At 37.6% G+C, this 57,671-nt stretch carries 51 protein-coding genes, 2 tRNA genes, 1 riboswitch and 2 other annotated features (2 of these 56 only partly in view); of the genes, 8 read left to right on the forward strand and 45 right to left on the reverse strand.

Annotated elements, in window-relative coordinates:
- From BW724_RS15550 to spoVID, 7 genes are all read right to left on the reverse strand, one after another.
- Positions 1 to 1,067 carry the 5' portion of an MFS transporter gene (locus BW724_RS15550; RefSeq protein WP_088076100.1) on the reverse strand. It extends 199 nt beyond the left edge of the window, so the window shows 1,067 of its 1,266 coding nt (coding positions 1-1,067); the start codon lies at positions 1,065 to 1,067; its stop codon lies beyond the left edge, outside the window.
- 74 nt (positions 1,068 to 1,141) lie between these two features.
- Positions 1,142 to 1,397: a binding site (T-box leader), on the reverse strand.
- 76 nt (positions 1,398 to 1,473) lie between these two features.
- On the reverse strand, positions 1,474 to 2,307 hold the full coding sequence (locus BW724_RS15555; RefSeq protein ID WP_088076101.1) for an aminotransferase class IV: 834 nt from the start codon (positions 2,305 to 2,307) through the stop codon (positions 1,474 to 1,476).
- Positions 2,308 to 2,327: 20 nt separating this feature from the next.
- On the reverse strand, positions 2,328 to 3,383 hold the full coding sequence (locus BW724_RS15560; RefSeq protein ID WP_088076102.1) for a DmpA family aminopeptidase: 1,056 nt from the start codon (positions 3,381 to 3,383) through the stop codon (positions 2,328 to 2,330).
- An 80-nt stretch (positions 3,384 to 3,463) separates the two neighbouring features.
- Positions 3,464 to 6,106 carry a valine--tRNA ligase gene (locus BW724_RS15565; RefSeq protein ID WP_088076103.1) on the reverse strand — a complete coding sequence of 881 codons (2,643 nt, stop codon included), beginning with the start codon at positions 6,104 to 6,106 and terminating at the stop codon, positions 3,464 to 3,466.
- A gap of 92 nt (positions 6,107 to 6,198) precedes the next feature.
- Positions 6,199 to 6,505 (reverse strand) — a binding site (T-box leader).
- Between the two features lie 706 nt (positions 6,506 to 7,211).
- Positions 7,212 to 8,231, reverse strand: coding sequence for a spore coat protein YsxE (gene ysxE, locus BW724_RS15575; RefSeq protein WP_088076104.1), 1,020 nt, complete (start codon positions 8,229 to 8,231; stop codon positions 7,212 to 7,214).
- Positions 8,228 to 9,160 carry a hypothetical protein gene (locus BW724_RS15580; protein WP_088076105.1) on the reverse strand — a complete coding sequence of 311 codons (933 nt, stop codon included), beginning with the start codon at positions 9,158 to 9,160 and terminating at the stop codon, positions 8,228 to 8,230. Before BW724_RS15580 ends, ysxE begins: the two co-directional genes overlap by 4 nt.
- Positions 9,161 to 9,175: 15 nt before the next feature.
- Positions 9,176 to 10,444, reverse strand: coding sequence for a stage VI sporulation protein D (gene spoVID / locus BW724_RS15585; RefSeq protein ID WP_088076106.1), 1,269 nt, complete (start codon positions 10,442 to 10,444; stop codon positions 9,176 to 9,178).
- Positions 10,445 to 10,701: 257 nt separating this feature from the next.
- Here spoVID and BW724_RS15590 point away from each other — a divergent pair, with 257 nt between their 5' ends.
- Positions 10,702 to 11,214, forward strand: a complete 513-nt coding sequence (locus BW724_RS15590; protein ID WP_088076107.1) for an RNA polymerase sigma factor — start codon at positions 10,702 to 10,704, stop codon at positions 11,212 to 11,214.
- Positions 11,207 to 11,782: a hypothetical protein gene (locus BW724_RS15595; protein WP_088076108.1), complete on the forward strand. Its 576-nt coding sequence runs from the start codon at positions 11,207 to 11,209 to the stop codon at positions 11,780 to 11,782. The genes BW724_RS15590 and BW724_RS15595 overlap by 8 nt, the downstream gene beginning before the upstream one ends.
- A gap of 319 nt (positions 11,783 to 12,101) precedes the next feature.
- Here BW724_RS15595 and hemL read toward each other — a convergent pair whose 3' ends face one another.
- The 6 genes from hemL to hemA are packed head-to-tail and all read right to left on the reverse strand — an operon-like array spanning position 12,102 to position 18,382.
- Positions 12,102 to 13,394 (reverse strand): glutamate-1-semialdehyde 2,1-aminomutase, encoded by a 1,293-nt coding sequence (gene hemL, locus BW724_RS15600; RefSeq protein WP_088076109.1) that lies wholly within the window; start codon positions 13,392 to 13,394, stop codon positions 12,102 to 12,104.
- An 18-nt stretch (positions 13,395 to 13,412) separates the two neighbouring features.
- Entirely contained in the window at positions 13,413 to 14,393 is a 981-nt protein-coding gene (gene hemB, locus BW724_RS15605; RefSeq protein WP_088076110.1) for a porphobilinogen synthase, read from the reverse strand.
- On the reverse strand, positions 14,394 to 15,173 hold the full coding sequence (locus BW724_RS15610) for a uroporphyrinogen-III synthase (RefSeq protein ID WP_088076111.1): 780 nt from the start codon (positions 15,171 to 15,173) through the stop codon (positions 14,394 to 14,396).
- An 11-nt stretch (positions 15,174 to 15,184) separates the two neighbouring features.
- Positions 15,185 to 16,117 (reverse strand): hydroxymethylbilane synthase, encoded by a 933-nt coding sequence (hemC, locus tag BW724_RS15615; RefSeq protein WP_088076112.1) that lies wholly within the window; start codon positions 16,115 to 16,117, stop codon positions 15,185 to 15,187.
- A 42-nt stretch (positions 16,118 to 16,159) separates the two neighbouring features.
- On the reverse strand, positions 16,160 to 16,978 hold the full coding sequence (locus tag BW724_RS15620) for a cytochrome C assembly family protein (protein ID WP_088076113.1): 819 nt from the start codon (positions 16,976 to 16,978) through the stop codon (positions 16,160 to 16,162).
- 15 nt (positions 16,979 to 16,993) lie between these two features.
- On the reverse strand, positions 16,994 to 18,382 hold the full coding sequence (hemA, locus tag BW724_RS15625) for a glutamyl-tRNA reductase (protein ID WP_088076114.1): 1,389 nt from the start codon (positions 18,380 to 18,382) through the stop codon (positions 16,994 to 16,996).
- A 277-nt stretch (positions 18,383 to 18,659) separates the two neighbouring features.
- On the opposite strand from hemA, the gene BW724_RS15630 reads away from it, so the two are divergent.
- Positions 18,660 to 19,145 carry a LiaI-LiaF-like domain-containing protein gene (locus tag BW724_RS15630; protein ID WP_088076115.1) on the forward strand — a complete coding sequence of 162 codons (486 nt, stop codon included), beginning with the start codon at positions 18,660 to 18,662 and terminating at the stop codon, positions 19,143 to 19,145.
- A gap of 243 nt (positions 19,146 to 19,388) precedes the next feature.
- On the opposite strand, the gene yihA is transcribed toward BW724_RS15630, so the two are convergent.
- The 6 genes from yihA to BW724_RS15660 all read right to left on the reverse strand — a co-directional run bounded on the left by yihA (position 19,389) and on the right by BW724_RS15660 (position 28,661).
- Positions 19,389 to 19,976: a ribosome biogenesis GTP-binding protein YihA/YsxC gene (yihA, locus tag BW724_RS15635; protein WP_088076116.1), complete on the reverse strand. Its 588-nt coding sequence runs from the start codon at positions 19,974 to 19,976 to the stop codon at positions 19,389 to 19,391.
- Complete coding sequence (gene lon / locus BW724_RS15640; RefSeq protein WP_088076117.1) at positions 19,973 to 22,297, reverse strand: endopeptidase La; 2,325 nt, start codon at positions 22,295 to 22,297, stop codon at positions 19,973 to 19,975. Before lon ends, yihA begins: the two co-directional genes overlap by 4 nt.
- Positions 22,298 to 22,500: 203 nt before the next feature.
- Positions 22,501 to 24,183, reverse strand: coding sequence for an ATP-dependent protease LonB (gene lonB / locus BW724_RS15645; RefSeq protein WP_088076118.1), 1,683 nt, complete (start codon positions 24,181 to 24,183; stop codon positions 22,501 to 22,503).
- Between the two features lie 206 nt (positions 24,184 to 24,389).
- Positions 24,390 to 25,667 carry an ATP-dependent protease ATP-binding subunit ClpX gene (gene clpX, locus BW724_RS15650; protein ID WP_088076119.1) on the reverse strand — a complete coding sequence of 426 codons (1,278 nt, stop codon included), beginning with the start codon at positions 25,665 to 25,667 and terminating at the stop codon, positions 24,390 to 24,392.
- Between the two features lie 536 nt (positions 25,668 to 26,203).
- The gene (gene tig / locus BW724_RS15655; protein WP_088076120.1) at positions 26,204 to 27,499 is read right to left on the reverse strand and encodes a trigger factor; all 1,296 of its coding nucleotides are present in this window, start codon (positions 27,497 to 27,499) and stop codon (positions 26,204 to 26,206) included.
- Positions 27,500 to 27,608: 109 nt separating this feature from the next.
- Positions 27,609 to 28,661, reverse strand: a complete 1,053-nt coding sequence (locus BW724_RS15660) for a tetratricopeptide repeat protein (protein ID WP_235849085.1) — start codon at positions 28,659 to 28,661, stop codon at positions 27,609 to 27,611.
- A gap of 218 nt (positions 28,662 to 28,879) precedes the next feature.
- Here BW724_RS15660 and BW724_RS15665 point away from each other — a divergent pair, with 218 nt between their 5' ends.
- On the forward strand, positions 28,880 to 29,302 hold the full coding sequence (locus tag BW724_RS15665; RefSeq protein ID WP_088076122.1) for a hypothetical protein: 423 nt from the start codon (positions 28,880 to 28,882) through the stop codon (positions 29,300 to 29,302).
- A gap of 167 nt (positions 29,303 to 29,469) precedes the next feature.
- Here BW724_RS15665 and BW724_RS15670 read toward each other — a convergent pair whose 3' ends face one another.
- Positions 29,470 to 30,672: an HD-GYP domain-containing protein gene (locus BW724_RS15670; protein WP_088076123.1), complete on the reverse strand. Its 1,203-nt coding sequence runs from the start codon at positions 30,670 to 30,672 to the stop codon at positions 29,470 to 29,472.
- Between the two features lie 240 nt (positions 30,673 to 30,912).
- Here BW724_RS15670 and BW724_RS15675 point away from each other — a divergent pair, with 240 nt between their 5' ends.
- Together BW724_RS15675 and BW724_RS15680 are read left to right on the forward strand one after the other, a co-directional pair.
- Entirely contained in the window at positions 30,913 to 31,533 is a 621-nt protein-coding gene (locus tag BW724_RS15675) for an N-acyl amino acid synthase FeeM domain-containing protein (RefSeq protein WP_088076124.1), read from the forward strand.
- Entirely contained in the window at positions 31,533 to 32,288 is a 756-nt protein-coding gene (locus tag BW724_RS15680; RefSeq protein WP_235848990.1) for a ThiF family adenylyltransferase, read from the forward strand. Before BW724_RS15675 ends, BW724_RS15680 begins: the two co-directional genes overlap by 1 nt.
- A gap of 251 nt (positions 32,289 to 32,539) precedes the next feature.
- Here BW724_RS15680 and BW724_RS15685 read toward each other — a convergent pair whose 3' ends face one another.
- From BW724_RS15685 to BW724_RS15720, 8 genes are all read right to left on the reverse strand, one after another.
- On the reverse strand, positions 32,540 to 33,457 hold the full coding sequence (locus tag BW724_RS15685) for an exonuclease domain-containing protein (protein WP_088076126.1): 918 nt from the start codon (positions 33,455 to 33,457) through the stop codon (positions 32,540 to 32,542).
- Positions 33,454 to 33,933: a hypothetical protein gene (locus tag BW724_RS15690; protein ID WP_088076127.1), complete on the reverse strand. Its 480-nt coding sequence runs from the start codon at positions 33,931 to 33,933 to the stop codon at positions 33,454 to 33,456. The genes BW724_RS15685 and BW724_RS15690 overlap by 4 nt, the downstream gene beginning before the upstream one ends.
- Positions 33,934 to 34,358: 425 nt before the next feature.
- Positions 34,359 to 34,435: transfer RNA gene (locus BW724_RS15695), tRNA-Arg, on the reverse strand.
- A 4-nt stretch (positions 34,436 to 34,439) separates the two neighbouring features.
- Positions 34,440 to 34,513, reverse strand: a tRNA-Gly gene (locus BW724_RS15700).
- A 265-nt stretch (positions 34,514 to 34,778) separates the two neighbouring features.
- Positions 34,779 to 35,285, reverse strand: a complete 507-nt coding sequence (locus BW724_RS15705) for a metallophosphoesterase family protein (RefSeq protein ID WP_088076128.1) — start codon at positions 35,283 to 35,285, stop codon at positions 34,779 to 34,781.
- A gap of 42 nt (positions 35,286 to 35,327) precedes the next feature.
- Entirely contained in the window at positions 35,328 to 35,921 is a 594-nt protein-coding gene (locus BW724_RS15710) for an XTP/dITP diphosphatase (RefSeq protein WP_088077965.1), read from the reverse strand.
- 2 nt (positions 35,922 to 35,923) lie between these two features.
- A complete protein-coding gene (gene rph, locus BW724_RS15715) occupies positions 35,924 to 36,706 on the reverse strand; it encodes a ribonuclease PH (RefSeq protein ID WP_088076129.1) in 783 nt (260 codons plus the stop codon).
- Between the two features lie 280 nt (positions 36,707 to 36,986).
- Positions 36,987 to 38,135 carry a GerMN domain-containing protein gene (locus BW724_RS15720; protein WP_088076130.1) on the reverse strand — a complete coding sequence of 383 codons (1,149 nt, stop codon included), beginning with the start codon at positions 38,133 to 38,135 and terminating at the stop codon, positions 36,987 to 36,989.
- Between the two features lie 336 nt (positions 38,136 to 38,471).
- Between BW724_RS15720 and BW724_RS15730 the strand changes: the two genes are divergently transcribed.
- Positions 38,472 to 39,464: a hypothetical protein gene (locus tag BW724_RS15730; protein ID WP_140354983.1), complete on the forward strand. Its 993-nt coding sequence runs from the start codon at positions 38,472 to 38,474 to the stop codon at positions 39,462 to 39,464.
- A 15-nt stretch (positions 39,465 to 39,479) separates the two neighbouring features.
- Here BW724_RS15730 and racE read toward each other — a convergent pair whose 3' ends face one another.
- The 11 genes from racE to BW724_RS15785 all read right to left on the reverse strand — a co-directional run bounded on the left by racE (position 39,480) and on the right by BW724_RS15785 (position 50,450).
- The gene (gene racE, locus BW724_RS15735; protein WP_088077967.1) at positions 39,480 to 40,304 is read right to left on the reverse strand and encodes a glutamate racemase; all 825 of its coding nucleotides are present in this window, start codon (positions 40,302 to 40,304) and stop codon (positions 39,480 to 39,482) included.
- Positions 40,305 to 40,326: 22 nt separating this feature from the next.
- Positions 40,327 to 40,800, reverse strand: coding sequence for a MarR family winged helix-turn-helix transcriptional regulator (locus tag BW724_RS15740; RefSeq protein WP_088076133.1), 474 nt, complete (start codon positions 40,798 to 40,800; stop codon positions 40,327 to 40,329).
- Between the two features lie 573 nt (positions 40,801 to 41,373).
- Positions 41,374 to 43,089 carry a phosphoenolpyruvate--protein phosphotransferase gene (gene ptsP, locus BW724_RS15745; protein ID WP_088076134.1) on the reverse strand — a complete coding sequence of 572 codons (1,716 nt, stop codon included), beginning with the start codon at positions 43,087 to 43,089 and terminating at the stop codon, positions 41,374 to 41,376.
- Positions 43,089 to 43,352, reverse strand: coding sequence for a phosphocarrier protein HPr (locus tag BW724_RS15750; protein ID WP_088076135.1), 264 nt, complete (start codon positions 43,350 to 43,352; stop codon positions 43,089 to 43,091). Before BW724_RS15750 ends, ptsP begins: the two co-directional genes overlap by 1 nt.
- 231 nt (positions 43,353 to 43,583) lie before the next feature.
- Positions 43,584 to 44,423: a BglG family transcription antiterminator gene (locus BW724_RS15755; protein WP_088076136.1), complete on the reverse strand. Its 840-nt coding sequence runs from the start codon at positions 44,421 to 44,423 to the stop codon at positions 43,584 to 43,586.
- A 169-nt stretch (positions 44,424 to 44,592) separates the two neighbouring features.
- Positions 44,593 to 44,817 (reverse strand): helix-turn-helix domain-containing protein, encoded by a 225-nt coding sequence (locus tag BW724_RS15760; RefSeq protein ID WP_088076137.1) that lies wholly within the window; start codon positions 44,815 to 44,817, stop codon positions 44,593 to 44,595.
- A gap of 123 nt (positions 44,818 to 44,940) precedes the next feature.
- Positions 44,941 to 45,393: an acyl-CoA thioesterase gene (locus tag BW724_RS15765; protein WP_088076138.1), complete on the reverse strand. Its 453-nt coding sequence runs from the start codon at positions 45,391 to 45,393 to the stop codon at positions 44,941 to 44,943.
- A gap of 139 nt (positions 45,394 to 45,532) precedes the next feature.
- Entirely contained in the window at positions 45,533 to 46,294 is a 762-nt protein-coding gene (gene sdhB / locus BW724_RS15770) for a succinate dehydrogenase iron-sulfur subunit (RefSeq protein ID WP_088076139.1), read from the reverse strand.
- Positions 46,291 to 48,060 carry a succinate dehydrogenase flavoprotein subunit gene (sdhA, locus tag BW724_RS15775; RefSeq protein WP_088076140.1) on the reverse strand — a complete coding sequence of 590 codons (1,770 nt, stop codon included), beginning with the start codon at positions 48,058 to 48,060 and terminating at the stop codon, positions 46,291 to 46,293. The genes sdhB and sdhA overlap by 4 nt, the downstream gene beginning before the upstream one ends.
- 22 nt (positions 48,061 to 48,082) lie before the next feature.
- Complete coding sequence (locus BW724_RS15780; RefSeq protein ID WP_088076141.1) at positions 48,083 to 48,691, reverse strand: succinate dehydrogenase cytochrome b558 subunit; 609 nt, start codon at positions 48,689 to 48,691, stop codon at positions 48,083 to 48,085.
- A gap of 409 nt (positions 48,692 to 49,100) precedes the next feature.
- A complete protein-coding gene (locus tag BW724_RS15785; RefSeq protein WP_088076142.1) occupies positions 49,101 to 50,450 on the reverse strand; it encodes a TrkH family potassium uptake protein in 1,350 nt (449 codons plus the stop codon).
- Positions 50,451 to 50,619: 169 nt separating this feature from the next.
- Here BW724_RS15785 and BW724_RS15790 point away from each other — a divergent pair, with 169 nt between their 5' ends.
- A complete protein-coding gene (locus BW724_RS15790) occupies positions 50,620 to 51,063 on the forward strand; it encodes a YslB family protein (RefSeq protein ID WP_088076143.1) in 444 nt (147 codons plus the stop codon).
- A 221-nt stretch (positions 51,064 to 51,284) separates the two neighbouring features.
- On the opposite strand, the gene BW724_RS15795 is transcribed toward BW724_RS15790, so the two are convergent.
- The 6 genes from BW724_RS15795 to BW724_RS15820 form a co-directional block, all read right to left on the reverse strand.
- Positions 51,285 to 52,526 (reverse strand): aspartate kinase, encoded by a 1,242-nt coding sequence (locus BW724_RS15795; protein WP_088076144.1) that lies wholly within the window; start codon positions 52,524 to 52,526, stop codon positions 51,285 to 51,287.
- 179 nt (positions 52,527 to 52,705) lie between these two features.
- Positions 52,706 to 52,882, reverse strand: a riboswitch (Lysine riboswitch).
- A gap of 222 nt (positions 52,883 to 53,104) precedes the next feature.
- Positions 53,105 to 54,877 (reverse strand): excinuclease ABC subunit UvrC, encoded by a 1,773-nt coding sequence (gene uvrC / locus BW724_RS15800; RefSeq protein WP_216943323.1) that lies wholly within the window; start codon positions 54,875 to 54,877, stop codon positions 53,105 to 53,107.
- A gap of 150 nt (positions 54,878 to 55,027) precedes the next feature.
- A complete protein-coding gene (gene trxA, locus BW724_RS15805) occupies positions 55,028 to 55,342 on the reverse strand; it encodes a thioredoxin (RefSeq protein WP_088076146.1) in 315 nt (104 codons plus the stop codon).
- 269 nt (positions 55,343 to 55,611) lie between these two features.
- Complete coding sequence (locus BW724_RS15810) at positions 55,612 to 56,583, reverse strand: electron transfer flavoprotein subunit alpha/FixB family protein (RefSeq protein ID WP_088076147.1); 972 nt, start codon at positions 56,581 to 56,583, stop codon at positions 55,612 to 55,614.
- A 22-nt stretch (positions 56,584 to 56,605) separates the two neighbouring features.
- The gene (locus BW724_RS15815) at positions 56,606 to 57,376 is read right to left on the reverse strand and encodes an electron transfer flavoprotein subunit beta/FixA family protein (RefSeq protein ID WP_088076148.1); all 771 of its coding nucleotides are present in this window, start codon (positions 57,374 to 57,376) and stop codon (positions 56,606 to 56,608) included.
- A 71-nt stretch (positions 57,377 to 57,447) separates the two neighbouring features.
- Positions 57,448 to 57,671, reverse strand: the end of a protein-coding gene (locus BW724_RS15820; RefSeq protein ID WP_235848991.1) for an enoyl-CoA hydratase. Its footprint extends 556 nt past the window's final position; only the last 224 of its 780 coding nucleotides appear in the window; its start codon lies off the right edge, out of view — the gene reads right to left on this strand; the stop codon is at positions 57,448 to 57,450.

Below are 57,671 nucleotides of genomic sequence, written 5' to 3' on the forward strand. Positions count from 1 at the left end.
ACTAAACCATAGAAACTTTCTATTCTTCCCATAACATCAACGGGAATATTGTTTTGAAAAAAAGTAAGAAAACCTGTATTGGCAAATGCTAGAAAGAAGGCTAGAATAAAAAAGCCTAATGCTGCAATTGAAAACGTATTTGAGAATGCATAAATGATATATCCAATGGATAGAAATGTTGAACCTAAACCAATCATTAATGAGATTGAAATCTTCTTAACAAATAATGTGTTGATAACTGCTCCAACAATTACCCCTGCACCTGCAATGCTTACTAAAAATCCATAATCACTATCTGATAAACTAAGAATTTCTTTTGCAAAAGTTGCTTCTAAAGAATCTACAGCAGCTGTCATCACAAAAACTGAACTAAACAAGAAGTAAATTAGCATGATATAAACACTCTTCCTACTGAAATTCATGACGATTTGAAAATCTTTTTTTAGTAATGTCATGGATAACTTCTCACCATTATTAATTACTAGGGACTGTTTTTCTAAATTAGGCATTAGTAATGTGATTAAACCTGATAAAAATAATGCAGCAGCATTAATTAAAATACCCCGTTCAGGAGTACCAACTATGAAAAGCACTCCCGCTAAAGCAGGACCTAGGAGGAATGCCCCAGAATCAATTAAACTTATTAGGGAATTAAACTTTTTCCTTTGTTCGGTTGGGATTAATTTTGTAATATAAACCAACGAAGTCGGGCTAAACATAGATGTTGCCATATTAATCAAGAAAACAATGATATACAATAACATCAAGGAGGCATCTAGTATCCATGGCACTAGAAATAAACAGAGTGCTCTAAAAATATCAAGGGATATCATTAAATTTCGTTTATTTAAGCGATCAATAAGACTTCCACACCAAAAATTTGTAAACATAGTTGCTAAAGGTATAAGAATATATAGTACAGCTACAGCAAGAGGGGAACCTGTCATTTCGAATACGATTAAATTAAGGGCAATTAAGTAAACCCACGCACCTAAATTTGATACTCCAATACCTAGCAACAAAATGGAAGGGTATTTCCAAGACTCTACCGTGTGTTTTAATTTCATCAAACTCACTCCTAACTAATTTTCACTTCCTTTTTTATAAAAAATAAAAAAATCCCACCCCCAAGACTTTTGGTCTTGAGGACGAGATTTTGAGAGTCGTGGTACCACCCCAGTTTATTAATATGTCACCATATTAACCTTATCAGGTACGGCATGATTATGCTTATACCCTAGCTCTATCACGGGAGCTCCCGTTACACCATCCCCTTTTGTAAGGTTCCAATGTAATGCTCAGAGGCTTGTTTCAATAAAATATTTCTTACTCCTTTTCAGCATCTGGAGTTCTCTGTAAAGAAACTTTTTATTTACTCTTCTCATCATCGCATATGTAAATTATTAAATATTTTTAACATTATAACATTGGTTTCTTTATAATGTATACATTGAATATTTAGCATCAAGTTTCTTAGTTTTTATAAAGCCTTTGGTATTCTCCCACTAGTCGATCTACAATTGGTCGCTCCTTTGATAATTCCTTATCACCAATGAACCTAATAGGCAGGACTTCTGTACTTGTACCAGTAATAAAAGCTTCGTCTCCATTGAGTAGAAACTCTTCATCAAATTGCTCTTCCCGAACGTTAAATCCAACCTTTTTAGCTAATTCCATTACTTTCGCCCTTGTTATGCCATGGAGAATTCCATTTGTTGCAGGGTGTGTATAAAGCTCCCCGTCCTTTACAACAAAAAGATTACTGCTTGACCCCTCTGTAACGATTCCGTTTTTTATGAAAACCGCTTCATCATTGCCACTAGAAATTGCTTCTTGCTTGGCCATTACATTTGGAAGAAGATTAAGAGACTTGATATAGCATAAACTCCACCGAATATCTTCCGTAAGCATAACTTTAATACCTTCCATACGTTTCGTTTCATCTATATTTTTTGCTTGCCGTACTGTTAGGGAAAAAACAGCAGAAACCTCTGGATAATGGTGCTGCCTTGCACCTATTCCCCTAGTTATCTGAAGATATATTTCTGCATCTTTTATTTCAGACCGTTTTAAGCCTTCTAAAATAATATCACGCAGTTTCTCCCTAGAATAAGGCATCACTAAGGATAAAGCCTCAGCACTTTTTTCTAAACGATCTAAATGCTCTTCTAACAAAAATGGCTGTCCTCCATATACTCGAATCACTTCATAAATTCCATCACCAAACTGGTGGCCTCGCTCTTGAATTGGTACTACTTTGTCATTTATCCCTACAAATTGGTCCATATAAAATGCTATTTCTCCCATTTCCTCTCCCACTCCTCCAGTTATTTAATTTTATCTATGTACTCAGTTAGTGAATATAGTGTATTTCCATCTCTGCCAACCGTGGTTTTAGCCGTCAGCATGGAATTAATAATCGCTTCTTCAGTGGCTTCAGCAACAGCTTGAAAGGCATTGTCTATTTCATCTTCGTGAAAGTATGTCAGCTGATGTTTTTTAGACGATGGTTGATGAAAAACTTTGTTCCCTGTACTAAATCCAATAACAATATCACCGCTGTTATGTCCCATTTTTGAACCTGTCCTGCTTAAGCCAACCCCACATCTCTTTATTATCCTCTCTAGTTGACGACTTGTCACTGGCATATCCGTCGCAACAATTACAATGATAGAGCCCTTATCCTTTTCAGTAGTGATATCTAGCTCTAGTTCAGCAATGGACCGTCCTACTTTTTTGCCATTTATAACAAGGTCATTTAAATGGCCAAAATTAGATAAGACAAGAACACCAAAAGTGAATCCTTCTCCCTCTATATCAATTAAACGCGAGGCAGACCCTATTCCCCCTTTTAAACCAAAGCACTTCATACCAGTACCTGCACCAACTGCTCCCTCTTCAAAATCCAGTTGTGCATTAGCAATGGCAGTAAAGACATCTTCCTCTGTAATCGCCATGCTTCGGATATCATTTAAGTACATATCATTGCACTCCGTTACAATTGGATTTACTGTGCCTGTCGTTCGTCCAATCTCCGGATTATTCTTTAATGTATATTTTATCAGACCATTAGCCCCTGACCCAACACTTAATGTATTTGTCATCAAAATAGGCGTCTCAATCGTTCCTAGTTCATTTATTTGGATCGTTCCCATCGTTTTACCAAACCCATTAAGAACATGGCTCGCTGCAATAACCTTTTCTATAAACACATTACCTTGGTGAGGTAGGATAGCAGTCACACCAGTATTTATGTCGCCTTGTTGAACTGTCATATGTCCCACAGAGACACCATGAACATCGGTTATTTTATTCCTTTCTCCTGTCGGTAAGGAACCAATCACAATCCCTCTTTTTCTAGCTCTTTTAAGTTTATCGGACACGAAAATCCCTCCTTTGTATGAAAGGAAACCCAGACCTTAATAGAAGAGGACTGGGTTTTCTAGGATTAATACTTTCATCATTATTTTTTCAATTCTTCAATACGAGCTTTTACCTTTTCCCTTTGTTCAAGATAATCTTTTTCCTTTTCCCGTTCTGCAGCTATAACATTCTCAGGTGCTTTTGCAACGAAGCCTTCGTTAGACAGCTTTTTCTGTACGCGTGTTACTTCCCCATCTAGACGCTTCAATTCACCTTCTAAACGCTTAATTTCTGCATCAAGATCAAGAAGGCCAGCTAACGGTAGGTATAGTTCTACCCCAGATAAAATAGAGCTCATGGATTTTTCTGGTGCAGAAAGTCCAGTTTCCATTTTTAGTTCGCTTGGACGACAGAATCGTTGAATATAGGATTCACCTCGCTGTAACTGAGCTAAAACTTCATCAGAACCAGCATTCACATGTAGTGTAATCTCTTTACTCATTGGAACATTCAACTCTGCACGTGTATTCCTTACTGAACGAATGATTTCCTGAAGTAATTTCATATCCCTCACAGCTTGTGGATCCATTAACGACTCTTGTTTTTCCGGCCAAGCAGCAACTGTAATAGACTCACCTTCGTGTGGTAGGTGCTGCCATACTTCTTCCGTAATAAATGGCATGAACGGATGTAGTAATCGCATCGTGTTATCAAGAACATAGGCTAAAACAGATCGTGTTGTATGCTTCGCTGCTTCATCTTCCCCGTTCAGTGGTAATTTCGCCATTTCAATATACCAGTCACAGAAGTCATCCCAGATGAAGTTGTATAGTGCTCTTCCAACTTCTCCAAATTCATACGCATCAATGAATCGAGTCACGGTTTCGATCGTTTCCTGAAGTCGAGTCAGGATCCATTTGTCCGCAATTGTTTTCTCACCTGATAAATCAATATCTTTGTACTCGAGTCCTTCCATATTCATCAAGGCAAAGCGTGATGCGTTCCAAATCTTGTTTCCGAAATTCCAATTCGCTTCAACTTTTTCCCAATAAAATCTCAAGTCTTGACCAGGAGAGCTTCCCGTTGATAGGAAAAAGCGCAGGGCATCTGCTCCGTATTTATCAATTACATCCATTGGATCTACACCGTTCCCAAGGGATTTACTCATTTTTCTACCTTCAGAATCACGAACTAAACCGTGAATTAATACGTCTTTAAACGGTCGCTCATCTGTAAACTGAAGTCCTTGGAAAATCATTCGGGCAACCCAGAAATAGATAATGTCATATCCCGTCACTAAAACATCTGTAGAGTAATAGCGTTTAAAGTCTGGCGCTTCCTCATTAGGCCATCCCATTGTAGAAAACGGCCATAGGGCAGAACTGAACCACGTATCTAGAACGTCTTCATCTTGCTCCCAATTTTCAATATCCTCTGGCTCTGTTCTTCCTACATATATTTCACCTGTTTCTTTATGGTACCAAGCAGGAATGCGATGTCCCCACCATAGTTGACGGGAAATACACCAGTCACGGATATTTTCAATCCAGTGCATATACGTTTTCTCGAATCTATCAGGAACAAAATTTACTTTATTCTCAGCTTTCTGTAATTCAATTGCTTGCTCTGCTAATGGCCCCATTTTTACAAACCACTGTGTCGAAAGATAAGGCTCGACTACTGCACCGCTACGCTCTGAATGGCCAACGCTGTGCATATGATCTTCAATCTTGAAAAGAACTCCTTGCTCTTGAAGATCCTTCACGATTTGTTTTCTACACTCAAAACGGTCTAAGCCTTTATATTGCCCAGCGTTCTCGTTCATTTTCCCTGCTTCGTCCATCACTAAGACGCGTTCTAGGTTATGGCGGTTACCGATTTCAAAGTCATTAGGGTCATGAGCAGGTGTTATTTTTACAGCACCTGAACCAAAGTCCATATCAACGTAATCATCAGCAACGATTTCGATTTCACGTCCTACGATTGGCAGCGTCACTGTTTTTCCAATTAAATGTTTGTAACGATCGTCTTTAGGGTGAACTGCAACAGCCGTATCCCCTAGCATCGTCTCTGGACGAGTAGTAGCTACTTCTATATGTCCACTGCCGTCTGTCAATGGGTACTTCATGTGGTAGAAAGCCCCTTGAACATCTTTATAAATAACTTCAATATCAGATAATGCTGTTTTTGTTTGTGGATCCCAGTTAATAATGTATTCCCCACGGTAAATGAGATCGTCCTCGTAAAGTCGAACGAAAACCTCACGAACAGCTTTAGATAAGCCTTCATCAAGAGTAAATCTCTCTCGTGAATAATCTAAGGATAGTCCAAGCTTCGACCATTGCTGGCGGATAAAGTCAGCATATTCCCCTTTCCACTCCCAAGACTTCTCAAGGAATTTCTCACGACCAAGATCATGTCTTGATAACCCTTCTTCCTTTAACTTCCCTTCAACCTTCGCTTGTGTTGCAATACCAGCGTGGTCCATACCTGGTAGCCAAAGGGCATCATAGCCTTGCATTCGCTTTGTACGGATAAGGATATCTTGTAAAGTTGTATCCCATGCATGACCAAGATGTAGCTTACCTGTTACATTCGGAGGAGGGATTACAATTGTATAAGGCTTCTTCCCTTCTTCACCTGTTGCTTCAAAAAACTTTCCATTGATCCAGTATGGATACCATTTTGCTTCTGTCGCCTGTGGATCATACTTTGGCGGCATTGACATTTCGTTATTTTCCATTTTTCTTCCTCCTTAAAATTGTTGGGGACCTGGTCCCCGACAATTTTGTGAACTATGATATTTTCTAAATAAATATAAAAAACCCCCTATCGTCAAAGGACGAAGGGAGTTGATTTCCTCGCGGTACCACCTTTGTTTATACACCAACAGCTGAATAATTGCCTTTTTCTAAAATGCAAAGACAAGAGTAAACCAGCATGATTCTTTGGTATATACACTCAGAGCCTTAACGGGGCTGATGCGACTTTCACTAATAAACTCCAAAAAGAGTACTTTCATGAAAGTAACTCAAGGGCGACCTTCCATCTTTACCTCCAAGAAAACCTTCCAGCATCGCATTCACGATAGTTTTCCTCTCTGATGGTTTCGAGATGTACTCTTCCCTGTCAACGTTTAAGTTATATTTGTATTGGTTATTTTACCCTTTCTTCGTTGAAGAATCAATAGATATTATCCTAACGTGTCAAAATTATCATGAATATCTACTTCTTGAAAATTTTACACTTAAAATTGCATCATTATAATTGAACTCGCTACAGGCTACGCGCTTTCCGTGGGCGGCTGGTGAGCCACCTCCAAATTCATTTACTTAATCCTCAGTATCTCCAATTCCTTTTAAGGATAAACTCACTTTATTTAGTACCAGCCAACTCTATGATAATAATCTCCAACCATTACCCATTAAATAATAAACCACTGAGTAGATACGGTCCAACGGAGTGCAAAATAAATGATGAAATGGATTGAACTGAATTATGATCCTCCCATTAATATCCTCCCAATATAGAACCCATTTTCGAATCATGCATATGATAGTGATATCAGTATTGAAGGGGGAATACGATGAAATTCAAGCGACGGATGAGGAACTTTCGATGGCCACGGTGGTTTCAGCGAGGAATCGATGTTTTTTATCAATTACTCCTGCCATTAATTGTCTTTCAATTTATTCGTACTCTGTTATTGCCCACAACCTTCGATATGATTTTGTTAGGGATATTTGTACTCCTTTACCTATCCCAAGCTTTAGGCTGGTTCTCGTAGTTCAATCAATGCCTTTAGCATAAATAATGCTATCCCCATAACATGGAGATAGCATCACTTTTTAGCCATTATTTTGGTTCTTCGGAAAAATACTGTTCATAAATCTGTGAATACGATTCATGGTTAATATCTTTCTTTCCAACTGTGTTACCGCTTGAAACTCTGTCATTTTCCCGTCCTTTTTCATGTAAGTATCTACTGTCTGATAAATACTTTCAGGGAATGCCAAATAACTTATAAATAAATGTTTCTCTTCTTCAGATAATGAAAATTGTTTTTCATATAGTTGAAGCCAGTGCCTTCCCTCATGCTCATCCCATGGTCTGGACTGGAAGAAATGACGGAACATAAGTGCCAGGTCACGGGAAGGTGTATCCAAAACAGCTTTTTCAAAATTAAAGAGATATGCTGTTCCGTATTTATCAAAGCAAGCATGCTTTCTACTAGGTTTTCCATGACACAAGACACTTCTAAAGCTTTCCTTCTCTTTCGCCCCTTCAAACCAGGCTTTCAAATGTTGCTCTGCCTCGTTTGCCATGAATAAGGTTCTTTGAAAGTGGGTTAAAAGAGTCAACTCAAATGGAGAATAGTACTCATTCATCTCAATCTGATCTATATATCGCTCCATTTCAATTCTCCGAAGGCCCCATCTTTTTCTGAGGGCTTCATGAGAATCCTCTAGTACAGATTCAGAATAATCCTGTGTCCTTTCCGTTAAGCTATGAAGCTTTGCAATCTCTTCTGCCATCACTTCTTCTGGTTCCACAGGGTATCGAAATTCTTTATGATCCTCGTACCAAGGCATCAAGTAAAAAACTTTGTCTCCATACCGTAATAGAAAGTCTCCATATTTCGTTGGAATAACTGGTATAACGTAATTAAAATTTATTCTCTCCAACCTTTTCATGACGTGGATGAACCAGTCTCCATCTTCTTCCGTCATTAATGTTTCCTTTAGGGCATATTGGCCAGTTGAAGTATAGATTTTCTTTACTTTTCCATACGATTCAATTTTCTCTGGATAAAGGTCGTACTGAAAAAGTACGGAACCTATTGGCTTTTGCTGTATTTGGATTGTCATACAGTAGGCACCTTCTCTCTTGTGAGGTCAAACCACTCACTCAGTGCCTTAACAAGCTGGCGAGATTCTTCCCATTGAAACGTTAGCTTTTCTTTTAAGACCTCCATTTGATTTGGATCATCTATCTTTTGTATTTGTTCTAGGAATAAAGTGAATTCCCAAGGTGTGAGACAGTCTGCTAGCAGATTCTTAAAATGATTTTTTTTAAGAGGAAAATGTTTATCTATTTCATACAAAAGTGTATATAAAGATTTTTTTCCGTACCTTTGTAACCATTGAGACAAAATGATTTGTAACGATCGATAACCTTTTTCAGGGCGCTCAGTACCATGCTGCCAATATAGTTTTTCAAAAACTATCTTTCCTTGATCTAAGGAAAAAATAGGCGATACAACAGGAATTAATGCAGTTGCTTCCTCCCCAAAGGATTCTTCACGTAAACGCTTTGCCTTTGAAAGACGTAACAACGCCTCTTTCCTTAAACGCTCTATAAACGGTTGAATCTCCTCACTAAACCCTTGATTAATTGGATATTTCAGATGATTATTGATTCGATCCATATTAACAGGATCATGATAATCACCAGGTTCCTCAATATTCAACGAAAAGTATTGGCCAATAAACTTACCAAATTCTCCTTCCCTATCCTTATAAGGAAACAGGCTGGTTACATTATCATGTAACGTAAGCCAGCCCTCGTCAGTCAATATCATTCTTTCTCCATTCAAGGTTTGAATCATACGGTTTGTTAAATAGCCCGTTTTATCTGCCAGATGGTCACGCCATTTTATATGCCATAAGACTTGATCTTGATCAGCCCAATAGGAAATACGCTTCAACCCTTTTTCTGTTTTTAATACTTCCCCTTCTACTTCCCAATCTGCATGTTTAAAGCCATAGCTTTGTACGAGAGTTGATAAACTAATCATCCTTCCTCCCTCCTATCAAGAGTCGGATGTTTCGGATGAGACAGTTGCCTTCACTGGAATATATAAAATTTCTCCCTCTGAAACACGGTCTTCATTTAATCTATTCATCCTTACTAATTGACTAACTTGTAGTTTATATCTTTCTGCAATCATTTCGAGAGTTTCTCCATCTTGTACGATGCACATTTTAAGCTTTGAAAACTCTTCTTCCCCTTTTGTTAACATTTTCGTTAAGTAGAGGGCGTTTTCTTCCTTTCTAGGCTGTACTTCAGCTGCTTCTGAGCCGTTCTCCTCCCCTTCTCCTGCTGGACGATCGTCATCAACAGAAGATACATTTGGATTAGAAGCAAACTTTACTGTTGGAGTAGTAGATTCCACCCTTTCCTCACCTTCGTCACTAGTTACAGCGTCCACTACTTCTACAGGAGTAGGTTCTTCTTGATTAGAAGTCTCACCTCTAGCTGGTTCGACCTCCACTGGTTCCTCTGATGTAGTATCTTGCTCGATATTTGGCTCAGCTTCGGCTTCTACTTCTCCAAACTCTTGTCCTTGATATCTTGATTCTCCATCGTCCACATTTTCTAGTACGTAATCCTCTTCATTTGGTTCCTCTTCTGCTGGTCTCACAGCTTCAAAATGGAAGCTTCTCTCATCGTCCTCTTGCTCAGGTTGAAAGGACTCTACTGGTTCCTCATTTACATTGGGTTCTTCATATTGGAATTCATTATAGCTCACTCTAGAATCTTCGAATTGTTCAGGCTCTGGTGTTGATTGCTCCTGATTCACACTTCTTTCAAATGATTCTTCATATGAATCATTTCGTGCTTCTGAGAATGAGTAACTACTTTGATCACTTTTAATCCCACTTACTGATACATTTGCTTCGAGCTCAATGCACCCCTTACCTGGTAGCTCATAATCAAATTCGTCTACAGTGACAAATAAATTGTCTAGATTATCAATTCTCTCCTTAGGTATAGTCACATCTAACGGAAAGGAATGACGAATTAATCCTACCCCGTCATCCGACATAGACACTTCCTCCACGGATCGGAAGGAAACTTGATCTGCGAAAGTTCCTGAATCATTTTCCTCAGCCTCTTTCGGACGGTATTCTCCATACAATTGGAGGTTACCCCTAACAAAAACTTGATCTCCTTCTTCTTGGATACTAATATCCGGTTCCAATACTAATGATAAGAGTTCGTCAATCTCGCTACCACGATTTAACCAAACTGATTCTTTGATGGAAAAAGACAATGATGATGGTTGTTCATACGTCAACGTAATTCCCCCTTTATAATAAACTGCTTGTCACTAAGCTGTTCTTGATGTCAATTCCACTTTCCAAAATAGTGTTCATACGTTACACTTCTATGTTCTATCACTATGAAATATGCATGATTCCTGTGGGAAGGAACAATCACTTGCTATTAAAACTAGAAGAGTTTTCATCATATCAATAAATTAATTGTCACTTTTCCATTTTTTATTCGTTAGTAAGGTAGGATAAGTAATATATAAAGTTGGAGGAATTTATATTGGATCAGACTCACCAGAAAAAATTAATCCAAGATTGGTATAAGAAACATAGCAATGATGTTTATAAATTTATCTTTTATTTTATTTATGATAAAGAACAGGCAAAAGATATCATGCAGGATACATTTATCAAAGCATACAACAATCTCGAAACCTTTAATGGTGAAAACCCTAAAAGTTGGTTATACAAAATTGCAAGGAATTTAGCCATTGACTATATGAGAAGAAATAAATTAAAAGCTTATTTAACTCCTACTATTTCAAAATCATTAAGCTCTACGCCTGAAGAGTCATTTTCACTAAATGAACAGGAAAAAGAACTATATCGTGCTTTAGAAAAATTAAAACGCCCATACAGAGAAGTGATTATTTTAAGAAAAATCAAGGAACTCTCTATTATGGAAACTGCACAAATTTTAGGGTGGAGTGAGAGTAAAGTAAAAACGAATTTATCTAGAGGACTAAATCATTTAAAGAATCAACTAGAAAAGGAGGGATTCCGATATGAGTGAATTAAAAAGAATGGAAAGTAGTTTACAATCTATGGATAAAAAATTTGATCTTACAGAAAGGGATAAAAATGAATTATATTTACAATTTAATAACAAGTTAAATACTTCGAAAAGACCAGCCTATAAAAAATACAAATATTATTTAGCAGCAACAGCCGCTAGCATCATATTTATTATTTTAACGTTACCTAGTATCCTTTCGTTTTTAGATACTAGTAGTTCACATCTTTCTAATTCTGCAACATCCATAACTGAAAAAGAAGTTGAAAATATTGTAATAAAATATTTAACTGCAATGGAAGAAAAGGATATTGAAACGATGGTCAAATATACAGATGACATTAGATTCCCAGACAAAAGTATACAAGAAGAACAATATAAAGATATGCTCCCACAAGAAGTTACTGATACTGAAATAATAGATTTAACCATGGTTAATAATAATGAATTCGAAGTAATAATAGAACTAGTTGCTAATGATTTTTTAGAACGTAGAACCTTTCCAGTATTAAAGAAAGATGGAGAATGGAGAATAATTGTTGGGCAAGATTTAGACCTTGCCCCATGATCATTGGATATAGATGATATCATTAATAATAATTTTGATCTTGTAAGCTTACCAGCGGCCCGCGGCAAAGAAGACACAGCGAAGAATGAGCTGATGTCGCACTTGTACCTTGCGTGAAAGGGAAGTAGATGGAGGTCATATCAACACCTACTATTACGGATTCAGGTTTGCTACATACGAAGTACGAAGTTTTCTCCTTTCATTGAGTGACCAAAAATCCTCAAAAAAATTACTAGTCCAATCAGCTATCTTTTTGGACTAGTAATAATTACATCTATATTTGTCTTTTTCTCTCTACGAACGGAACTACTTACTTTATTTATTGTCCCTCTTTAATTTTCGCAAATGCTTTTTCAGCTGCAGCAATTGTCTTATTAATGTCTTCTTCCGTATGCTTCGTAGATAGGAACATCCCTTCAAATTGTGATGGTGGAAGAGAAATACCTTCTTCTAGCATGTACTTAAAATACGTTGCGAACATTTCCAAATCCGAAGAAGAAGCCTTTTCGAAATTATATACTTTTTCATTCGTAAAGAAGAATCCAACCATAGAACCTGCTCGGTTAATTTGATGTGGAATATCATACTTTTTCGCAGCTTCAGCAAGACCATCAGCTAATCGTTTTCCAAGCTCATTAAAGCGTTCGTAACTTTCAGGTGTAAGCTGACTTAGTGTTTCATACCCTGCAGTCATGGCAAGTGGGTTCCCAGAAAGAGTACCTGCCTGATAGATTGGACCTGCTGGTGCTATTTGTTCCATAATTTCACGCTTTCCACCAAAAGCCCCTACTGGCAGACCTCCACCTATTACTTTACCAAGGCATGTTAAATCAGGTGTAATACCAAATTCTCCTTGAGCACATTCATATCCCACGCGAAAACCTGTCATTACCTCATCAAAAATCATTAAGGTGCCATTGTCCTCTGTCATCTTACGAACACCTTCTAAAAAACCTGGCTCTGGTGGGACAACCCCCATGTTTCCTGCGACTGGTTCTAGAATAACAGCAGCAATATCATCACCAAAGTGATCAAATGCATACTGTAAGCTTTCTAGATCATTGTAAGGGACCGTTAATGTATTTTTTGCCACAGCCTCTGGAACTCCAGGGCTATCCGGCAAGCCCAGTGTTGCAACACCTGACCCTGCCTTGATTAGAAGGGAATCTCCATGTCCATGGTAGCAGCCTTCAAATTTCACTATTTTATTTCGACCAGTATAACCCCTTGCTAAACGAAGAGCACTCATCGTTGCCTCTGTCCCAGAATTCACCATACGAACGACTTCAATAGATGGAACGCGATCAATCACTAGTTCTGCTAGCTTTGTTTCCATTTCGTTAGGTGCACCAAAGCTTGTCCCTTTTTCAGTGACTGCTTTCAAGGACTCCACCACTTGATCATCAGCATGTCCTAATACAAGTGGCCCCCAAGAAAGAACGTAGTCAATATATTCATTACCATCAATATCCCATATATGAGATCCTTTGCCCTTTTCCATATAAACTGGATCCATATTAACAGATTTAAAGGCACGAACAGGACTATTTACGCCACCTGGCATGACCTTTTTAGCTTTTTCAAATGCTTCAACTGATTTATTCCATTGCATGAATATCAACCTCCAACTCTAGTTTTCATTCAACCATTTTGCAACGTCTTTCGCAAAGTATGTTAATATCAAGTCTGCTCCTGCACGCTTCATGCTAGTTAGCTTCTCTAACACCACTGCTTTTTCGTCTATCCATCCGTTTAATGCAGCACCCTTTACCATGGAATATTCACCGCTGACATTATAAGCTACCACTGGTACAGGATGACGATCCTTCACATCTCGAATAATATCTAAGTACGATAATGCAGGTTTCACAATTAAGAAGTCTGCACCTTCATTGATGTCTGACTGCGCTTCCCGAAGGGCTTCTAATCTGTTAGCTGGATCCATTTGATATGTTTTTCTATCACCGAATTTTGGCGAACTATGAGCTGCATCACGAAATGGTCCGTAAAATGCAGAAGCATATTTAACAGCATAGCTCATAATTGGTACATCAACATAACCAGCCTCATCTAGACCTTGACGAATGGCAGCCACGAACCCATCCATCATATTTGATGGTGCAATGATATCAGCACCTGCTTCGGCCTGTGAGACTGCCGTTTTAGCTAAAAGCTCTAAAGAAGGATCATTTAAAATCTGTCCTTCTTCAATCACACCACAATGACCATGGTCAGTAAACTGACAGAGACACGTGTCTGCAATGACGATTAAATCAGGGTATTTCCCCTTAATATGCTTAATACCTTTTTGGACAATTCCGTTTGAATCATAAGCAGAACTCCCGCATTCATCTTTATCTGCAGGAACTCCAAAGACGATAATAGTTGAAATACCAAGGCTCACAACTTCATCTATTTCTTCATCTAAGCGATCTAGAGACCATTGATATACCCCGGGCATAGAAGCTACTTCATTTTTAAGATTCGTACCTTCCTTCACAAAAATAGGGTAAATTAAATCTTCTTTATGTAAATGTGTTTCACGAACGATATTACGCATTCCCGCGCTGTTTCTTAATCTACGATGTCGTTTAAATTGTAAATTATCCATTTATGCTTTCCCCCTCATCAAATTTTCCTTGTCAATCATCGCCTCAACCATACTTTCAATGGTAAAAGAATCTGGTATTATCATTTCACTTATCCCATAGCCTTTTAGGGCCTTTGCCGTAACGGTCCCAATTACTGCATAACTCAGATCATGCAAAGACTTATCACTGTGATTTACTTGCTGAAAGAAAGAATGGACAGTAGATGGACTAGTAAAGGTGATAATATCAATATGCTTTAATTTGAGTGCTTCGTTTAAAGCAATTTTATTGGAAAAATTATAAGTCGTTTCATATACAAACGGAGCATCCACTTTTATATTATGGTTTTGCAACACATTAATTAAGTGATTGCTTGAAAGATTACTTCTAGGAAAAAGAACGGGGCCTGAGACGACTTTAACAAGCTCTTCCGTTAAGTGTACCCCATCAAACTGTTTTGGTACTAGGTCCACTTCTACTTCAAAATCCTCTAGTGCCATTACAGTCTTATTTCCAACTGCTGCAACCTTATATTCCTTAAGTAGTGTCGTTTCTTTTCCTGCTTGTTTTAAATAATGGATAAAGAAGTCAACACTGTTAGCACTAGTAAAGACAAGCCATTGATAGTTCTCCATCTTTTGTATAGCTTCCTTAACAGCCCTCGGATCCTTAGGCTCACTGATAGAAATGAGGGGAAACTCAATGACTTCCCCTCCATATTCTTCTAGTTTCTTTGTTAATTCCGCTGCTTGATGGACTGCTCGTGTATTTAAAATTGATTTCCCATGGAGTAAAGTCATACGATCACTCCTTATAGGTCAAGATCTTCTTTTACTTGGTCAAGTACTTCCTTTGCACCTTGATTTAGAATGATAGTAGCAACTTTTTTACCGATGGCAACTGGATCTTCTCCAACCATTGTTTCTTTGAAAACTTGTTTACCATCTGGAGAAGCCACAAGTGCTGTTAACGACACTTCATCATTATCTAGAAGAGTTGCATACCCTGCTATCGGTACTTGGCAACCCCCTTCAACAGTATGAAGAAATGCACGCTCAGCTGCGACCGTTTTTTCTGTGTTATTATCATTTATTTTTGATAGAAGTTCTACAACTTCCTTATCATCGGCACGGCACTCTATTCCTAGTGCACCTTGCCCTACTGCTGGTAGGCATGTTTCAGGCTCTAAATATTCCGTAACAATTTCAGGATTCCAACCGGCACGCTTTATACCAGCTGCAGCTAAAATAATTGCATCAAAGTTTTCCTCTCGACACTTTCTAAGCCTTGTTTCAATATTTCCCCTAATCCATTGAATTTCAAGATCTGGACGCTTAGCTAGAACTTGTGCAGAACGTCGTAAACTGCTCGTCCCAACAACTGCGCCTGCTGGCAACTCCATCAACCCTTCACCGCTGTTAGAGATAAACGCATCCCTTGGGTCTTCCCTTTCTGGGACTGCTGCAATCGTTAAGCCATCTGCCACAACTGCAGGTAGATCCTTCATACTATGTACCGCAATATCGATTTCCCCGTCATACATAGCTTTCTCTATTTCTTTTACGAAGAGACCTTTTCCACCAACCTTCGATAATGTAACGTCGAGAATTTTATCTCCTTTCGTTACAATTTCTTTAATTTCAAATTCATAATCTAGACCAAGTGATTTTAATTGATCTATTACCCAGTTTGTTTGAGTCATTGCTAAATTACTTTTCCGTGATCCTATAACTATTTTCCTCATGACAACCTCCAAAGAATTTGTTAAACTCTACACATTATTTTACTACCATATATGAAAATTAGAAAATGATGTGGATAAAAAGTAATTAATTAAAAGGACGAGAAAGGCAGCTATATTCAGTAAAGCCATTCCGTATCCCCTTTTTTTCCTTACTACCCATTGAAATAAAAATACGCCATAAATAAATAAAACAAAGAACGAACTTAAGACTTTCGTATCAAACCAAGGAACCATTTGATATTCTGTCCAAGCCCAAACAACTCCTAGAATAATCCCTAATAACATTAAGGGAAACCCTATCATTGTAAAAACGAATGATAAATGAGCTAAAGTAAATAAATTCCCAAGTCGCCCCATCCGCTTCCCCCATTTTTTCCCCTTTAACATATGGTGTTGCAAAAAATACAAGAAAGAGAAGGAAAAGGATAATGTGAAAGTTCCATAGGAAAGAAGGAGAAAGGTAACGTGGATAATTAACAATTCTAGGACAAGTAGTTCCATCAATTGTGGTGAAACGTCCCCAGATGGTGCAATAAAACTAATGGCCATAATAGCAAATCCGATAATATTAACAAATAATAACAAAAAATCCAATTTATAGAACTTGCTGATGATTAAGGAGAGGGTAACAACAATAAAAGAATAGAAGAACATTCCTTCAAATATCGTCATTAACGGAAGTCTATTGTACTCAATCATTCGAATAAGTAAAAACAACAGTTGAAGAATCCAGACAATAGAAAGCAACCAGAAGGCAATGCGATTAACCTTCTGGTTGTTTTGTATAAAATCGATAAAAAAACCTAATACACTCAAGCTATATAGTGTAACGATTAAAAGATAAATAATATTAATTAACATAAATGTATCCCCTCTCTATACAGAGCGGGCAAAAGCCTCTTTCTGAACTGCTAGTTTAGCTTTTTTCTTTTCAACGTTCCATTTTCTTTCATCTTTATTAATTTGAATATCATAAGTAGGATATTGATCCTGAACCTCTAGTTGATCTTCAATTGCAAAAACTTTCGTAATAAAGTTTAATAATTCTTCAGCATTCTCTTCTTCAGGAAGTTCTTTTACAGCTGAAATTGGGTCTCGTAATAATTGGTTCACAATACTCTTCATATGTTTACGAATGACCTTCTTTTCTCTATCAGACAGATTTCCTAGTTTTCGCTCAAGGCTTTCCATCGTATCGGATTGAACAGTCATCGCTTTATTTCTCAACGCTGTGATCACTGGTACAACACCAAGTGTATCAAGCCATTCACTAAAGGCAATGAGTTCCTCTTCAATCATTAACTCTATCTTTTCTGCTTCCTGTTTACGTTCCTCAATATTTGCAGAAACAATTCCTTGAAGATCGTCAATATCATATAAATATACGTTTTCAATCTCAGATAACCTTGGATCTATATCCCTTGGTACAGCGATATCAACTAGGAACAATGGACGCCCTTTTCGTTGTTTAACAAGATTTTCAACTAATGATTTTGTTACCACATAATCCTTGGCTCCTGTAGAGCTAATGATAATATCTGATTTAATTAATGATGGACCAATTTCGTCCATACTTCCAGCTTCACCAGAAAATTTATTAGCTAATTCAATCGCTTTTTCTTTTGTACGGTTCATCACCGTTATGTCATTAATTCCATTTGCCGCCAAGTGCTTTGCAGTTAACTCACTCATTTTCCCTGCACCTAACAATAGTGCTTTTTTATCTTGGAATCCACCAAAGATCTTTTTCCCTAACTCTACTGCTGCATAGCTCACTGAAACTGCATTTTCTCCAATGGAGGTTTCTGAATGTGCACGTTTTGCTAAAGTGACAGCCTGCTTAAACAAGTAATTAAATATTGTTCCTGTTGTATGATGATTTTGAGCCACTGAAAAAGCTTCACGGATTTGTCCAAGAATTTGTGTTTCACCTAAGATCATGGAATCTAATCCACAAGTCACCCTAAAGAGATGCTCAATAGCGTGTTCATCTTCTCGTATTTGTAAGTGATGTGTAAACTCATCTTTCGGTATATTAAACCATTCAGAAAGGAATGTCTTCGTATAGTAGCGTCCAGTGTGTAATTGGTCAGCAACTACATAAAGCTCCGTTCGATTACAGGTCGACACAATCACACATTCTAAAATACTTTTGGACTTGCGAAGCTTTGCAAGTGAATCTTCCAAATCTCCTTGGAAGGAAAATTTTTCTCGTATTTCTACTGGTGTTGATTTATAATTCAAACTGACAGCTAGGATGTGCATTTCTTTCACCCCCATACATTAACGGTTCTATTTTTATTAATAAATAATATCTATTTTAGTTTCTAAGTTTATTACAATGTTAAATGTCATAACTCGTCCCTCATTATAACATTTTAACGGATCGTTTCATAAATCCTTGATCAATCAAATGTGATAATTTTGTGACGAACTATACATAAGATGGTACAATTTTTATAGTTTCCCTTTATTGTTTATTGTAACCAATTAGGAAAAACTTAGTAAATTAATTAAAGGAACAGAAGGAGTGTCTTTAAGAATGAGTAAAAAAAGTATGTTTCCTGGATTCATTTTAATTATTATTGGATTATATTTTTTACTCCAACAGTTAAATATATCCATACCTTTTGCACACGTACTGTTCGCTTGGCCTAGTATCCTGTTCATTATCGGACTTGTATTATCATTTCAAGGTTTCTCAAACAAAGATGATAATAAGATGTTCTCAGGAATGATGTTACTCGGGCTCGGTGTTTTCTTCCACGGCGTCCATACTTTTGGATATTGGTCTTACTATTGGGGCTATTTCACCCTCATTATCAGTGTTGCATTTTTCATGAAGTACTTTGTCGGAAAACGTGATGGTTTAGCCCCAGGAATCGTCCTGATGATCATTACTTTGTTTGCTTTTTATAATCACTTTATTTCCACCTGGGTAAAGCAATTTTTTGGTGGTTTTGATGTGATTTGGCCAATCATTTTAATTGGCGTAGGTATTTATTTAATCTTTTTTAGAAAAAGATAAATACAATCATTAATAATATTAACTATCTTTCATACGGTTTACAAATGAAATGCTCTCAATAGGGAAAATGCGACCACTTTGGCTAATTGAAACTCCAGCTTAATCGGAGTTGGGCGGAATCAGTATTCTGAGATATTAATATTAAAATACAAAAATAAAAGACTGCTCCACCAATTACAATTGATGGTAGCAGTCTTTCTTTTTACTATTAATTGGTAACTATTTCATTTGTAACTCTGTACTTTAGGAAAAAAGTAAATTTTCCATCTCTTTCCAAGCTTTATCCTTACCAGCCCCTGTTTCAGAAGAAAAGACAACAACCTTATCATTTGGGTCCATGTTCAAATGTTCTTTAATGATTTTGACATGTTTATCCCACTTGCCCCTTGGTACTTTATCGGCTTTCGTAGCAATAATAATGACAGGATGTTCATGATATTTCAACCAATCATACATCATGGTATCGTCTTCCGTAGGTTTATGGCGGATATCAATTAATTGAACAACGCCTTTTAATTGCTCTCGCTCCTGAAAATACACTTCCATTACTTTTCCCCATGCCTCACGTTCAGACTTAGATACCTTTGCATATCCATACCCAGGCACGTCCACGAAGTGAAATCGCTCATTAATAAAATAAAAGTTAAGGGTCTGCGTTTTACCAGGACGTTGAGAAGTTCGGGCTAAACTTTTTCTACCTAATACTGTATTTATAAATGATGATTTCCCCACATTTGAACGTCCAGATAGGGCCACTTCTGGGAAGGGCCCTGCTGGAAATTGATGGGGTTTTGCTGCACTAATAACTATTTCTGCACTATTTATTTTCATTTTTTATTCACCACTAACGCTTCCTCTAGTACCTCATCTAAATGGGAGACAGGAATGAATGTTAAGTCTTGACGGACACTATCTGGAATGTCCTCTAAATCCTTCTCATTATCCTTTGGCATAATAATATGCGTTAAGCCAGCTCGATGGGCACTCATTGATTTTTCTTTCAAGCCTCCAATTGGAAGAACTCTTCCTCGAAGGGTTATTTCACCTGTCATACCAACTTCTCTTCGAACTGCTTTTCCTGTAAGAGCTGATATAAGAGCAGTTGCCATAGTAATACCGGCGCTTGGACCATCTTTTGGAACAGCACCTTCTGGAACATGAATATGAATATCATTTTTCTCATGAAAATCTGGATCAATGGAAAGCTCTTCAGATTTAGAGCGTATATAACTAAAGGCAGCTTGCGCAGACTCCTTCATTACTTCCCCTAGCTTACCTGTTAGGATAAGCTTGCCCTTACCTGGAGATAAGGAAACTTCAATGGTCAATGTATCTCCACCTGCTGTCGTATAAGCCAATCCAGTCGCAGCACCAACTTGGTTCTCTGATTCAGCTTTTCCATAACGGAATCTCGGTTTTCCTAATAAATCTTCAACCGTTTTGTCCGTAACAATAACACGCTTTTTCTCATTAGAGACAATTAATTTTGCAGCTTTTCTACAAATCGTAGCCATTTGGCGCTCTAAGTTACGTACACCCGCTTCACGTGTATAATAACGAACAACCTTTAAAATAGCTTCATCTTTCACTTGAAGCATTCCTTTAGTAAGCCCATGTTCCTTCATTTGTTTAGGTAGAAGATATTCCTTTGCGATTTGAAGTTTCTCCACTTCTGTATACCCAGCAATATGAATAACTTCCATTCTATCCATTAATGGAGCAGGAATGGCACCTATATTATTAGCAGTCGTTACAAACATGACTTTAGATAAATCGTATGGCTCTTCAATGAAGTGATCACTGAACGTGTTATTTTGTTCAGGGTCCAAAACCTCCAACATAGCAGAGGAAGGGTCGCCCCTAAAATCACTTGCCATTTTATCTATTTCATCTAATAAAAATACTGGGTTCACAGTTCCAGCTTTCTTCATACCTTGAATCACTCTACCTGGCATTGCTCCAACGTACGTACGGCGATGACCACGGATTTCAGCTTCATCTCGCACACCACCTAGTGAAATTCTCACAAATGTGCGACCGAGGGATCTTGCGATAGAGCGTGCCAAAGATGTTTTACCAACCCCTGGAGGGCCAGCAAGGCATAGGATAGGACCTTTTAATTCTTTTGTAAGCTGCTGAACAGCTAAATATTCGAGAACTCGCTCTTTGACCTTTTCTAAACCATAGTGGTCTTCATCTAAAATCTTTTCTGTGCGATGAATATCTAGCATATCTTCCGTTTCTTTATCCCAAGGAATTTGAACAAGCCATTCTACATAATTGCGAATTACTGAGCTTTCTGCAGAAGTAGCAGGCATTTTTTCATAACGGGCTAATTCTTTTAAACATTTTTCTTCAACTGATTCAGGCATATTCGCAACAGCAATTTTTTTTCGGAGTTCTTGAATTTCTCCTTCTTTGCCATCCTTATCGCCTAGCTCTTTTTGAATGGCTTTCATCTGCTCGCGCAAATAATATTCCTTCTGCGTTTTTTCCATAGACTTTTTAACGCGCTGACCGATTTTCTTTTCTAATCCCAACACTTCTTTTTCATTGCTCAATATTTGTAAAACTTTAGTTAGTCTATCCTTCACAGAACCCGTTTCTAAAATTTCCTGTTTTTGAGCAATTTTTAGTGGGAGATGAGAACAGATAATATCTGCTAAACGTCCAGGTTCAACGATATCAGAAACAGAAGCAAATGTTTCATGTGATATTTTTTTTGAAATTTGAATGTATTGTTCAAACTGATCCAGTACATTCCTCATAATGGCTTGTTCTTCCACTGTCGCTTCTTGTCTTTCTTCTAGAAGCTCCACCTCTACTTCAAAATACTCCTCTTTATCTTCGAATACTTGTATTTTCCCACGCTGTAAGCCTTCGACTAAAACACGAATTGTTCCATTCGGTAACTTTAGCATTTGATTTACCTTAGCTAAAGTACCAACAGAGAAAATGTCCCCTTCGTCCGGTTCATCAATCGATAATTCCTTTTGTGTTGCAAGGAAAATTTCATGATCATCCACCATTGCTCTTTCTAAAGCCTGGACCGATTTATCTCTTCCTACGTCTAAATGAAGCACCATTGTAGGGTAAACAAGTAGCCCTCTCAGCGGTAGTAAAGGGAGTCTTCTTAGAGTATCTTTACTCATATGTACACACCTCCACCTTTCCGATTACCATATATAATAAAAAAATTGTAAATAATGCCCATACTTAGTCCTGCCAAATGCCTTCTCAATTTTATCCTATCAAAGGAAGTTTGTCTAACAATGCCATTAAATACTATGAAGGACAGTGATTGTAATCCCCTCATAAGTACAAAGGACTTTGTAAAAGAAGGGGGTCTGACAGATTAGACCCCAGACTGACCTAAAGCAATGGAAGAAGCCTCAGGTAATGTTGCTTGTCCTGTCTCCTTAAACTTCTCTTCATTTACTAATGCTAAATTAAACACTTCATCAAGAGTTTCTACAGCATGGATTCGGATTCCTTCATATTCGTGTAAAATTGACTGTAAATTCGCTTTTGGAATAATCACTTCTGTTGCACCAGCTTGCTTTGCAGCTTCCACTTTCGCCACTACTCCACCAATTGGCTTAACATGTCCATGGATTCCCAATTCACCAGTCATTGCTATCTTATGAGAAACTGGGACTTTATGAATCGCAGAGTAAATGGCTGTTGCCATAGAGATACCTGCTGATGGTCCATCTACAGGTATTCCACCTGGGAAATTGACATGAATATCATAATCGAAAGTATTCTCACCCATGTTTCTAAGTACTGTCAGAACATTTTCAATCGAGCCTTTCGCCATACTCTTTCTTCTAACTTGACGCATTTGATTACCAGTACTCTCTTCTTCTGCAATTCCTGTTATGTTTATAGTTCCTTTTCCCTTATTCTCCATTACTGTAACTTCAATATCTAAAATGGATCCCATATTAGGTCCATATACGCCTAGACCATTTACAAATCCAATTTTATCTTCTTTATGGATTTGTTTTTCAGGCCTTGGTGCTTTTTGACTAGAATGGATAACCCACTCAACATCCCTTAACGTAATTCGCTCACGCCCTTCACTAGAAGCCATACCGGCAGCTAGCTGAATCGTATTTACTGCCTCCCTACCGTTTGAAGCATATCTTGCTGTTAGGTCGAAAACTTCCTCATCAACGGAAACACCGATTCTATCCACTGCTTTTCTTGCTACAATACAAATTTCAGATGGTGTCAGTGGTCTAAAGTATACTTCCATACAACGAGATCTTATAGCTGGTGGTATTTCTTCTGGAGACCTTGTTGTCGCACTAATAAGACGAAAATCTGCAGGAAGACCATTTTTAAAAATTTCATGAATATGTTCAGGAATTTGGTTATTTTCTTCACTATAATATGCACTTTCTAAAAATACTTTACGGTCCTCTAAAACCTTTAACAGTTTATTTAACTGGATGGAGTGTAACTCTCCAATTTCATCTATAAATAGAATTCCACCATGTGCCTTCGTTACAGCACCATGTTTAGGTTGTGGGATACCAGCTTGTCCCATTGCCCCTGCCCCCTGATAAATCGGATCATGTACAGAACCTATTAGAGGATCGGCTATGCCCCTTTCATCAAACCTAGCTGTTGCTCCATCAAGCTCTACAAAAACAGAATTCGGTTTAAATGGAGAAGAAGGATTCCTTTTAGCTTCCTCTAAGACCAGTCTTGCTGCAGCCGTTTTTCCAACACCTGGAGGTCCATATATAATGACATGTTGTGGGTTTGGTCCACATATCGCTGCTTTTAATGAACGAATACCATCTTTCTGACCTACAATATCATCGAAAGATTTCGGTCTGATTTTTTCTGACAGCGGTTCACTTAACCGAACAGACCTCATTCGTCTTAGTTGTTCCATTTCTTTTTTGGATTCTTTATCAACTGAAACCTTTTGTGTTCGTTGGTTTCTGAGCATATTCCAAAAATACAGTCCAATGACAATACCAAAAAAGAGTTGAATCGCAAAGGCAAGTCCTGTTAGATTCATTGGATAAACCCTCCTGTCCAAAATATGTTTGTGCTGATTAGTGTTTCCTTAACAAACATGGATAATCTTAAATATTACAGAAGGGAAGAATTTACATATAATGCTCAGTTTTGTAAGTGTAGAAAAAGTGCTGGAGCTAGACATGATTTATAGAGATTATATAAAAAGAAAAGCCTCCGATATATATCGAAGGCAATTCTCATCATTTATGCACTTTCTTTATTATCTTCTTTCTTTTCATCTGTGATCACTTTACCATCTTCAGATTCTAATATAGGTCGCTTGTTATTTTTGACCGTTTCATCTGTGATTTTACATTTTGCAATATCTTCTCTTGATGGAAGTTCATACATCACATCAAGCATGATACTTTCAATAATGGACCGTAAACCACGTGCACCGGTTTTACGTTCAATGGCTTGCTTTGCAACTTCACGTAATGCACCATCCGAAAACTCTAGTTCTACTTCATCAAGCTCAAGAAGCTTTTGATATTGTTTTACTAATGCATTTTTTGGTTTCGTCAAGATTTCCACCAATGCTTCCTCATCTAATGGCTCTAAGCTTGAAATAACTGGTAAACGCCCAATAAATTCAGGAATTAAGCCATAACGTAAAAGGTCCTCAGGTAAAATCTTAGATAAGTATTGACCTTCTTTTAAATCCTCTTGCGCCGTTTCTGAACCAAAGCCAATTACCTTTTTACCTAAACGACGTTTAATGATCTGTTCAATACCGTCAAATGCACCACCACAGATAAACAATACATTTGTTGTATCAATTTGAATAAATTCTTGATGTGGATGTTTACGTCCACCTTGAGGAGGCACACTTGCTGTCGTACCTTCTAAGATTTTCAACAACGCCTGTTGAACACCTTCACCAGAAACATCTCTAGTGATTGATGGGTTTTCAGATTTACGTGCAACTTTATCAATTTCATCGATATAAATAATTCCTCGCTCTGCTTTTTCAACATCATAATCAGCTGCTTGAATAAGCTTCAGAAGAATGTTCTCTACATCTTCACCAACATAACCCGCTTCTGTTAGAGAAGTTGCATCTGCAATAGCAAACGGAACATTTAAAATACGTGCCAATGTTTGGGCTAATAGTGTCTTACCACTACCAGTTGGACCAATTAAACAAATATTACTTTTAGCCAATTCCACTTCGTCGTTCTTTTTCGTGGAGTTTACTCTTTTATAGTGATTATAGACGGCTACAGATAAGGTCTTTTTTGCTTGATCCTGCCCGATAACATAATCGTTTAGAATTTCGCGAATTTCTTGTGGTTTTGGAATGTCTTCCATTTCCACTTCCTCTTCGCCACCTAATTCCTCTTCTACGATTTCAGTACATAATTCAATACATTCGTCACATATATACACACCAGGTCCGGCTACTAACTTCCTTACTTGGTCTTGTGTTTTGCCGCAAAAGGAACATTTCAACTGTCCTTTTTCTTCATTAAATTTAAACATATTGTTCACCCCTTACACAATAATAAAAACGAATTGCATTCACACTTCATAAGTTGTATATAAATTGAATTCCCTTTTATATTGATTTATTGATTTACTTATGTTTACATTGTACGTCGCTGCTCAATATTTTACTCAACAACTAACTGACTTTCATTCATAATAGAACGAAACCTACAAATCAACAGAGTATATCTCACTTTGAATTGTATCATAGTTTCCTGTAATACATTAAATCGAAACGCTTAATTAAGTAGCTGTACTAAATTTGCCATTGTTCAATTGATGTTTCATCAGAATAAACTATCATTTAAACTCTGTCAAACAGTATGCATTGAAAAAAATCCGTGTGGAGATTTGCACATTTACTGTATGGTATAAGAGATTATTGCTTTTTATAACCATACTACATCATGTTCTTAAATCCCACTTTTATGTAAAAATACTTTTCGTCATCATTCAGCAAAATTTTATTAAGTATGTATAAGGCAAGGCACGAAAGTCTTCATGCCTTGCCTTTCTTTTTTAATTAATGATTATTCTGCGATCTTAGCTTCTTCTACTAACAAATCCATGGCTTTACGAACTTTTAAGTCTTTCTTTAACGTATCTACGCCACCTTGCATTGCAAGAATTTGTTTTATTTCATCAGCTGAACGCTGGTATGTTGTAGCCATTTCCTCAATTTCTTTATCAACTTCTTCATCAGAAACTTCTAGATTCTCTGTTTCTGCAATAGCTTCTAAAGTAAGATTGATACGTACACGCTTTTCAGCATCTTCGTGGAACTGAGCTTTCATACCTTCTTCATCTGTCTGTGCAAATTGGTAATACATATCTAAAGACATGCCTTGCCCTTGTAGTCGTTGACCGAATTCTTGAAGCATACGATCTGTTTCAGACTCAACCATCGCTTCTGGAATGTCGATTTCTGCATTTTCAGCTGCTTTTTCGACAAGAGTTTCACGCTTATTTGCATCTGCCTCTTGGTCTTTACCTGTTTGAATTTTTTCACGAATATCCTTTTTAAGTTCTTCAAAAGTTTCTACATTTTCATTTGCATCCTTCGCAAACTCATCATCTAACTCTGGAAGATTTTTGCGCTTGATATCGTGTACTTTCACTTTAAATACAGCAGGCTTACCAGCTAAGTCTTCTGAATGATATTCTTCAGGGAATTCTACATTCACTTCAACATCTTCCCCTGCTTTTACACCAACAAGCTGATCTTCAAATCCTGGAATAAACTGGCCAGACCCGATTTCAAGAGAATAGTTTTCAGCTGTTCCGCCTTCAAAAGCTTCACCATTAACAAAACCTTCGAAGTCCATTACAACTGTATCGCCTGTTTCAACTTGTCCATCTTCCACTGCCACAAGCTCCGCATGACGTTCTTGTAATTGTTTTAATTCAGCATCAACATCTTCATCATATACTGTTGTGTCTGCTTCTTCCACCTCAAGACCTTTGTAGTCTCCAAGCTTTACTTCAGGTTTTACCGTTACAGTTGCTTTAAAAATTAAGTTTTGACCTTTTTCCATTTGATCAATATCAATATCTGGACGGTCAACTGGCTCTATTCCAGCCTCTTCTACTGCTTCTGAGTAAGCCTCAGGCAGTAAAATATCTAATGCATCTTGATATAATGACTCTACACCGAATTTTTGTTCAAAGATTGGACGAGGAATCTTCCCTTTTCTAAATCCAGGAACATTCACCTTCTTTACAACCTTCTTAAAAGCTTGATCTAATGCATTATCCACGCGCTCACTGTCAACTTCGACAGTTAATACGCCGGAGTTACCTTCTAATTTTTCCCAATTTGCACTCATGTATACTTTCCCTCCAACACTTAAAAAATAATACTTTTATGTTCTATGAATATACAACCCTTATATTATAACACACGTCGACATCATTTCAATTATTTCTATCAATGCATTATGTATGATGATTTTGTATCATATATAATTGGGATTCAATCCCCTTCATATGTTTTACAGCTTTCATTACCTCCGCTTCATCAGCAGAGTATCTTTTTGCAATTTTTCCTGCTTCCTCCTCACCATTCATTAATGAAACACCTGTAATATGTAACGCAGCAGCCCAAACAGAAGCATCTAATGGCTCCGGAGATTTAGGATAAAGGGCAAACAAGTAGTGCCACCAAACTTGCTGTACCATTTCAAACAGAGATGGGCTTTCCTGCCCTAATTCCCCTTCCAGTACTTGGATGACTCTTGAACCAAACTTTTCGTGAAACACATCTTCTAAATTTTCTATATGTACTTTAAAGGTTTCACCAAATTTATAAACTTCAAACGTCCCTTTTACATCTAATTCCATTAAAATTTGTAAAAGGTAGCTTTTTAGGACTGGATTATTATTCTTCCCTTTTAAAAATTCTTCATATGTTTTCTTTACTTCTTCCGTTTTTACTTGTTTTAATTTCTGAATAGCTCCCCATTGCTGTTCAGGTTTCCCTTGCTCTAATAAACGAATCCATTCCTCTTTGTTAGTAAGGCTATTAAATTCAGGTTCTTCTTCCATTAATGTCTCTATTTCTGAAGAGGAGTCTGTCATTTGTCTTGAAAATTCCAACAACTGGTAAAACGATTCTGCCATCTTCGGAGGAAGCTTTTCTTCAGAAATGACGCTTTCCAATATAGTTTCCACTTCTGAATAATTCCCTAATTGGACAAGCAAAGATACATATACTTGCAAAACTTCATAGTATTGTCCTACACCTTCATGCAGCATAGACTCACAATGTTTCTTTGCCTCTTCTAAGCGGTTTAATTCTATGTTTGTAATGACTAATCCATACCTTGCCTGTGATTGTGTATGCTCTAATTCAATTGACTGTTGAAAGTAATTCAATGCCTCATAATACTTTTTTTCTTTTAAAGCACTCATTCCTTTTTCAACTAACCGATCTACAAGCCCAGGGAATAGTACGATATTATCTTCATGTCCTTCTGTCTGCTTCCCCATGTTCACCTATCCACCTCCTTATCCATATCTTTTACTACCCTTCAGTTTATCAATTCGCTGTTTGAAAAACAAATAGAAAAAACTAATAAAGGAAACAAAGTCAACGCCATTATGTTCATAATATAGTTAATTTTGGATTCCTTGTTTCATCAATCAATTTATTGTTAATAATATGTAACACAAAACAAGGCAATACATCATAGAAAGAGGGTAATTTCATGCTCCAGGCAATCACATTAGTATTAATAGTAGCTATTATTCTCTATATCCCTATAATAAATAACCTGAAACCGCAACCAAATTTAACAGCAGTGAAAAAATCTGAAAGAGATCTACTAAAACCAAATGAAAGGTACTTATATGATTTTATTACCTCTCAAGGTTATTATGTAAGCTGTAGTGTAAACTCAGGGTTAGTCAAACTTTCGATGGCTTTGATTCCATTTCGCACAGCCATTATAACTAACAAAACGAGTCAATTTAATTTTGTTATCATGAAGTGGTATCTTAAGCTTCAAGGGTGGAAGGTTTACTATCTAAAAGGGGATAATACAGATTTGCACGAACTGAAAGAATTAAAGCACTTTCTAGAAAAACAATGTAGAGACTATAATAATGAAGATTATGGGAATGTCCAATGATTGAAGGACCAGGAGTGAGACCCCGCAGATGCTAAGCGGGAGTCTCACCAATCCTCCACGGTAAAGAAGACACTACGAAGAATGAGCATGTGTCGCACTTGTACGTTGCGTGAAAACAAGTAGTCTCCACCCAATTTAATTACTTAGGGTCTACATTCACGGTACCCCTATAATAAATCTGTAAGTGTTTCAAACTCGGATATTTCATCGTTCATCTCTTTATTAATTCTTATGAAATCTTCCTTCGCCTCTCTATTGAGGAGGTCAACCAACTCAGGGTCAAACTGCGATCCACTCCCAGAGTTTATCCGTTGGAAAGCTTCCTCAAGTGATAACTCCGACCTATAAGACCTTGTCGATGTCATGGCATCAAAGGCATCAGCAACTGCTATTACTCGGGCATCCAATGGGATTTCTTCCCCCTTTATTTTTGCAGGATAACCCTTTCCATCCCACCGTTCATGATGATAAAGAACTCCATTTTTTAAATACTGAAGTCCATCGATTTTCCCTACCATCTTAGCACCAACGACCGGATGCGTTTTAATGATATCAAACTCTTCCTTTGTCAATTCTCCAGTTTTTTGAAGAATAGTTTCAGGAACATTAATTTTCCCAATATCATGAACTAAGCAACTCCACCTGATTCGCTTCAAATCCTCAACGCCATAATCAGGTAATAACTTAGCCAGCGCCACAGCATATTCACTAACACGCTTACTATGTCCAAAGGTATATTGATCCTTTGCTTCCACAGACGTCACAAAACTATTCACCACATCTTCCACTGTTTTCTCCATCATCTCAATAACGAGTGTAACTTGACCTGAGTAGAGTCTTTGCACAGTTTTCAAAACAGTATAGCTTAAAGCAGCTAGGATCGTATAGACAAGAATTCGGTTAGAGATATCTATACTATCAATACGGAGGATGTCCGTTGGATAGTTAATGCTTAAAGTACTTAACACAATAAGACCTATAATCGAGTAAAAAATCAGTATTTTACGCTCACCATAAATTCCAGCAATTAACGGCATAAGCAAAATGAAACTCCATGACTCAGAGAATCCCGACGAAAAGTAAGCTACGATAAAAAGGAGGCCGCAGAAAAATAGCATGAAGGCCTGTTTCCATTCCGATCGAAGCTTAACTTTCCGTGAAACTGATTTGTAAACAAGTAATAATCCTAAACATGCAAGAAAAGGTGCCACATCTGCACGAGAGTAAGGTAGATCAAATAAAAGGAAAATAGTATTCCATGTACAGCTGATTATTAAGAAGATTGTGCAAATCCAAAATATATGGTTCGTTACTTTATTACGATGCTTGTGATAATAGTGGTTATATAATTGCTGTTGATATTCAATCATGTTGTCAGATTCATCTCCTGCTGTAATAACTCATCTAGGTTGATTATTTTAATATAATAAATTAAAGTGCGCCACTAATATAGCGAATAGATTTCTATGTAATATTTCCCGATAAAACGTTATTTTGGAAAAAATATTTATGGAATGGATTTACATGTTAATTTAGTTTTCTCTTCTTAACGCTAGTAAATGTGTGGAATATGAGTTTCACATAAATTTGCACGTTAAGGAGTGAGCGTTGTGAAAAAATCAAACTTTCAATACCAGTACCAGTTTGGTATTGCCTCTAATCAGGTGAGGAAAGAAGCTGTTGCACTACACAGAGCACGTTACCAAGATGTCGGATTTCTAAAAGACGATGAGGAGGATCCTTATGAAAACGATTCTGTTTATTTCGTTGCACAGGAAATGACCAGAAACCAAGTAGTGGGAGTGACCCGATTAATATTTCTGCCAGTCGAAAAATTACCAACTTTTACAAACTTTAATATCTATAACAAGGACTATACTAAACTGATCATGCTAGAGCCTGGCAGTTACGCTGAAATGAGTGCTTTTACAAAGATGAAAAACCACGACGTAGGTGTCTTTTTACTTGCTTCTATTTATCAATATTCTTACCAACATGGAATTACACACTGGTTTGCGAATATTGACGAACGAGTTTATCGGTATTTAAATCGAGTTTTCAGCGAAATATTTAAAGAAATCGGTAATCGAAGAGTATATATGGGATCCGTGTCTGTTCCATGTGTGGTGGATCTAGAAAATGCAATGATTCAGATGAAAGAGCGTCGGCCGAAGATTCATGAGTTATTTTTGAAAACGTCTTATCGAGAAATGGAGGTATTAAGCAAATAATGAAAGAACAGTTTTCTAGAAACTTAGGGATTATGACGGAGGAAGAGATAAAACAGTTGAACCAGTCAACAATATCAATAGCTGGGTGCGGCTGTATCGGTGGTTTTTCCGCGGAACTTTTAGTGCGTATAGGTGTTGAAAAAATTAAGTTGGCTGATCCTGATACCTTTGATGTTTCTAATATCAACAGGCAATGCGCTGCAACCTATGAAACGGTTGGTATGTTGAAAACAGATGCTTTAAAGTACCATCTATTTTCTATCAATCCAGAATTAGAGGTAGAGGTTTATTCAACCGGTGTTAATGAGGCAAATGTAGCTGAGTTTGTTTCAGGAGCCGATTACGTGATTGATGCCATCGATTATTTCAGCTTTCCAGAATCAGTTGCTTTACATCGAGCTGCTAGAAAAGCTGAGTTAAATGTCATCACTGCAGTCGCGTTAGGCTTTGGGACATCCGTTCTGACTTTTCGACCAGATGGAATGACTCTCGAAGAATATATAGGCATACCTGAAGATATTGAAATTGATGCTCTCAAGGGAATGACTTTTCCTGCGTCAAGCTATACTAATTACTTGCCTGCCTATGTAACGGAGGAAAAAATAACAGAGTGGCTAGAGAACAAAACGATACCAACAATTAGCGTTGGACAAGCTCTCGGTCCAGGGGCCCTAGTTTCACAACTAGTCCTCCACCTGTTAAATAGAAAAGAGCCAATATTCGTACCCGAAAAATATCAAATCCAGTTTGAATAACATAGACGGTTATTTTGTAGGTAAGAAGAGGCTGGGACAAAAGTGTTTTAACATATGAAATTATACGAACATTCGCTACGGAAATATACTTCGCTTTCCGCGGGCGGCTGGTGAGCCTCCTCGTGCTGCGCACTGTGGGGTCTCACCCTTGCCTTTAATCCCGCAGGAGTCTACGTATATTTCCTCCGCAAAAGTTATTATTGTTCGCAAATTACGTTAAACACTTTGGATATGTCCCAGTCTGTTTTTATTTACTTTACCATTATTAAAAACTCTTCTTCGCTAATAATCTCTATTTGATGCCCATCTTCAATCATCTTCTCTGCTTTTTTTAGTTTTGTCGATTTATTTCCTTTAATCATAACATTATCAAAGTCCCCTAAAACGATTATATCTGTTTCTTTATTTATTCCATTTTGTGGGAAAGCTCCTTTATTAGCTACAAATTCAGCTGCATGTTTTCTAGAATAAAAATTCAGCTTTCCTGTAAATACAACCTTTCTCCCATAAAAAGGGTTGTCACTCTCTGCCTCTTTGTTAACTTCAATACTCTTTAAATCTATTTTTTCAAATGAAAATCTCCGTTTAACTTTTGATGTTTTAAAAGTACCAAGTGATAATTTGCCGGGTTTTATATTTGTTTTCTCAAAAAGAGCCATTTCATCAGGTATTTGGAATTCATTCAAGAGGGCTAAGAATAACTCAGCACATGCTTTTGAATCATCTAAAGCGTTATGATGTTTTTTCAATTCAATGTTATATCTATGGCATAAAGTCTTTAATGTATATGACGGTAATCCAGGAAGCAATATCTTAGACAATTGATAGGAACATAAAAGCTTTTTAGGAACTGGTTCAATCCTATATCTAGCTATGTTATCCTGTAAGGCATAGCCATCAAATGGAAGGTAATGAGCAACCATCAACTTATTGTTTAGTTCGCTTTTGATGTCATTATAAAATGTATTAAAAGTTGGTGCGTTTGCTACGTCTCTTTCAGTGATTCCATGAATTGTAGTATTAAGTGAATCGAATATCGTTTCTGGGTTGATTAGCTGATAAACCTTATCTTTAATGGTGCCATCTTCAACAAAAATCATACCAACAGAACATATACTAAAGCGTTGAGAATTAGCAGTTTCAAAATCAAAAGCCACAAAACTTCTCATAGCACATGCTCCTTTCGATAATACTTTGTGAAATATGGGAATGTATTAAGGCCTCTTTCTCTCGGGTCTGCTAAATGTTCTGCAATAATTTCTAAGACTATTTCCGTCAACTCTTCTTTTGTTTCAGCAAAACAACTACGCCCAAAGCCAACGAAGCGGAACACATAAGCTCTACGTTTCTTGACTTCTCCGTTCTGCCCCTCATAGAACTCATAATGATATGATACATAACCAACTCTGTGTTTAATTCTCCAAAATTCAAAATCTAATAAATTTTTTAGGCTTTTGTATTCACTGGCTTCCTTAGTAAGATATTTGTAAGTTTTAACGCCATTGTCATTCAGATATAAAAGTGCATCTGCTTTGTCCCCAAAAGATTTTCTGCTGTTCGGTACATCATCAATTTCAGCAACATAATTCTCGTCAATAGGTCTACCAAGCTCAACATAATTTAAAAAATATAACTTCCCCTCCATTAATACCAGCTCCCCATGTTTTATGGAACGTACATTTTACCTAAGTTAATTTTACCAAAATCCCAACAACTTAGTAACCATGTTTTTCCATTTTATATAAAGATGTCCCATATGTTCATACCAGTGACTACACAGTAGACTATCCAAGGTCCAGCTTGAAACATCTTTAGGAGCAATGAGACTGAAGTCACATCTGCCTACACCATAGTAGTAATATCACCGAAGTCTTTCAGTGACCTCTCCTATAGTCATTCAATTGCAGTTTAATTATTAACTTTTAGTCATAAAAAAAACCTCCCGCTTCTAATATGGGAAGTTGATTTACACTGACAATTTTTTAGGAATATTTTATGTAAGTTCGAATACCTTTAGTTATCCATAATCTCGTCAAACCATTGTGGTTATTAAGTTTTCCAAAGAAAAAATGGCGTCCCAGGAGAGATTCGAACTCCCGACCGACGGCTTAGAAGGCCGTTGCTCTATCCAGCTGAGCTACTGGGACTTATTGGAGCGGGTGATGAGAATCGAACTCACATCATCAGCTTGGAAGGCTGAGGTTTTACCACTAAACTACACCCGCTTAATATCTTAACTTTAATTTCTTGTTACTACTTTGGTTCTGTTTTCATCCACTCGCCTTGATCATGTCTCTTCCTCTGCTAGCTATTGCTCTGACGTTTATCCGTCGAGACAACTCGTAGTGTATTCTGAGAAGTTATGCTCGTGGCTGAGGTTTTACCACTTAACTACACCCGCATTAAATCTTAACTTTGTATTCTTTTTTGTGGAGATTGTCATCAGCGACATATACTAATATAATACAATCCCCACATCAATGTCAACATCTATTTAAAAAAAGTTTTATTTAAAGTTTCTACTGGTTTGCCATCTATCGAATAGAAAGTCACATCTGTTTTTTCACTGTCATCTTCAAGGATGACGTATGTACCTACATTAACCTCTCTAGGTAGTCTCATGCTTCCAGGGTTTAATATGACAATGCCTTTCTCCTTCATTGCAACAGGAACGTGAGTATGTCCAAAGCAAACGACATCTGCCTGGACTTCTTCCCCTTTATAAATTAAGTTGATTTCAGTCATTTTAACATTAAGAAGATGTCCGTGACCAACAAAAAAACGCGTTCCTTTCACCTCTTTCGTCATTTCTTCAGGGAAGTCGCCAAAATCGCAATTTCCTTTTACTGAAATAACATTCTCTAGTTCAGGAGCAGTCTCTCTTAATTCAGAATCTCCACAATGAAAGATAACATCCACTTCTTTCTGATGGCGCTGCACTACTTGTTGGACTTCCTTTGTCCAACCATGACTATCACTTAAAATTAAAGCTCGCAACCTCCATCCCTCCCACATATATATTGACTTATTTTATCAACTTCAAACCATGCTATCCCATGCTTTTGCCAATTCCATTAGAGCATTGGCTCGATGACTGATTTTATTTTTTTCCCCTCTCGTCAGCTGGGCCATTGTTTTATGCAACGAAGGCAGATAAAAAAGAGGATCGTATCCAAAGCCTTGTTCGCCTCTTATTTCATCAGCAATAAGCCCTTCACAAGTGCCCCTTATTGTTTTCGTAGTCTCACCTGGTATGTATATAGCTAAAACACATACAAATCTAGCAGTTATATTTTCTTGCGGAATATCTTTCAGTTCATTTAATAATTTTTTATTATTTGCCTCATCACTTTTGTCTTCTCCTGCAAACCTTGCAGAATAGATACCTGGAGCACCATTGAGAGCATCAACTTCCAAGCCAGAATCATCTGCGATGACTACCTCTCCTATATGCTTACCTACAGTTTCAGCTTTTTTAATGGCATTTGCCTCAAAGGTACTTCCGTCTTCCACTACATCAATCGGATTCTCGATGTCCAACAAAGACTTTACTTGAATACCTTTCTCTGAAAAGAAAGCAGCAAACTCATCTACTTTTCCCGTATTTTTAGTTGCAATGAAAACTTGATTCACTTTCATTTTTTGTCACCAAGTGAACTATTTTCCGGAGTAATACTAGGTGTTGGCATATTTTCTGCAAATGATCCCATTGCCTCCTTTTGAATAGCAAAAAGATCACTAATACCCTTTTCAGCTAGCTGCAACATTTCATTTAATTGAGGATACGAAAAAGTCGCCTCTTCACCTGTCCCTTGAAGCTCTACAAATTCTCCATTACCAGTCATGACAACATTCATATCCACTTTTGCTTTTGAATCTTCCACATAATCCAAATCGAGAATCGGGCCTGATTTTTCATCTACTCCAACAGAGACAGCAGCTAAATACTGTTTAATGGGATATTTTGATATTGATTTTTGCTCCACCAATTTATTAAATGCAATTGCCATTGCAACAAAAGCCCCAGTTACAGATGCTGTTCTCGTACCGCCATCTGCTTGAATGACATCACAATCAATCCATACTGTTCGTTCGCCAATGAGATCTAAATTTACAACTGACCTTAAGGCTCTGCCAATAAGCCTTTGAATTTCCATCGTCCTACCAGAAAGCTTCCCTTTTGATGATTCTCGAATGTTCCTTTGATCTGTCGCTCTTGGTAGCATGGCATATTCAGCCGTAATCCACCCCTTGCCTTGTCCCCTCATAAATGGTGGAACCCTGTCCTCAATACTTGCAGAGCAAATCACTTTTGTATCACCAAAAGAAATTAATACGGACCCTTCAGGATGTTTTATGTAGTCAGTTTGAAGTTCTACTTTTCTCATTTCATTTACTGCTCTATTGTCATGACGCATGGAATCCACTCCTCTTATATTGGTTAACATTTTTCACTCCTATAATAAGTTTCACATTATAGCTAAGGAATATAAAGTTTTTTCACAAATATTTCATTACAAAAATGCTTGTTAAACTTTATCCCCGCCTTAAATCCCGCAGGAGTCTCTTACATTTCCTAAAAAACCAAAAGTGTAAATATCAACATTATCCTTTAACAAAGCCTACAAAAAAGAGGTAGCTCAACTGCTACCCCCTTAATAATATTAGTTTCTTTCTTCAATTTCAAATGATTGTTAATTAATATTCTCCAGTATTTACATTTGTAGGTCTTGAAACTGGTTCAGTTATCGTTTCTCCAGTACTCACCATAATCGTATCATCAGATTCTACTTGTATTGCTACATCTCGTACATCCGGTTGCTCAGTTAACGATAATACGAGCATATTCAATACATCTTGTGATACGGCAGTACCTTCTAATTGGCTTCTCAAAGCTTCATTAAAGTTTAAAGTTAATGTACCATTACTTGCAAGTTGTGGGTTATCTAACAACTCTACTTCCCTACTGAAATCATTAAGAAGTCCAGACATGAGAGCAGGGCCTTCTAATAATTCATTGACTACTGCTTCGTAGGAATCCATGTTGTTTGGAACTCTTCGCGTAACAGGTACATAATACGTTTGCAGGTCATCTGTTTGTGATAAGAAATAGACTACTACTGGCTTCGTATCAACTAGGTCAGAAACATTATCAGTCTCTAAGTTAATTCCATGCCCCCTAGTATAACCAGAAGAAATTGGCGTTCCATTTTGAGGCATTTCAGTTAATTCTTCTCCATTCATTCTTAACATCACTCGGTCCACATCATCTAACTGAGTTAATGTCCAAGTTAATGCTTGAAGTACTTGTAACTCTTGATCTGGATGGTACTCTGCAAAATGTTCAGATAGATCAACAGTAGCCACTCCATTTGAAACTTCTGAATCTAATACTTCTGTTCCTGGTGGCAATACTGCTTGAAAACCGTTTGGTAGCATCTCAGTAACAGGTCCACCCTGGACTAAATACTCTACCGCTGCTTGTACTTCATTTGAACTTCTTGGTATATTCATCGTTTGTGCAGCAACATAACCATTTCTGTCTAATAAGTATAATTCTGTCATAGCGGATTCAGTAACAGTCCCACCCTTTTCCTCTTCTATCTCTTCCGCTTCTTCATCAGTTATGCTACTGATCATGTCTTCCTCTTCGTTGTTTTCGTCCACCTCTCCTTGAACTTCAAGGCCTTCACCACCTTCAAGTTCTTCTCCTTCTTCAATATACTCTGTTTGAGGTGGGTCCATTTCCTCCAAAACATCATCTACTGGGTCCGTACCACCACAAGCAGCTAATGTTATGGCTGCAACTGGGAGCCACCATATTGATTTTAAATTTAAGCGACGCATCAAATTTCCCTCCTTGACAGTTTGTACTACTATATATACGAGCCTTCACTAAAAATAGACCAAGAAGTTATAAGAAAAGCGGAAGCGCCTTGGTCATCGGCCAAAAAACTGGACTGAGCCGAGTGAGATAAAGGAAACACAACGAACGGAGTTAGTTGATGTTGACTTATCGTAGACGAGGTGAAGGAAGTTTCTTGGGCCGATAGGCGCTGGAGCTAGACAATGAAAAGCGGAACAGCCCGGCCTTTGTTGTTCTGGGTCCTGATCATATTCTTTGGAAAACGATAAAGATTACGGGCTCTCGGAACTTTTACCGTATTCTATCAAATAACCAAAATGAAGACTCAAATCGCTTCGTTTCCTCATTTCAGTCTCCATTTTGAGAAAATGAAGACTCAAATCGCTTCGTTTCCTCATTTCAGTCTCCATTTTGAGAAAATGAAGACTCAAATTGCTCCGCACCCTCATTTCAGTCTCCATTCTGAAAAAATGAAGACTCAAATCGCTTCCCTTCCTCATTTCAGTCTCCATTTTGAGAAAATGAAGACTCAAATCGCTTCCCTTCCTCATTTCAGTCTCCATTTTGAGAAAATGAAGACTCAAATCGCTTCGCCCCCTCATTTCAGTCCCCATTCTGAAAAAATGAAGACTCAAATTACTGCGCCTCCTCATTTCAGTCCCCATTCTGAAAAAATGAAGACTCAAATCGCTTCGCCCCCTCATTTCAGTCCCCATTTTGAGAAAATGAAGACTCAAATCGATCCGCCCCCTCATTTCAGTCTCCATTTTGAGAAAATGCGGACTCAAATCGCTTCCCAGCCTTATTTCAGTCCCCATTCTGAAAAAATGAAGACTCAAATCGCTTCGCCTCCTCATTTCAGTCCCCATTCTGAGAAAATGAAGACTCAAATCGCTTCCCTGAGTCATTTCAGTCTCCATTCTGAAAAAATGAAGACTCAAATTACTGCGCCTCCTCATTTCAGTCCCCATTCTGAAAAAATGAAGACTCAAATCGCTTCGCCCCCTCATTTCAGTCCCCATTTTGAGAAAATGAAGACTCAAATCGATCCGCCCCCTCATTTCAGTCTCCATTTTGAGAAAATGCGGACTCAAATCGCTTCCCAGCCTTATTTCAGTCCCCATTCTGAAAAAATGAAGACTCAAATCGCTTCGCCTCCTCATTTCAGTCCCCATTCTGAGAAAATGAAGACTCAAATCGCTTCCCTGAGTCATTTCAGTCTCCATTCTGAAAAAATGAAGACTCAAATTGCTCCCCTTCCTCTTTTCAGTCTCCATTCTGAATTCGAAGCCATAGAAAAAGGTATGTAAAAAGCAAGTTGCTTCTTACATACCTTTTTCTTTTATAACAGATAATAAATCTGTCCGCTTAACTGTAATGTCATCTATAGACAGCCAGTCTCTTGCAATTTTTTCGAAAGTATCTATTGGACCTGTAGTATAAAAAAGATAGTTTGGTTCTGGGCGTTCACCAGTAAATAATAAATTCTCAAAATATAATAATGCACTTACTTCTCTTGCAGTTTCATCACCAGAGGAAATTATTTCTATTCCTTCTCCTGCTATCTCTTGAATAACAGGCGCTAACAGTGGATAATGTGTACAGCCTAGAATTAGACTGTCAATTGGTGTTTGTAGAATAGGCCTTAGTGAAGCTTCTATGATTCGTTTAGCTTCTTCTCCAGAAAACATCCCCTTCTCTACTAAAGGAACGAGGGCCGGGCATGCAAGACTTTCCACCTTCACATTAGAACTGATTTTAGTCAGTTCTCGAAAATATGCACCACTATTAATCGTACCTTCTGTTCCAATTACACCAACATGATCATTTTGCGTAACCTTTAATGCTGCAATTGTACCAGGGTGAATAACACCAATTACAGGTATAGAAAGTCTTTCCTTTGCCTCTTCCAAAACAACTGCCGTAGCTGTGTTACATGCAATAACTAACATCTTAATTTCATGCTTGAGTAAGTAATCTATCATTTCCCAAGTGTATTTTCTAACTTCCTCTACTGGTCTGGGACCATACGGACAACGGTCGGTATCCCCAATATAGATGATTTCTTCTTTTGGTAGTTGTCTAATTAATTCAGAAACTACGGTTAACCCACCGACTCCTGAATCAATTACGCCTATTGGTTTTTCCACTAATATTCGTCCTCTTTCATTTTTAAAATGATTTCCAGGTTTTTGCATCACGTTTCATTTCATCATTTAAGATACTTAAACTCTTCTCTAAAAAATCAACATCTTCCTTCGAAAAGTTTTCCAAGACTCCTTGCAGATAAACTTGACGCTGATGAATAACTTCCTGAATAATCGTTGCTCCCCTATCCAATAAATGAATTCTTACGACTCGCCTGTCATTTGTATCCTTGACTCTCTCCACTAGTTCATTTTTCTCCATCCTGTCTACTAAATCAGTCGTTGTACTGCATGCCAGGTACATTTTAGACGACAACTCTCCGATAGTCATATCACCATATTCATGTAACCATTGCAACGCTATAAACTGTGGAGGGGTAATTGGGAACTCATTTAAAATTCCTCTACCTTTTTGCTTTACAATATCAGCAATCATTCGTAATGATTTTTCAATATGCTCTACTTGATTAATCTGTATTTCATTCTTTGAATTAGTCATTTTATCCCTCCTTCGTATAACGAAATATGTATTATACTTATTTTCTTTGTTTTCGCTAATAAATTCAAGTAAAAGTCCTTAAAGTACACTTTGTTTTAATATAAAACATATTTTTCACTACCGCAATAAGAAAATGTAAAACACGCTCGAAGCCTCTTGTCAGCTTCTTCACGAGAAAGGGAGTAGCCTGCAACAAGTCCAATTTCATGATGTTATTTTCACAGTAGATTTCCATGCAATGGAAATGTTGCACCATGTACGATGAAAAATTAATTTCTATATTTTGTTGGAACAAACGGAGGTTTACGAAGCAACTGTCTCTTCCTCTACGAGCATATGCTACGAAGCGTATCCGTCGAGACAACTCGAAGCATATTCGTGATGTAAACGCTCGTTCCTGTGGGAACAGCGGGCCAGGCAAGACCCCGCAGGAACGAGGAGGACAAGCGGCATGCCCACGGAAAGGGAGTAAACCGTAGGTTGTTCCAACAAACCTTATTTCACAGTAGACAAAGTAAAAGACACCTCAATAAAGTATTTTTCAACTATATTGAGGTGTCTTTATGAACATTTTTAAAAAAATGATTGTTTAACAAGCTCTTGCACTTCTTCTGATGTGTTCATGGTTAATGCCTTTAATGCAATTTTCTCCGCTTCCACACGTGTTAGATTGGCAAGCTGCGTTCTTGCTGGTAAAACAGAAGTAGCACTCATACTGAACTCATCAAGTCCAAGTCCGAGTAGTAGGGGAATCGCCACTTCATCTCCAGCCATTTCCCCGCACATTCCAGTCCATTTCCCTTCACGGTGAGAGGCATCAATAACCATTTTTACAAGTCGCAAAATTGCTGGATTATACGGTTGATATAAATACGATACTTTCTCGTTCATTCGGTCTGCTGCCATTGTATACTGAATCAAATCATTTGTACCAATACTAAAGAAATCAACTTCCTTTGCGAATTGATCTGCTAAAACAGCAGTAGAAGGAATTTCAACCATAATACCAATTTCCATATCCTTATTTGTTTCTACACCTTGCTTTTCAAGGGAAGCTCTCTCCTCTTCAAGGATTTGTTTTCCTTGACGGAACTCATCTATCGTAGCAATCATTGGGAACATGATTTTTAAGTTTCCATATGCACTTGCACGTAACAAAGCACGGAGTTGAGTACGGAACATGTCGTCCTTTTCTAAGCATAGTCTTATGGCACGGAACCCTAAGAACGGATTTAACTCCTTAGGTAAATCTAAATATGGGAGTTCCTTGTCACCACCGATATCTAATGTACGAATGACTACAGGTTTCCCTTCCATTGCCTCGACTACTTTTTTATAAGCAGTAAATTGCTCTTCTTCTGTTGGAAGGTCGTTTCTTCCCATATAAATGAATTCAGTACGATAAAGACCAACACCTTCAGCACCATTATTTAATACACCTTCTATATCGTTTGGTGTACCAATATTTGCTGCCAATTCTACATGATGGCCATCTTTAGTTACTGTCTTTTCATTTACTAGCTTAGCCCAGACTTTTTTCTGTTCCTCATAATCAGCCTGCTTCTTCTTATAAGAATCTAATTCAGCGTCAGTTGGATTTATAATAACATTACCGTCAATTCCATCTACAATGACTAATTCATTTTGTTCGACTGTTTCCGTTACTGTTTTTGTGCCTACTACGGCAGGTATTTCCATTGATCGTGCCATAATTGCGGAGTGCGAAGTTCTTCCCCCAATATCAGTAACAAAGCCTTGTACAAAATTTTTGTTTAACTGTGCTGTATCAGACGGAGTTAAGTCCTCTCCGATAATAATTACTTCTTCATCAATTTCCGCTAATGAAACTATCTGCTTTCCAAGAATATGAGCTAAAACACGCTGTGATACATCACGAATATCTGCAGCACGTTCTTTCATGTATTCATTATCCATAGACTCAAACATAGAAATAAATTGATCAGCCACTTCTTTCAATGCATATGCTACATTCACGCTTTCTTCTTTTACCTTTTGGCGAATAGTATCTACTAGCTCAGGATCGCTTAAGACAAGGAGATGAGCTGCAAATATTTCTGCATGCTCTTCTCCAAGCTCCTTCCTTGTTTTCTCCTTAATTACTTCTAATTCACCCTTCGAAGTCTCTAAGGCATTGTTAAAGAGATCAAGCTCTGCTTCAATATTTTCAACAGACTTTCTTTCAACTGTTAAATCCGGATTTTCTAAACGAAAGCCTTTACCAATTGCAATTCCTGCAGATGCTCCAATACCCTTCAGCTTTTTTGACATTACTCTGCAAGTCCGCCCTTCATTACTTCATCTAACCCTTGAAGGGCTTCTTCTGCATCCGGACCTTCTGTTTTAATTGTTACTTCTCCACCTTGTGGAATCCCTAGAGACATGACACCCATAATTGATTTTAAGTTTACTGATTTTCCGTTATAATCCATTGTAACCTCTGATTCAAATTGTCCTGCCTTGTTCACTAACTGTGTTGCTGGTCGTGCATGAACCCCTGTGTCTGCTGTGATTTTATACGTTTTTTCTGCCATTTTAAAACACTCCTTTATTTAATATAAAAATTGTTTGATTGATAAAAAATCCATATAACGAAACCCTCAGTTTATTAATACCCAAGACTTGTCTACTTCACGCTAAAATCGACAAAAAAAGCATGAGTGAAGAAAGTATATGGACGCCGTTACTATTTTTTAACGTAACAAAGCTCCTATACATCACTTCACTCATGCCTGATCGAATCAGTTACACGTAAATGTGACTGCTTATTCATTTAATAAACGCTGCAAATGAATTGTTATATAAATAACCTCCACATCAGCAATTTCAGTATGGACTGTTTTCTCAATCATTCTAGCAATATTTCTGGCTAAATTGTAACATAAAGGACTATCTTCCTTCAATAATTTAATAACTTTCTCTTCAATTTCAAATTCGTCCTTCATTCCCCTCTCCAACATTTCCTTTAAGTGTTGGACAAAACGTTTATAAGGAATACTTTCTTTTTGTAACGAATAGCCTGTTTTTTCTTCCACATAAGATAAACAGTTAGATATAATCTCTGCTGTTTCTCTAGGTTTATTCTTCGATTGGTCACGAATCGCACTTTGAATATGCAGGGCTATGAATCCAACTTCTTCTTTAGGAAGAATAACATTCATTTTTCTTCCTATAAATTGCACTACCTCTTCTGCAGCTTGAAATGATTTACTATAAAGCCATTTCGTTTCCCACAAAAACGGATTTTGAATATCTATGCCCTTCTGTATTCTATCTATAGCTAGTAACATATGCTGTGATAATGCGAAGTGAATTCTCTCGTGAAGGTCAACCCCTAGAATATCCCTAATTTTCTCAATAGCTTCATGGATGACAAGTAAGACTTCTTCCTGCCCTTTTCCTATAAGTTTTTTATATTTTTCTTGTTCAGATTGATCAACTAAGGTAAAAACCTTTTCAAATTCATTCAATCTGTCACCCTTCTTTTTACCAAATCCAATGCCCTTACCTATTAATATAACTTCTGCACCATCATCTGATGACTGAGCAATAATTACATTATTATTTAAAGCTTTAGTAAATTGATATGATTCCTTCACTTTCATTTCCTACTCCCTCAAAAATTCTACGTATAAAGTTACGTGAGGTACTGATTCACATAATAACAGGTTTTTAACGAAGTAGAAATGAAAAAGAAAAAACTTGAGAACAGTTCTGTCCCCAAGTCTGAAAGTAAATTGAAACCGGCTCCGATGAAACTGGAGCCGACTACCATCAAATCTTCAGTTCCCCTAATCGAACCAATTCAATGACTGCTTGAGAGCGCCCCTTTACTCCCAGCTTCTGCATTGTATTCGAAATATGATTACGAACCGTTTTTTCACTGATAAAAAGCTGTGCTGCGATTTCTTTCGTAGTTTTATCTTGAACAAGTAGTTCAAAAACTTCTCGCTCTCGCTTCGTTAAAAGCGGCTTAGGACGGAACTCGTGTTCTTTCAATAGATTCACCCTTTCTTGCATGGGCTGCTTCATTGCATGCTTTGGGTAGTATTTAGTCATCATTATCTTATGTAGCTATAAGATTTTACGTGACAGTGAAGCCGCCCCTACAAGAGAGATTTTTTATATTGTTTTTAATAAATTTTCTTTAACCTTATCGCTCCAAGGTATAGGTTTCTTTTTCTCGCGGTCAATCTGTACAATACGTCCTCGACCAGTATGGCAGATTTCTTCTTTTGAATTTGTGATCATGTAATGAATATCAACAGATGAAGTCCCGACATGAGCTACCTTCACTCCCACTTGTAATTCTTCATCAAAAAATACCTGTCTCAAATAATCACAATGTAAATCTGCAACAACTGGGATACTACTTCCATTCGAAGTAAACCATTCATCTGATAATCCACAGTCTTTGAAAAAATTAATTCGAGCCTGCTCAAAATAAACGAATGTTTTCGTATTGTTCAAGTGTCCAAATGCATCAGTTTCTGAAAACCTTACTGTTATTGGGCATTTATATTTAAAGCCTTTCACCCATTGCTCCATATCTTCAATATAATCTGGTATTGCCATAGTTAACACTCCTTTTTTAATTCTACACCATCTTACGTTTTAAAAACGAATGAGCATTCATTCATTATACTGTTATGAAAAAGGCTAGGACATTAGTGTTTTTCTCTAATAACACTACATGTCCCAGCCTATTCAATTATTAGATGCGGTCACTACCAAAGAAATTCTTGAATGATTGTAACGTCGTATCTCTATTTAACGCAGCAATGGACGTTGTTAACGGAATTCCTTTAGGGCATGCTTGAACACAGTTTTGCGAGTTACCACAGTTTGTTAAGCCGCCTTCTCCGTCCATAATCGTCTCTAATCTTTCCGCCTTATGCATTTCTCCAGTTGGATGTGCATTAAATAAGCGAACTTGAGATAGTGCAGCAGGACCGATAAACTCTGATTTACTGTTTACGTTCGGACAAGCTTGGAGACAAACACCACAAGTCATACATTTTGATAATTCATATGCCCATTGTCTCTTAGGTTCAGGCATGCGTGGTCCAGGTCCTAAATCGTACGTACCATCAATAGGAATCCAAGCCTTAACACGTTTTAATGAATCGAACATACGACTTCGGTCAACAACTAGGTCCCGTGTCACTGGGAATGTGTTCAAGGGCTCTAGTTTAATTGGTTGTTCTAGTTTATCTATTAGGGCAGAACAAGATTGTTGTGGCTTGCCATTGATAACCATAGAACATGCGCCACATACTTCTTCCAGACAGCTTGAATCCCATGCAACTGCTGTAGTAGCTTCCCCTTTATCGTTAACGGGATTTCGGCGGATCTCCATTAATGCAGAAATGACATTCATGTTCTCACGATAAGGAATGTTAAAAGTCTCAAAATACGGATCACTATCATGTGTTTTTTGACGTTTAATCTTTAACGTGATTGTTTTTTCACTCATGCTTTTGCACCTGCTTTCTTTTTCGAAGTGTAGTCTCGTTTACGAGGTTTAATTAAAGAAACATCTACATCTTCATATTCAAAATCAGGTCCTGAATTAGCTGCGTTATATTTCGCTTTTGTAGTTTTTAACCACTCTTCGTCATTTCGGTCTGGGAACTCAGGTTTATAGTGAGCACCACGGCTTTCGTTTCTGTTATAAGCTCCTAGAGTAATAACTCTTGCTAGGTCTAACATACCGCCAAGCTGACGTACGAATGCAGCACTTTGGTTACTCCATTTCGCTGTATCGTCCATGTTTATATTTTGATAACGTTCCATCAACTCTTGGATTTTTTCATCTGTCTTAAGTAGTTTATCATTTTCACGAACAACTGTTACGTTATCCGTCATCCAAGATCCAAGCTCTTGATGAAGTTTAAATGCATTCTCAGTTCCATCCATTTTCAAGATAGATTCAAATTCTTCCTGATCCTGCTTCACTTGCGAATCATATACTTGAGAAGATACATCTTCTGAAGTCTTTTCAAGACCTTGAATATATTCAATTGCCTTAGGACCTGCTACCATACCACCGTAAATTGCAGAAAGTAAGGAGTTAGCCCCTAGGCGGTTTGCACCGTGCTGTGAATAATCACATTCCCCTGCAGCAAATAATCCTGGAATATTTGTTTGCTGTTCGAAGTCAACCCATATACCACCCATGGAGTAGTGAACAGCAGGGAATATCTTCATTGGTACCTTACGTGGGTCGTCACCCATGAATTTTTCATAGATTTCCATAATCCCACCAAGCTTAATATCTAGTTCTTTCGGATCTTTATGGGAAAGATCCAGGTAAACCATATTTTCACCATTAATTCCAAGCTTCTGATCAACACATACGGAGAATATTTCACGTGTTGCAATATCACGTGGTACTAAGTTTCCGTAAGCTGGATATTTTTCTTCTAGGAAGTACCAAGGCTTTCCATCTTTATACGTCCAAACACGTCCACCTTCACCACGAGCTGATTCACTCATTAGTCGCAGCTTATCATCACCTGGTATGGCAGTTGGATGAATTTGAATGAACTCGCCATTTGCATAGTAAGCACCCTGCTTATAAACCGCAGCTGCAGCGTAACCAGTGTTAATCATGGAGTTTGTAGATTTACCAAAGATAATTCCTGGTCCACCAGTTGCCATAATTACGGCATCGGCTTTAAAAGATTCTATTTCAGATGTATTTAAGTTTTGTGCAGTTATCCCTCTACAAGCACCTTCGTCGTCTAAGACAGCGTGTAGGAATTCCCAACCTTCATGCTTTTTGACCAGTCCAGCTACCTCATGACGGCGTACCTGCTCATCAAGAGCATATAGTAATTGCTGACCAGTAGTTGCACCTGCAAATGCTGTACGGTGATGTTGAGTTCCACCAAATCTTCTAAGGGCAAGTATTCCTTCTCCTGTCCTGTTAAACATAACTCCCATACGATCCATCAAATGAATGATACCAGGAGCTGCGTCACACATTGCTTTTACAGGGGGCTGATTTGCAAGGAAGTCTCCACCATATACAGAATCATCAAAGTGCTCCCAAGTGGAATCCCCTTCCCCCATCGTATTCATTGCTCCATTTATGCCTCCTTGAGCACAAACAGAGTGTGATCGTTTTACTGGTACTACTGAAAATAGTTCCACAGCCACACCTGCTTCAGCAGCTTTTATCGTGGCCATCAGTCCGGCTAAACCACCGCCAACAACGATAATTTTACCTTTGCTCATATAAAACACTCCTTCTTTTTGGCTACACAAATGCTAAGATTGCTCGAATTCCTATGAAAGACATTACGATGAAAAATCCCATTGTTACATAAGTTGCAATAAGTTGAGATCGTGGAGAAACGGTAATTCCCCATGTTACAGCGAATGACCATAATCCATTAGCTAAGTGGAATGATGCTGCGATAATAGAAATGATATATGCAGCCAAAGCAAGAGGGTTATCTACAATATTTGCCATCATATCGTAGTTCACTTCTGCTCCGAAAGCCTTTTGAATTCTAGTGTCCCAGACATGCCAGGCCACAAAAATAATTGTTATTACTCCTGAGATGCGCTGTAATCGGAACATCCAGTTCCGAAAATAGCTGTATGTAGACGTATTGTGCTTTGCCTGAAAGGCAATGTATAGACCGTAGATCCCATGAAACAGAATTGGTATATAAATTAGAACAAATTCCATAACAAGTAAAAATGGTAGTTTTTCCATAAACCCTGCAGCTACATTATATGCTTCTGGCCCATTAACAGCTTGATAGTTAATCATGAAATGCACTATCAAAAAGGCTCCCAAAGGTATAACGCCCAGCAAGGAATGGATTTTACGGTAGAAAAATTCACGGTTAGTGGACATCAAACTTTCCCCCTAGTCATATTTTTTCTTTTTTAAGCTCATAAAACCTGTGTAGAGATGCTGTATTTTTGCCTCCTTTTCTCAAATTCTATGATTCTATGAATTCATATATTGATAAATTATACACAAGTTTTGAACATTTTGTGAACATGTTAATTTTACTCCTGAGACCGAATTACGTCAAGAAAGCGTATACACCTTTTATTTTAACAGAAAAGCGTGAAATAGAACACAATCTTTATAATTTTCTAATAAAATTAGCTGTGATTCCCCTCACTGCACCTCCCTCAAATACTTGATAAGGCACTCTTTTCCGAAGAAATGGAGTGCCTTATTTTTATTTACTAATAATGTTCACAAAATTGTCATTAATGCCAATTCTGTTTTTTTAGTATATCATTTTTTTGAGTTATCCAATAATAATACGCTCTGTTGGATACTTGAAATTCGTTTTCTTTTCCTTACCTCGTACTGAGAAAAGGAATGCAACTAAACCGACACGCCCGATTAACATGAGAACCATCAGGGTGATTTGACTTGGCAATGAAAGATCAGGGGTAATTCCCATAGATAATCCACACGTTCCAAAGGCAGAACTCACTTCAAATATAATGGCCATTAATTCAAGCTCTCCACTATGTTCAAAGGCACTTACAAAAATAATAGACAAGAAAAGTCCAACAACAAAAACACTTAGGACAATAAACGCCTTTTGACGATCTTCCTGATGAATTTCACGCCCGAATGCTTTAACATCACTACGTCCTAAGGCAAAGCTCCTAATAGTAAGGAACATAACCGCCAAGGTCGTCGTCCGAATTCCACCACCTACACTAGACGGGCTTGCCCCAATAATCATTAGTCCAGATAAGAGCAGGAGGCTAGCTAAAGTTAAATTGGAGACATCCATCGTAGATAAGCCACCACTTCGAGCAGTTGCAGAGTTAAAAAGTGAAAAGAATAACTGCTGATGCCATGTGAGCCCCTGATAATATGCATTACTTTCTAAAATCCAAAGTCCAATTACTCCAATGATAAAAACAATAAAATAAGTTGATACAGCAATTTTTGTAAATAAACTAAATCTAAAACTCCTATCCTTAGAAGCAAAATAAGCTCGTACTTCTAAAAGAACAGGAAAACCAATCGCACCTGCGAAGATTAATAATATATTAATTAATTGTACAAAATAATCATCTGCAAAAGGCACTAATGATTGCCCAGTTACATCAAAACCAGCATTAGTAAAAGCTGTTAACGCCCCAAAGGCACCTTGATAAAAAGCTTCTGCAGCAGTATCAAAGTAATTCAAATAATATGTACCTAAAATTAATGCACCTATCAGTTCGATTCCTAAGGCAACACCTAATATTCCCCTCATTAAGCTCACAAGGCCAGAAAAGGCAATTTGGTTTTGGTCTACCATAATCAGCATCCGCTGGGATAAAACTATTTTACGGCCAAAAATCATCCAAATAAATGTTCCTAAGGTCATTACACCAATTCCGCCTAGTTGGATTGCTAGAGCAAGGAAAAATACTCCCCAACCGCTATACGTTTCAGAAACGTTAACAACAGTGAGACCAGTTACACTCACTGCACTGACAGATGTGAATAGTGCTTCAGAGAAAGAGACATACACTCCTTCCTGCGCAGAAATAGGTAATGCCAAGAAAATGGCAAACACAAACATAGCTATAATATATGATAATACTATAATTCTAAATGGACTGAGAAATTTACTTAATCCCAATTTCATCTAATTTTACCTCCGATTTATTTCGGGATTTAGTATATCATTAGTTCATCTCAGTTACCATAAGGTATTATAGTTTTCATAATAATTCTCCTTAAATTAGCATTAATGTGGTAATATGATTAAGGAAATAATGAAAGATAGACGATCAGGATACGGGGGATAATGTTTGATGGAAAACAAAAGTAAATCGCTTGAACTGAATGAAGAAAATATGAACGTTCCAACCTATAGTTATCAGTTACTCAGACATATGCTAATTCCTGAACTTCTAGGAAAAGAAGAAGAGATGATCTTGTACTGGGCTGGTAAATCAATCGCTAGAAAATTATATGAAGATGGTGTGCCAGAATTGAGCTCCTTCTTTGAACAAGCTAGTTGGGGAACACTTTCTTTATTAAAAGAAAAACGTACAGAAAAACAATATGAGCTTATTGCCCCTTTAATGGAAAAAGATCGTCCACTTACTTTAGAATGCGGTTTCCTCGCCCAATGGACTGAATTTCAACAAGGTTTTATAACAGAAGCCACTTATGAGTTAAAAAAGAAAAAGCCATGTACTTATCGAATCATTGTCAGATGGGACAAAGGAGATCCAGTGGGGGATAGAACATAAGGCTAACCTAACCTGAGTGATTTTATTAAATATTTATAAACAACTTGAAGCTAAGGCTGTCCCAAGAGGGCGCCTTTTATTTTTTAGCTTTGTTAATAAAAAGAAAATATGCGCAAAAGAAAGACTTTTGCGCATACTCTGAATTCTCCTTATATAAGCCACTAAAAAGAAAGATAGTCTTTCAATCACTGTTCAACTGCTGTGATTTTTGTGACTTCCTATTAAGAAGTCACCTTTTCAGCTTCCTTCACTGCATCTAAATCAAAGGCTTTATGTAGTGCCTCTACACCTTTGACCATATCTACTTCAGGCACAACAGCCGATACTTTAATTTCAGAAGTACTAACCATCTTTATCGTAATTTCCTCTTCAGCTAAGCAGCTAAACATATTGGCAGCAACCCCTGGGTTAGATACCATTCCTGAACCGACGATTGAAACCTTTGCTAAGCCTTCTTCATGACGAATTTGTTTAAAGCCAAGTAGTTCCTGTCTAGTATTTAAAATTTCCAAGGCTTCTTCTAATTTTTGAGTATGAATAGAAAATGATACATTCAACTCATTTTCTCCTGTTAATTGTTGGATGATAATATCCACATCTATACCTGACCCCGCCAATGCTGAAAATACATTAGACATGGAATCATATTCATTTGGTAATCTTTCTATTGTAATTTTCGTTACTGCACCTTCAAATGCTAATCCTCTTACTACTAAATTCTGCTCCATTGATGCTTCCTCCTCAACGATTGTCCCTTCGGCATCAACCATACTTGACCGCACGATTAGGGGTAATTGATAATTTTTTGCAAATTCAACTGCCCTTGGGTGTAGAACACCTGCCCCAAGATTAGCAAGCTCCAACATCTCATCATATGAAATACTCTGTAATTGACGGGCCTGCTTTGCCACACGAGGATCACATGTATATACTCCTGTTACGTCCGTAAAAATTGTGCAAGATTCCGCATTTAATGCCGCAGCTATGGCAACTGCCGTCGTATCTGAACCACCGCGACCTAAAGTTGTGATTTCCCCATCCTCTGACATACCTTGAAAGCCTGCAACAATGACTACTTTATCTTCATTAAGGTAAGACTCTACTCTTTCAGTATCTATGCCTGTTATTCTCGCATTTTGATGCACAGGCTCAGTTTTAATACCCGCTTGCCACCCAGTTAACGATACGGCACTTATTCCCATTTCCTTGAGTGCCATTACCATCAAAGAGATAGTAACCTGTTCACCAGTGCTTAAAAGCATATCCATTTCCCGCTTATCAGGTGATTCACTAATATCATGCGCAAGTTCCACTAATGCATCTGTTGATTTCCCCATAGCTGATAACACGGTGACTACGCGATTACCTGCATCTCTTTCTTGTTTAATTCTCTGTGCAGCTCGCTTAATGCGGGATACATCACCTACTGATGTACCACCGAACTTCTGAACAATCGTTGCCAACAAAAACGCCTCCTCTTCTTAATCAACCAATCTGACAATTTCCCTTTTTCTGTAAAAGATAAACTGGAATTTCTTCTTGCCGAAAAAGAGTAGACCAAACTCACTACAAAAAAACGGCAGTGGGAGGTCCCACTGCCGAATACGACTTTTACAAATCTTAAAAAATATCAAAAGCCGCTCCGTGAGATAGTCCTCCATACAATATTTGTATGACAGTCCTGCACTTATTCAATGCAGGCCCAGAGTATTACTGATGAGAGGTAATTACTCTTCGGCGGTGTCCCCTTTCAGTTGTGCTCATTGAAGCTCATCCTTCTAACACAACGTACTCATGTCCCCGCGCCTCTACCACCACTTCAAGAGCTGAAGTATATGGAATTTAAAATCAAAACTCGTTTTATAGTTTATCAGACAATAAATTCAGACGCAAACTAATCTTTTGGCACTTATTTCATGTTTATAAGTGGATTATCCAACATCGGAGTGATAAACAATACTGAGCATTAATTTCTAGTGTTTATGACTGTTAATCTATCTATATAAGAATTCTATAAAAAAGAAGTACATTTTTCCCTACTTTACTGTTCCTTTATTTTTTCTAAAAGTTCAATTGCTGCTTTTTCCGGGATTCCTACAGCCCTTATTTCTTCCAAGGTTGCTTCCTTGATGCGTTTTAGTGAACCAAACTCCTTCAATAACGCACGTTTTCTTTTTTCACCGATCCCCTCCACATCGTCAATTAGGGAAGTGAACATGTTTTTCTTTCTTGTATTACGGTGAAAAGTAATTGCAAACCTGTGTACCTCATCTTGAATTCGCTGTAACAAATAAAATTCTTGGCTTGTCCTTTTTAGGGGGACCATTTCTGGTGGGTCTCCTGCCATTAATTGAGACGTTCTGTGTTTCTCATCCTTCGCAAGACCGCATACTGGAATCGTTAAACCTAATTCATCTTGTATAATCTCCTGCGCTGCCGAGATTTGCCCTTTACCACCGTCAATGACAATAAGGTCTGGCAATGGTTGCTCTTCTTTTAACAACCTTACATAACGCCTTCTCACCACTTCTCTCATGGATTCATAGTCGTCAGGACCTTGTACATTTTTCACCTTATATTTTCGATAATTCTTTTTATCTGGTTTACCATCAACAAATACAACCATAGCCGAAACAGGATCAACACCTTGTATATTAGAATTATCAAAAGCTTCTATACGGTGTGGGGTGTCAATTCCTAAAGCCTTACCAAGATTCTCCACTGCAACTATGGTTTTCTGTTCATCACGTTCAATTAAATCAAACTTTTCCTTTAATGCAATACTCGCATTTTCACTGGCAAGCTTTACAAGCTCCTTTTTTTGCCCCCGTTTAGGTTGATAAGTCTTCACACCAATAAATTGGGAGACAAGCTTATCATCAATCGTTTCAGGTAAGAATATCTCCTTTGGCTTCTGATGCTGTTCATCTAAATAAAATTGTCCAATATAGGTGTAAAAGTCGTCTTCAGGTTCTTGATAAATTGGAAATAGGGAAACATCTCGTTCAATGAGCTTTCCTTGACGAATGAAAAACACTTGTACGCACATCCAACCCTTATCATAAGCAAAGCCAAATACATCCCTGTCCACTTGATCAGTTAAGGTCATCTTTTGCTTTTCCATCACAGCCTCAATATGCTGCACTTGATCACGGTATTCCTTCGCTCGTTCAAACTCTAGAGCTTCTGATGCCTCAAGCATTTTATTTGATAGCTCTTTTTTTATTTCCTTATGTCCACCATTTAAAAATCTTGTGATTTCTTGTACCATTTCTTGATTTTTCTCTTCCGTTACAACGAATTCACATGGGGCTAAGCACTGTCCGATATGATAATAGAGACACACCCTATCAGGTAAGGTTCGGCACTTTCTTAATGGATATAAGCGGTCTAACAGCTTTTTTGTTTCATTGGCTGCATGGACGTTGGGATATGGCCCAAAGTACTTTCCACCGTCCTTCTTTACCTTTCTTGTAGTAATTAACCGAGGGTGTTCTTCTTTTGTGATTTTTAAAAAAGGGTAGCTTTTATCGTCCTTCAATAGGACGTTATATCGTGGCGCATGCTTTTTAATCAAATTTTGCTCCAACAATAACGCTTCTATATTTGATGAAGTGACAATATATTCAAAATCTCTGATTTCACTGACGAGGCGTTGTGTTTTTTTATCATGTGAACCAGAAAAATAAGAGCGGACACGATTTCTCAACAGCTTAGCTTTTCCAACATATATAATTGTGCCGTGTTTATTTTTCATCAAATAGCACCCTGGTTGTGCAGGTACAAGTGCTAATTTTTCTTTCAGGTCTGACATTCCCCTTCGCTCCTCAGTCATTATTGAAAAATCTCTATCTTAATGATTACACTATAGCATAAGGAATTTCAATCTCACAGTTGAAATAAAAAAGAGAATGCCCCATATTTCTGGTTCACCCTCTTCAGCCTTCTATTCTTGTTTATCTTATTATACGTGTTTGTTAAGTACGCTAGCCAAAGCTTCCTTAGGCTGGAAACCAACCACTTGATCTACAACTTCTCCGTCTTTAAAAACAAGAAGTGTCGGAATACTCATCACACCATATTTACTAGCAGTTTCTTGATTTTCATCCACATCTAATTTAACAATCTTAACTTTGTCTCCCATTTCACCATCAAGCTCTTCAAGTACAGGAGCAATCATTTTACAAGGTCCACACCACGGTGCCCAAAAATCAGCTAATACTACACCTTGACCTGTTTCACTCCCAAAGTTTTGATCAGTAACATTTACAATTGCCATTTAATAATTCCTCCTCAAAAATAAAACAATTTTTTACTTAATATACATTATACTGATAGTAAATCACATTAGATAACAATTTGCTCATCAGCCTTATCTAGAAACAAAAAGTTCACACTCCTATATTATATAAGTTACCCTAATGAAGCAAAAATATTGCTCATATAGATAGCCTAAAAAAAACCAACTCTTTGGAAAGTGCATTTCCATAAGAATTGGTATAAGAAGGACAGTAAATCTATGTTTATTATTCCCACTAGGGGAATGAATCAAACTAAAACCTTTTTGAATTCTTCAGTAAGCTTAGGCACAACATCGAACAAATCTCCAACAATACCATAGTCTGCGATTTGGAAAATTTCTGCTTCTGGATCCTTATTTATAGCTACGATAACTTTGGAGTTAGACATACCAGCAACGTGCTGTATCGCACCACTTATTCCAACAGCAATATATAAGTCTGGTGTAACTACTTTACCTGTTTGGCCAATTTGTAAAGCATAGTCACAATATTCAGCATCACATGCTCCACGTGATGCACCAACTGCACCACCTAATACTTCTGCTAGTTCGTCTAACAGCTTAAAGTTGTCAGCGTCCTTCAACCCACGACCACCAGCAACGATGACAGATGCTTCAGAAAGGTCGACACCAGATGTTGTATTTTTCACCACTTCTTTTATCACCGTTTTTAAGTCAGTAATATCTACTTGAACACTTGCTACTTCACCAGATCGAGATTCATCTTTCTCCAAAGCAGCAATGTTGTTTGGTCGAATAGTAGCAAAAGTGAGCCCATCTTGAACAACTATTTTTTCAAAAGCTTTCCCTGAATAAATAGGTCTAGTAAAAATGACTTCATCGCCAGCAACTTCCAAACTAACAGCATCTGAAACTAATCCTGACTTAAATCGAGCAGCAAGTTTTGGAGCAACATCTCTACCAATAGCTGTGTGACCCAAGATAATTCCGTCTGGATCCTCTTGATCTACAACCTCTTGGATCGCCTGTGCATATCCTTCAGGTGTATAATTTGCTAATTTATCACTCTCAACCGTTAATACACGATCTGCTCCGTAGTATATAAGTTCATTAGCTAAACTGCTAACATTTTCCCCCAGTAAGACTCCAACTACTTCACCATCAGCCGCAACTTCCCTTGCAGCAGCTGTAGCTTCAAATGAAACGTTACGAAAATCACCATCACGTACTTCACCAATAACTAGAACTTTCTTTGACATAGCTATCATCCCCTCCTGTTTGTTATATTACTTTCGCTTCTGTTTTTAACAAAGAAACTAGCTCATTGACTTGATCATCTAGTTCACCATCTAAAATTTTTCCAGCTTCTTTTGCAGGAGGCAAATATCTTTCCACAGTCTTCGTCTTTCCTTCTGCATCCTCCTCATCAAGATCTAAATCATCTAGATCCAATGTTTCCAGTGGTTTCTTTTTCGCTTTCATGATCCCAGGTAATGACGGATATCTAGGTTCATTTAATCCTTGCTGTGCAGTGATTAAAACTGGAAGATCGACCTCAATAACTTCCATATCCCCTTCTACATCTTTTTCTACCGTTGCTTTCCCATCTTGAATTTCTAATTTAACTACAGAAGTGACGTGACTAATACCTAATTGTTCTGCTAGGCGTGGGCCTACTTGACCAGAGCCACCATCTACAGCCACATTCCCACCTAGTATTATATCTACTTCCTTATCTTCAAAGTAAGCACCTAAGATTGTTTGTGTGGAATATTGATCCCCTTCTTCCACATCTTCATCTTCAATTAACACTGCTTTGTCTGCTCCCATTGCAAGGGCAGTTCTTAATTCCTTTTCAGCTTCTTCATCACCTACAGTTACAACTGTTACTTCCCCACCGTGCTCATCACGAAGCTGTATTGCCTCCTCCACAGCGTATTCATCATAAGGGTTTATAATGTACTCTGCACCATCATCAACGATCTCTCCATTTTCGATTTGAATCTTTTCCTCTGTGTCAAAGGTGCGCTTCATAATTACATAAATATTCATGCCATTCCCTCCCATTAGTTAATTAAATCTCTTTAAAATATTCAGTAAATTTTATATAAAAAAATTTATTACTACTGATCTTTGAAACTAGGTTTTCGCTTTTCAATAAAAGCCATTATCCCTTCTTTTGCATCATCTGTTTCAGATATGTCCCCAAATCGCTCTGCTTCTTTTTCCTGTCCCACTTCTACTGTAGCATCTTCAGATAGATTTAATAATTCCAATGCAAATTTTATTGATGTAGCACTTTTATTCCCCATTTTTCTAGCCATCTTAACAGCATTATCCATGATCT

It is taken from the genome of Litchfieldia alkalitelluris (assembly GCF_002153425.1).
Lineage (GTDB): Bacteria > Bacillota > Bacilli > Bacillales > Salisediminibacteriaceae > Evansella > Evansella alkalicola.

What these genes read in the sequence shown, in the direction of transcription:
- hemB (WP_088076110.1), bottom strand. Translation starts at nt 14,393, where the DNA reads ATGGATAATTTACAATTTAAACGACATCGTAGATTAAGAAACAGCGCG.
- lon (WP_088076117.1), bottom strand. Translation starts at nt 22,297, where the DNA reads ATGAGTAAAGATACTCTAAGAAGACTCCCTTTACTACCGCTGAGAGGG.
- BW724_RS15580 (WP_088076105.1), bottom strand. Translation starts at nt 9,160, where the DNA reads ATGATTAGTTTATCAACTCTCGTACAAAGCTATGGCTTTAAACATGCA.
- BW724_RS15780 (WP_088076141.1), bottom strand. Translation starts at nt 48,691, where the DNA reads ATGTCCACTAACCGTGAATTTTTCTACCGTAAAATCCATTCCTTGCTG.
- BW724_RS15680 (WP_235848990.1), top strand. Translation starts at nt 31,533, where the DNA reads ATGAAAGAACAGTTTTCTAGAAACTTAGGGATTATGACGGAGGAAGAG.
- rph (WP_088076129.1), bottom strand. Translation starts at nt 36,706, where the DNA reads ATGCGTCATGACAATAGAGCAGTAAATGAAATGAGAAAAGTAGAACTT.
- BW724_RS15790 (WP_088076143.1), top strand. Translation starts at nt 50,620, where the DNA reads ATGGAAAACAAAAGTAAATCGCTTGAACTGAATGAAGAAAATATGAAC.
- BW724_RS15595 (WP_088076108.1), top strand. Translation starts at nt 11,207, where the DNA reads ATGAGTGAATTAAAAAGAATGGAAAGTAGTTTACAATCTATGGATAAA.
- BW724_RS15610 (WP_088076111.1), bottom strand. Translation starts at nt 15,173, where the DNA reads ATGACTTTACTCCATGGGAAATCAATTTTAAATACACGAGCAGTCCAT.
- sdhB (WP_088076139.1), bottom strand. Translation starts at nt 46,294, where the DNA reads ATGAGTGAAAAAACAATCACGTTAAAGATTAAACGTCAAAAAACACAT.
- BW724_RS15690 (WP_088076127.1), bottom strand. Translation starts at nt 33,933, where the DNA reads ATGGAGGGGAAGTTATATTTTTTAAATTATGTTGAGCTTGGTAGACCT.
- BW724_RS15555 (WP_088076101.1), bottom strand. Translation starts at nt 2,307, where the DNA reads ATGGGAGAAATAGCATTTTATATGGACCAATTTGTAGGGATAAATGAC.
- sdhA (WP_088076140.1), bottom strand. Translation starts at nt 48,060, where the DNA reads ATGAGCAAAGGTAAAATTATCGTTGTTGGCGGTGGTTTAGCCGGACTG.
- trxA (WP_088076146.1), bottom strand. Translation starts at nt 55,342, where the DNA reads ATGGCAATTGTAAATGTTACTGATCAAAACTTTGGGAGTGAAACAGGT.
- BW724_RS15630 (WP_088076115.1), top strand. Translation starts at nt 18,660, where the DNA reads ATGAGTAAAAAAAGTATGTTTCCTGGATTCATTTTAATTATTATTGGA.
- BW724_RS15620 (WP_088076113.1), bottom strand. Translation starts at nt 16,978, where the DNA reads ATGTTAATTAATATTATTTATCTTTTAATCGTTACACTATATAGCTTG.
- BW724_RS15785 (WP_088076142.1), bottom strand. Translation starts at nt 50,450, where the DNA reads ATGAAATTGGGATTAAGTAAATTTCTCAGTCCATTTAGAATTATAGTA.
- BW724_RS15670 (WP_088076123.1), bottom strand. Translation starts at nt 30,672, where the DNA reads ATGATTGAATATCAACAGCAATTATATAACCACTATTATCACAAGCAT.
- BW724_RS15740 (WP_088076133.1), bottom strand. Translation starts at nt 40,800, where the DNA reads ATGACTAATTCAAAGAATGAAATACAGATTAATCAAGTAGAGCATATT.
- BW724_RS15685 (WP_088076126.1), bottom strand. Translation starts at nt 33,457, where the DNA reads ATGAGAAGTTTTGTGGCTTTTGATTTTGAAACTGCTAATTCTCAACGC.
- clpX (WP_088076119.1), bottom strand. Translation starts at nt 25,667, where the DNA reads ATGTTTAAATTTAATGAAGAAAAAGGACAGTTGAAATGTTCCTTTTGC.
- BW724_RS15755 (WP_088076136.1), bottom strand. Translation starts at nt 44,423, where the DNA reads ATGAAAGTGAAGGAATCATATCAATTTACTAAAGCTTTAAATAATAAT.
- ptsP (WP_088076134.1), bottom strand. Translation starts at nt 43,089, where the DNA reads ATGTCAAAAAAGCTGAAGGGTATTGGAGCATCTGCAGGAATTGCAATT.
- BW724_RS15765 (WP_088076138.1), bottom strand. Translation starts at nt 45,393, where the DNA reads ATGGCAATACCAGATTATATTGAAGATATGGAGCAATGGGTGAAAGGC.
- BW724_RS15565 (WP_088076103.1), bottom strand. Translation starts at nt 6,106, where the DNA reads ATGGAAAATAACGAAATGTCAATGCCGCCAAAGTATGATCCACAGGCG.
- yihA (WP_088076116.1), bottom strand. Translation starts at nt 19,976, where the DNA reads ATGAAAATAAATAGTGCAGAAATAGTTATTAGTGCAGCAAAACCCCAT.
- BW724_RS15720 (WP_088076130.1), bottom strand. Translation starts at nt 38,135, where the DNA reads ATGCGTCGCTTAAATTTAAAATCAATATGGTGGCTCCCAGTTGCAGCC.
- BW724_RS15660 (WP_235849085.1), bottom strand. Translation starts at nt 28,661, where the DNA reads ATGGGGAAGCAGACAGAAGGACATGAAGATAATATCGTACTATTCCCT.
- BW724_RS15750 (WP_088076135.1), bottom strand. Translation starts at nt 43,352, where the DNA reads ATGGCAGAAAAAACGTATAAAATCACAGCAGACACAGGGGTTCATGCA.
- ysxE (WP_088076104.1), bottom strand. Translation starts at nt 8,231, where the DNA reads ATGACAATCCAAATACAGCAAAAGCCAATAGGTTCCGTACTTTTTCAG.
- lonB (WP_088076118.1), bottom strand. Translation starts at nt 24,183, where the DNA reads ATGAATCTAACAGGACTTGCCTTTGCGATTCAACTCTTTTTTGGTATT.
- hemA (WP_088076114.1), bottom strand. Translation starts at nt 18,382, where the DNA reads ATGCACATCCTAGCTGTCAGTTTGAATTATAAATCAACACCAGTAGAA.
- BW724_RS15730 (WP_140354983.1), top strand. Translation starts at nt 38,472, where the DNA reads ATGAAGACTCAAATCGCTTCGTTTCCTCATTTCAGTCTCCATTTTGAG.
- hemL (WP_088076109.1), bottom strand. Translation starts at nt 13,394, where the DNA reads ATGCAATGGAATAAATCAGTTGAAGCATTTGAAAAAGCTAAAAAGGTC.
- BW724_RS15810 (WP_088076147.1), bottom strand. Translation starts at nt 56,583, where the DNA reads ATGTCAAAGAAAGTTCTAGTTATTGGTGAAGTACGTGATGGTGATTTT.
- uvrC (WP_216943323.1), bottom strand. Translation starts at nt 54,877, where the DNA reads ATGTCAGACCTGAAAGAAAAATTAGCACTTGTACCTGCACAACCAGGG.
- hemC (WP_088076112.1), bottom strand. Translation starts at nt 16,117, where the DNA reads ATGAGGAAAATAGTTATAGGATCACGGAAAAGTAATTTAGCAATGACT.
- tig (WP_088076120.1), bottom strand. Translation starts at nt 27,499, where the DNA reads ATGAGTGCAAATTGGGAAAAATTAGAAGGTAACTCCGGCGTATTAACT.
- BW724_RS15665 (WP_088076122.1), top strand. Translation starts at nt 28,880, where the DNA reads ATGCTCCAGGCAATCACATTAGTATTAATAGTAGCTATTATTCTCTAT.
- BW724_RS15815 (WP_088076148.1), bottom strand. Translation starts at nt 57,376, where the DNA reads ATGAATATTTATGTAATTATGAAGCGCACCTTTGACACAGAGGAAAAG.